Origin of the sequence: Streptomyces sp. NPDC091292 (assembly GCF_044757265.1) — a bacterium.
Taxonomy (GTDB): domain Bacteria; phylum Actinomycetota; class Actinomycetes; order Streptomycetales; family Streptomycetaceae; genus Streptomyces.
On sequence record NZ_JBIVUQ010000016.1, the window covers coordinates 57,672 to 115,342 of the forward strand.

General features: G+C 68.9%; 42 protein-coding genes (2 of these 42 cut by a window edge). 17 read left to right on the top strand and 25 right to left on the bottom strand.

All coding sequences use genetic code 11. The features are described 5' to 3' along the window. Positions 1 to 843 carry the 5' portion of a LacI family DNA-binding transcriptional regulator gene (locus ACIQNU_RS32465; protein ID WP_401373227.1) on the bottom strand. 207 nt of this gene lie to the left of the window's left edge, so only the first 843 of its 1,050 coding nucleotides appear in the window; it begins with the start codon at positions 841 to 843; its stop codon lies off the left edge, out of view. Positions 844 to 1,019: 176 nt separating this feature from the next. Here ACIQNU_RS32465 and ACIQNU_RS32470 point away from each other — a divergent pair, with 176 nt between their 5' ends. Further along, positions 1,020 to 3,467 carry a hypothetical protein gene (locus tag ACIQNU_RS32470; protein WP_401373229.1) on the top strand — a complete coding sequence of 816 codons (2,448 nt, stop codon included), beginning with the start codon at positions 1,020 to 1,022 and terminating at the stop codon, positions 3,465 to 3,467. Here ACIQNU_RS32470 and ACIQNU_RS32475 read toward each other — a convergent pair. Beyond that, on the bottom strand, positions 3,436 to 5,934 hold the full coding sequence (locus ACIQNU_RS32475) for an SdrD B-like domain-containing protein (protein WP_401373231.1): 2,499 nt from the start codon (positions 5,932 to 5,934) through the stop codon (positions 3,436 to 3,438). The genes ACIQNU_RS32470 and ACIQNU_RS32475 overlap by 32 nt on opposite strands. A 241-nt stretch (positions 5,935 to 6,175) precedes the next feature. Between ACIQNU_RS32475 and ACIQNU_RS32480 the strand changes: the two genes are divergently transcribed. Then, on the top strand, positions 6,176 to 6,892 hold the full coding sequence (locus ACIQNU_RS32480; RefSeq protein ID WP_401373233.1) for a hypothetical protein: 717 nt from the start codon (positions 6,176 to 6,178) through the stop codon (positions 6,890 to 6,892). A 6-nt stretch (positions 6,893 to 6,898) separates the two neighbouring features. On the opposite strand, the gene ACIQNU_RS32485 is transcribed toward ACIQNU_RS32480, so the two are convergent. Further along, positions 6,899 to 8,263 (bottom strand): right-handed parallel beta-helix repeat-containing protein, encoded by a 1,365-nt coding sequence (locus ACIQNU_RS32485; protein WP_401373234.1) that lies wholly within the window; start codon positions 8,261 to 8,263, stop codon positions 6,899 to 6,901. Between the two features lie 87 nt (positions 8,264 to 8,350). On the opposite strand from ACIQNU_RS32485, the gene ACIQNU_RS32490 reads away from it, so the two are divergent. Continuing rightward, positions 8,351 to 9,514: a Dyp-type peroxidase gene (locus tag ACIQNU_RS32490; RefSeq protein ID WP_401373235.1), complete on the top strand. Its 1,164-nt coding sequence runs from the start codon at positions 8,351 to 8,353 to the stop codon at positions 9,512 to 9,514. Between the two features lie 69 nt (positions 9,515 to 9,583). Here ACIQNU_RS32490 and ACIQNU_RS32495 read toward each other — a convergent pair whose 3' ends face one another. Together ACIQNU_RS32495 and ACIQNU_RS32500 are read right to left on the bottom strand one after the other, a co-directional pair. Continuing rightward, the gene (locus ACIQNU_RS32495) at positions 9,584 to 10,879 is read right to left on the bottom strand and encodes a lanthionine synthetase C family protein (RefSeq protein WP_401373236.1); all 1,296 of its coding nucleotides are present in this window, start codon (positions 10,877 to 10,879) and stop codon (positions 9,584 to 9,586) included. Beyond that, complete coding sequence (locus ACIQNU_RS32500; protein ID WP_401373238.1) at positions 10,876 to 14,007, bottom strand: lantibiotic dehydratase; 3,132 nt, start codon at positions 14,005 to 14,007, stop codon at positions 10,876 to 10,878. Before ACIQNU_RS32500 ends, ACIQNU_RS32495 begins: the two co-directional genes overlap by 4 nt. Before the next feature lie 257 nt (positions 14,008 to 14,264). On the opposite strand from ACIQNU_RS32500, the gene ACIQNU_RS32505 reads away from it, so the two are divergent. Continuing rightward, entirely contained in the window at positions 14,265 to 14,408 is a 144-nt protein-coding gene (locus ACIQNU_RS32505; protein ID WP_401373240.1) for a hypothetical protein, read from the top strand. A 333-nt stretch (positions 14,409 to 14,741) separates the two neighbouring features. On the opposite strand, the gene ACIQNU_RS32510 is transcribed toward ACIQNU_RS32505, so the two are convergent. Continuing rightward, positions 14,742 to 15,776, bottom strand: coding sequence for a zinc-binding alcohol dehydrogenase family protein (locus ACIQNU_RS32510; protein ID WP_401373242.1), 1,035 nt, complete (start codon positions 15,774 to 15,776; stop codon positions 14,742 to 14,744). Between the two features lie 221 nt (positions 15,777 to 15,997). Here ACIQNU_RS32510 and ACIQNU_RS32515 point away from each other — a divergent pair, with 221 nt between their 5' ends. Continuing rightward, positions 15,998 to 16,405 (top strand): VOC family protein, encoded by a 408-nt coding sequence (locus ACIQNU_RS32515; protein ID WP_401373244.1) that lies wholly within the window; start codon positions 15,998 to 16,000, stop codon positions 16,403 to 16,405. A gap of 21 nt (positions 16,406 to 16,426) precedes the next feature. Here ACIQNU_RS32515 and ACIQNU_RS32520 read toward each other — a convergent pair whose 3' ends face one another. Continuing rightward, positions 16,427 to 17,416, bottom strand: coding sequence for an NAD(P)-dependent alcohol dehydrogenase (locus ACIQNU_RS32520; RefSeq protein WP_401373424.1), 990 nt, complete (start codon positions 17,414 to 17,416; stop codon positions 16,427 to 16,429). A 351-nt stretch (positions 17,417 to 17,767) separates the two neighbouring features. Here ACIQNU_RS32520 and ACIQNU_RS32525 point away from each other — a divergent pair, with 351 nt between their 5' ends. After that, positions 17,768 to 18,364 (top strand): GPP34 family phosphoprotein, encoded by a 597-nt coding sequence (locus tag ACIQNU_RS32525; protein WP_401373246.1) that lies wholly within the window; start codon positions 17,768 to 17,770, stop codon positions 18,362 to 18,364. Positions 18,365 to 18,566: 202 nt separating this feature from the next. Here ACIQNU_RS32525 and ACIQNU_RS32530 read toward each other — a convergent pair whose 3' ends face one another. Continuing rightward, positions 18,567 to 19,172 carry a hypothetical protein gene (locus ACIQNU_RS32530; protein WP_401373248.1) on the bottom strand — a complete coding sequence of 202 codons (606 nt, stop codon included), beginning with the start codon at positions 19,170 to 19,172 and terminating at the stop codon, positions 18,567 to 18,569. A gap of 281 nt (positions 19,173 to 19,453) precedes the next feature. Here ACIQNU_RS32530 and ACIQNU_RS32535 point away from each other — a divergent pair, with 281 nt between their 5' ends. Beyond that, positions 19,454 to 20,968, top strand: a complete 1,515-nt coding sequence (locus tag ACIQNU_RS32535) for a GMC family oxidoreductase (protein WP_401373426.1) — start codon at positions 19,454 to 19,456, stop codon at positions 20,966 to 20,968. Positions 20,969 to 20,985: 17 nt separating this feature from the next. On the opposite strand, the gene car is transcribed toward ACIQNU_RS32535, so the two are convergent. From car to ACIQNU_RS32585, 10 genes are all read right to left on the bottom strand, one after another. Next, positions 20,986 to 24,384: a carboxylic acid reductase gene (car, locus tag ACIQNU_RS32540; protein WP_401373249.1), complete on the bottom strand. Its 3,399-nt coding sequence runs from the start codon at positions 24,382 to 24,384 to the stop codon at positions 20,986 to 20,988. A gap of 71 nt (positions 24,385 to 24,455) precedes the next feature. Continuing rightward, on the bottom strand, positions 24,456 to 26,117 hold the full coding sequence (locus ACIQNU_RS32545) for a carbamoyltransferase N-terminal domain-containing protein (RefSeq protein WP_401373250.1): 1,662 nt from the start codon (positions 26,115 to 26,117) through the stop codon (positions 24,456 to 24,458). 80 nt (positions 26,118 to 26,197) lie between these two features. Further along, the gene (locus ACIQNU_RS32550; protein WP_401373252.1) at positions 26,198 to 27,439 is read right to left on the bottom strand and encodes a cytochrome P450; all 1,242 of its coding nucleotides are present in this window, start codon (positions 27,437 to 27,439) and stop codon (positions 26,198 to 26,200) included. A gap of 27 nt (positions 27,440 to 27,466) precedes the next feature. Then, a complete protein-coding gene (locus tag ACIQNU_RS32555) occupies positions 27,467 to 28,888 on the bottom strand; it encodes a class II 3-deoxy-7-phosphoheptulonate synthase (RefSeq protein ID WP_401373254.1) in 1,422 nt (473 codons plus the stop codon). Between the two features lie 40 nt (positions 28,889 to 28,928). Then, positions 28,929 to 29,858, bottom strand: coding sequence for a diiron oxygenase (locus tag ACIQNU_RS32560; protein WP_401373255.1), 930 nt, complete (start codon positions 29,856 to 29,858; stop codon positions 28,929 to 28,931). A 13-nt stretch (positions 29,859 to 29,871) separates the two neighbouring features. Then, a complete protein-coding gene (locus ACIQNU_RS32565) occupies positions 29,872 to 30,699 on the bottom strand; it encodes an aminotransferase class IV (RefSeq protein ID WP_401373257.1) in 828 nt (275 codons plus the stop codon). A gap of 8 nt (positions 30,700 to 30,707) precedes the next feature. Next, positions 30,708 to 32,888, bottom strand: a complete 2,181-nt coding sequence (pabB, locus tag ACIQNU_RS32570) for an aminodeoxychorismate synthase component I (RefSeq protein WP_401373428.1) — start codon at positions 32,886 to 32,888, stop codon at positions 30,708 to 30,710. Continuing rightward, positions 32,888 to 33,718, bottom strand: a complete 831-nt coding sequence (locus ACIQNU_RS32575) for an arylamine N-acetyltransferase (protein WP_401373259.1) — start codon at positions 33,716 to 33,718, stop codon at positions 32,888 to 32,890. The genes pabB and ACIQNU_RS32575 overlap by 1 nt, the downstream gene beginning before the upstream one ends. Positions 33,719 to 33,762: 44 nt before the next feature. Beyond that, positions 33,763 to 34,590 (bottom strand): 4-hydroxybenzoate octaprenyltransferase, encoded by an 828-nt coding sequence (locus ACIQNU_RS32580; RefSeq protein ID WP_401373261.1) that lies wholly within the window; start codon positions 34,588 to 34,590, stop codon positions 33,763 to 33,765. A gap of 79 nt (positions 34,591 to 34,669) precedes the next feature. Next, complete coding sequence (locus tag ACIQNU_RS32585; RefSeq protein WP_401373263.1) at positions 34,670 to 35,842, bottom strand: cytochrome P450; 1,173 nt, start codon at positions 35,840 to 35,842, stop codon at positions 34,670 to 34,672. Between the two features lie 465 nt (positions 35,843 to 36,307). Between ACIQNU_RS32585 and ACIQNU_RS32590 the strand changes: the two genes are divergently transcribed. Further along, complete coding sequence (locus ACIQNU_RS32590) at positions 36,308 to 37,615, top strand: cytochrome P450 (RefSeq protein WP_401373265.1); 1,308 nt, start codon at positions 36,308 to 36,310, stop codon at positions 37,613 to 37,615. A 157-nt stretch (positions 37,616 to 37,772) separates the two neighbouring features. Here ACIQNU_RS32590 and ACIQNU_RS32595 read toward each other — a convergent pair whose 3' ends face one another. Both ACIQNU_RS32595 and ACIQNU_RS32600 read right to left on the bottom strand, forming a co-directional pair. After that, complete coding sequence (locus tag ACIQNU_RS32595) at positions 37,773 to 38,597, bottom strand: methyltransferase domain-containing protein (protein ID WP_401373267.1); 825 nt, start codon at positions 38,595 to 38,597, stop codon at positions 37,773 to 37,775. A 219-nt stretch (positions 38,598 to 38,816) separates the two neighbouring features. Then, the gene (locus ACIQNU_RS32600; protein ID WP_401373269.1) at positions 38,817 to 39,728 is read right to left on the bottom strand and encodes an SAM-dependent methyltransferase; all 912 of its coding nucleotides are present in this window, start codon (positions 39,726 to 39,728) and stop codon (positions 38,817 to 38,819) included. Positions 39,729 to 40,137: 409 nt separating this feature from the next. Here ACIQNU_RS32600 and ispH point away from each other — a divergent pair, with 409 nt between their 5' ends. The 3 genes from ispH to ispG all read left to right on the top strand — a co-directional run bounded on the left by ispH (position 40,138) and on the right by ispG (position 44,227). Further along, entirely contained in the window at positions 40,138 to 41,088 is a 951-nt protein-coding gene (gene ispH, locus ACIQNU_RS32605) for a 4-hydroxy-3-methylbut-2-enyl diphosphate reductase (RefSeq protein WP_401373271.1), read from the top strand. 149 nt (positions 41,089 to 41,237) lie between these two features. Continuing rightward, positions 41,238 to 43,061 (top strand): 1-deoxy-D-xylulose-5-phosphate synthase, encoded by a 1,824-nt coding sequence (locus ACIQNU_RS32610; protein WP_401373272.1) that lies wholly within the window; start codon positions 41,238 to 41,240, stop codon positions 43,059 to 43,061. Then, positions 43,061 to 44,227 (top strand): flavodoxin-dependent (E)-4-hydroxy-3-methylbut-2-enyl-diphosphate synthase, encoded by a 1,167-nt coding sequence (gene ispG / locus ACIQNU_RS32615; RefSeq protein ID WP_401373274.1) that lies wholly within the window; start codon positions 43,061 to 43,063, stop codon positions 44,225 to 44,227. The genes ACIQNU_RS32610 and ispG overlap by 1 nt, the downstream gene beginning before the upstream one ends. Before the next feature lie 73 nt (positions 44,228 to 44,300). Here ispG and ACIQNU_RS32620 read toward each other — a convergent pair whose 3' ends face one another. After that, positions 44,301 to 44,594, bottom strand: a complete 294-nt coding sequence (locus ACIQNU_RS32620; protein WP_401373276.1) for a LuxR C-terminal-related transcriptional regulator — start codon at positions 44,592 to 44,594, stop codon at positions 44,301 to 44,303. Between the two features lie 193 nt (positions 44,595 to 44,787). Here ACIQNU_RS32620 and ACIQNU_RS32625 point away from each other — a divergent pair, with 193 nt between their 5' ends. Next, positions 44,788 to 45,075, top strand: coding sequence for a hypothetical protein (locus tag ACIQNU_RS32625; protein ID WP_401373278.1), 288 nt, complete (start codon positions 44,788 to 44,790; stop codon positions 45,073 to 45,075). A 73-nt stretch (positions 45,076 to 45,148) separates the two neighbouring features. Here the strand turns inward: ACIQNU_RS32625 and ACIQNU_RS32630 are convergent, their stop codons facing one another. Together ACIQNU_RS32630 and ACIQNU_RS32635 are read right to left on the bottom strand one after the other, a co-directional pair. Continuing rightward, positions 45,149 to 46,429 carry an MFS transporter gene (locus ACIQNU_RS32630; RefSeq protein WP_401373280.1) on the bottom strand — a complete coding sequence of 427 codons (1,281 nt, stop codon included), beginning with the start codon at positions 46,427 to 46,429 and terminating at the stop codon, positions 45,149 to 45,151. 116 nt (positions 46,430 to 46,545) lie between these two features. Continuing rightward, positions 46,546 to 47,478 carry a PucR family transcriptional regulator gene (locus ACIQNU_RS32635; RefSeq protein WP_401373281.1) on the bottom strand — a complete coding sequence of 311 codons (933 nt, stop codon included), beginning with the start codon at positions 47,476 to 47,478 and terminating at the stop codon, positions 46,546 to 46,548. Between the two features lie 776 nt (positions 47,479 to 48,254). On the opposite strand from ACIQNU_RS32635, the gene ACIQNU_RS32640 reads away from it, so the two are divergent. Then, a complete protein-coding gene (locus ACIQNU_RS32640) occupies positions 48,255 to 50,648 on the top strand; it encodes a DUF4832 domain-containing protein (RefSeq protein ID WP_401373283.1) in 2,394 nt (797 codons plus the stop codon). Between the two features lie 56 nt (positions 50,649 to 50,704). Here ACIQNU_RS32640 and ACIQNU_RS32645 read toward each other — a convergent pair whose 3' ends face one another. Further along, positions 50,705 to 51,889, bottom strand: a complete 1,185-nt coding sequence (locus ACIQNU_RS32645) for an ROK family protein (RefSeq protein WP_401373285.1) — start codon at positions 51,887 to 51,889, stop codon at positions 50,705 to 50,707. A gap of 259 nt (positions 51,890 to 52,148) precedes the next feature. On the opposite strand from ACIQNU_RS32645, the gene ACIQNU_RS32650 reads away from it, so the two are divergent. The 4 genes from ACIQNU_RS32650 (at position 52,149) to ACIQNU_RS32665 (ending at position 57,030) form a co-directional block, all read left to right on the top strand. Continuing rightward, on the top strand, positions 52,149 to 53,072 hold the full coding sequence (locus ACIQNU_RS32650) for a carbohydrate ABC transporter permease (protein WP_401373286.1): 924 nt from the start codon (positions 52,149 to 52,151) through the stop codon (positions 53,070 to 53,072). A 14-nt stretch (positions 53,073 to 53,086) separates the two neighbouring features. Further along, positions 53,087 to 53,971 (top strand): carbohydrate ABC transporter permease, encoded by an 885-nt coding sequence (locus ACIQNU_RS32655; protein ID WP_401373288.1) that lies wholly within the window; start codon positions 53,087 to 53,089, stop codon positions 53,969 to 53,971. 70 nt (positions 53,972 to 54,041) lie between these two features. Then, positions 54,042 to 55,400 (top strand): ABC transporter substrate-binding protein, encoded by a 1,359-nt coding sequence (locus ACIQNU_RS32660; RefSeq protein ID WP_401373289.1) that lies wholly within the window; start codon positions 54,042 to 54,044, stop codon positions 55,398 to 55,400. A 154-nt stretch (positions 55,401 to 55,554) separates the two neighbouring features. Then, complete coding sequence (locus ACIQNU_RS32665; RefSeq protein WP_401373291.1) at positions 55,555 to 57,030, top strand: glycoside hydrolase family 36 protein; 1,476 nt, start codon at positions 55,555 to 55,557, stop codon at positions 57,028 to 57,030. A gap of 92 nt (positions 57,031 to 57,122) precedes the next feature. Here ACIQNU_RS32665 and ACIQNU_RS32670 read toward each other — a convergent pair whose 3' ends face one another. Continuing rightward, positions 57,123 to 57,671: the 3' portion of an ROK family protein gene (locus ACIQNU_RS32670; protein ID WP_401373293.1), read on the bottom strand. It continues 357 nt past the right edge of the window; the window shows 549 of its 906 coding nt (coding positions 358-906); its start codon lies off the right edge, out of view — the gene reads right to left on this strand; it ends in the stop codon at positions 57,123 to 57,125.

The window sequence follows — 57,671 nt, forward strand, 5'->3', positions numbered from 1 at the left end:
GCCGAGTGCGGCGACCGAGATCTCGTCCGGTACGGAGACTCCGGCGCCGAGCAACGCGTGTACGACGTCCTCGGCCAGGAACGCGTCTTCTGCGATGATCAAGGTGGCCCCGGTCGACCGGGCCAGCCGGGGCAGATCGTCGATCCTCTCCTCACCGACCAGCAGGAAAGCGAGCGTGCCTTCCGCCGAGGCGGCTTCGACGGCACCGCGCCGGTCCCGCGCGGTCGGCGTATCCCGGCCGCGGTGGACGTACAGCGCCTGCCGGTGCCCGCCGGCCGCGGCCTGGTCGATCAGTGCGGTGGTCGGGGTGATGTAGTCGATGGCCACGTACGGCACCGCGGCGGCGGTCTCGTCCCGGCGGCCGATCGCGACGAACGGGAACTGCTCGGCGACCAGCCGTTCCAGCTCGGACGCGACCATCTGCTGACCGAGCAGGACACACCCGTCGGTCAGCCGCAGCCGCGTCTTGCGGTGGAAGAGGCTCCGCGTGCCGTTCTCGACCGGTGAGGAGGTGAAGAACAGCAGGTCCCAGCCGATGTGCTCGGCGGCTCGCTCGATCCCGTTCAGCAGCGGACCGTAGAAGTCCATGCTCTCGGGTGACAACGCGGCCTCGTAGGTGAAGACTCCGATGATCTGGTTGTCCAGACCGGCGAGCCGGCGGGCCGCGGGGTCGGCGACGTAGGTGAGTTGCTCGATGGCCTGCCTTACCCGCGCCCGGGTCGCCTCAGGCACCCGCACGTTCGAACCGTCACGGTCGTTCAGCACCACCGACACCGTGGTCTGACTGACGCCCGCCAGCTCGGCGATCTCGCGTTGCGTGACGCGGCGAGGTCTCGGCGACATCGATCCTCCATCGTGATAATGCCTATCTTCACTTGCCGGTGATGACCGTAGGGCAAGAGAGCCCACCCGTGCAAGAGTCTGTTGACACTCAGGTAGCGGACTGGAAACGTATCGTTCACGGAACTGAAGATAGGCATTATCAGGGTGCGCCTCCGAGCGCTGGACAGGAGCCGTCGATGACCCCCGAGCCCTTCCCCCGACCCCGACCCCGACCCACTCTCCCTCGCCGAGGCTTCCTCGGCGCGGCCCTCGCAGCCGGCGTCGTACTCGTCGCCGAGTCGGCCCCGATCGCCGCGCACGCCGCGGCCGGCGACGTCACCCTGACCGCCGGCGGCATCAGCCTGCTGGCCAGTCCGGGCGGCAGGCTCGCCATCCGTGACGCGGGCGGTGTCACGCGGTCGGCCGGGTCGAAGTTCCAGGTCAAGGACAGTGTCACCGGCATCCACGTGTCCACCGGCGGCACCCCGACCCTGAGCGCGCTCCCGGACGGGACACCTGCGATCCGGATGGACTACACCTTCGACGCCGCCGCCGGCCCGACCAGCGTCACCGGCTGGTTCAGCGTCGGCACCTCCCACGCCGGGCTGGAGTGGCGCATCACCGGGGCGGACACGCTGGTCGCGGACGGCTTCCTGTTCAGCCGGGCGATCCAGGCGCCGACCGCGCCCGACGACTACATCGCGATCACCGAATGGGTCCGCGACGCGGGCGGTGGCATCCCGTACGAGGACACTCTCGGCGTCGCACACACCTCTGCCTGGGCAACCGGTCTGCACGGCCTCTTTCTGCTGGACCGCTCCCGCCAGGCCTGGACGAACACGACCTGGGTGCACGCGCCGGGCGTGGCCGACCCGGCCGGCGGCTGGACCAGCCGGGCCGACTTCTTCTTCTCCGAGACCCGCCCCTCGGCCACCGCCACCATCGGCCGGGGCCGTGCGCTCGGCCTCGAACTCACCACCAACCGCGACTTCAACCTGTACGAGTCGGCCGGCGACCAGATGGAGCTGACCGCCCTGGTCGCCAACGGCGGCGCAGCCACATCGGTCGACCTGGAACTGCGGATGCGCGGTTTCGACGGCGAACTGCTGGCCGCCGAGACCGCGACCGGAAGCGTCCCCGCGGCCGGCACGTGGCAGTACACCTTCGCCCTGACCGCGCCTTCGGGCGGGATCGCACTGGCCGAAGTGGTCGTCCGGTCGCATGATGACGAGGCGTTCGCCCGGACCAACCTCGCGGTACTGCCGCCGTTCGACTACCAGGCCGGTACGGACAGCATGTTCGCCATCGCCAACTACCCGTGGCTGCAACGGCCGAGCGCCGACGCCGTGCTCGACCTGTGGCAGCGGGTCGGCATCGGCCTGGTGCGTATCGCATACGACGGCGGCCCGGGGCTGCCGCCCGCCGCCTTCGACGCCCGCGGCATACGGCACAACATCGAACTCCAACCGTCGCTGGAGGTGACCGACGCCCAGGCGGCCACCTGGGCCGCGGACAAACTGGCGGTCGCGGTCGCCGCCGGCGCCGGATACTTCGAAGTCGGCAACGAGCTGAACAGGCCGTTCAACACCGGCGCCGCCGCACAGGCATACCTGGACAAGGCGCTACGGCCGGTCTTCGACCGGCGAGCGGCCACCGGCGACACCGTCAAGCTGATGAACAACGGGCTGGCCGGCATGGACAGACCATGGGTGGAAAACTTCATCGCGGCAGGCGGCTGGGGCCTGATCGACGCCTTCGCCTACCACCCGGGACGCGGCAACTTCACCCCGGACTACATACCGCCGGGCGATGACTGGAGCACCGGCGGCACCGGCACCTACTGGAACTTCTACGGTGGCCTGCGACAGCTGAAGACGCTGATGGCCCAGCACGGCGAGAAGGAGATCTGGCTGACCGAGGCCTACGCGCCGACCAAGCCCAACAGTTGGTGGCACGACACCTACCGGCACGCCGCGGAGAACGTGCTGCTCACCCTCGCACTGGCCAAGGCCGAGGGGGTCCGGTGCGTGTGCTGGTACCAGTTCCACGACAGTGTGCTCGGCATGCCGCAGGTCGCCGACCCGGACAACGTCGAGTACCACTACGGTCTGACCAACCGCGACCTCAGCCCGAAGCCGTCCCTTCTGGCATACGCGACAGCAGCCCGCACACTCGACCAGGCCACCTTCCGAGGATGGCTGACCTTCACCGACCCACAGACGTTCGGCCTGTGGTTCGACACACCCGCAGGGCCCGTGACCGTGCTGTGGAACCGCGCCGACGGCTACCTACTGAACACCGCAGGGCCGCGCACCGACTGGCACTTCCCCGCCCCCGAGGTATGGGTCGACCCCTGGCCGACCAAGACCCCGATCACGGTCGCCGCCACGACCGCCGTACGGCAGGTGGACGCGATCGGGCAGGTCCGTCAGATCCCGGTGACCAGCGGCAACGCGACACTGACACTCGACGGCGCACCACGCATCTACTACGGCCTCAAACCGCGCACGGACAGCCAAGGCCGCCACACCCTGGATCGTTCCGCCGGCGGTCATGCCGGTGGTCATGCCGACGGGCCGGCGCGTCGCACCGGCCCGTCGGGGGATTCGGATGTCAGTGGCGCCTGGCGCGCCACTTACGGCTGATGAGGACGACTGCCCCACCCGCACCCAGCAGCAGGGCGACGAGGGAGAGAATCTGTCCCACGTCGGACGTGCCGGTGTTCGCGAGTGAACCAGGTGTCCGGCCGCCGGCCGGTCCCGGGGTGTTGGGCGCCGGGCCCGTCGGGGGCGCCGGTGTCGGTGTCGGTGATGTTGCCGACGGCGTGGGTGTCGGCGATGCCTCCTTCGGGATGTACACGCCGGCGTCGATCGTGTGATCGACCCCTCCCGGCCTGGTCGGTGCGGTGACCGGGGCATACCCGTTGCACAGGCGGCCGGTGGTCGGCGGGGTCACATTCGAGTCGTGCACACGGTCGTCACCGGTCCGCGGCAGGGTGAACCGCAGGTCGGTGGCGGCCGGTTGCTCCGGCACCTCGCTGGTGTCCGCGGTGCACACATCGAACTGCACCGTGTACTTGGCGCCAGGTGTCAGCTCGTACTCCGCGCCGACTCCGCCGAAGTAGTACTCGCCGTTGGCGTCGGTCGTGGTCGTGGCGACCTGCTTGCCGTCGGCGTCCAGCAGGTTGATCGTCGCACCCGGCAGCAGCACCTGACCGGGATCCTGGATGCCGTTGTGATCGCCGTCGAACCAGACCACGTTGCCGATCTGGATGGGTGCGTTGGCCGCGGCGTACGCGATGTCGCCGAGGCCACCGGCCTTGCCGAACCCGTTCTGGTTCGGGCCGATGAACTGGTAGGCGTTCTTGGCCGGGTCGTTGCCGGGGCCGAGGCCGGTGGCGACGTCGTAGTAGCCGGTTCCGTCGGTGATGACATTGCCGGTCGGGTCCATCTGTGTGCTGACGACCCACTGCTGCTGCGGGATGTAGGCGACCGATCCCAGCGCGGACTCCTGGTGCGGCCCGGGTTGGGTCGCGGAGCCGCCGTTCGGGAAGAAGTCACCCGGGAAGTACTCGACGACGCCAGGGGGCTGGACCCCGTCGAGGGTCGGGTCCGTGGCGTGGTCGGGGCAGTTTCCGGTGCCTTCCCACTCGTACCCGCCGGTAGGCGTGGCGCAGGCCATGTTGATGTCGCCGCCGGACATGCCGTTCTGCGGGGTGTTGTTGCCGGGCCTCGGGTCGAGGCCGCCCCAGCTCACGATGTCCATGAACCGGTCGCGGAAGCCGAGGATCAGCGAACCGTCGCGGGCGAAGGCCATACTGGCCAGCGCCGGCTGCGGGTTCATCATCGCGCCACCGACGTCGAAGGTGTCCCAGTCCTCCAGGTCGTTGTTCCACGGGTTCCAGTGATTGACCTGGTCGCGGCCTGAGTTGCTGGTGAGCACGCTGCCGCGCTCGAAGTCCAGCGGCTGGGACAGCACGGTGGTGAACTTCTCGCCGTCATAGGTGGCGACGACGGCCTTCAGATCCGCGCGTTTCTGTGTGCTCTGCGCGCTGCACACTCCCCCGACGTACAGGGTGTTGTTGTGGGTGGCCACGCTGTACGGGCGCCAGTCGCCTGCCGTCGTGCAGCCCGGATCGGGGATCTGCACGGTCGCCTTGGGCGCCGAGGCCGTGGGCTTGGTCGCGTCGAAGCTGACCAGGCTGCGGGTGAGCAGGTTCACCGCGTACAGGGTCGAGCCGTCCTCGGACAGCGCCAGGCCGCCGATGCTCTCCTTGCCCGGTGCGTCGGTGAACCCGGCGTCCTTGATCAGGTTGGCGGTGTCGTGCGCCGTCTTCGTGGCGCCCGGCACCTTCGCGAACAGTTTCGTGGCGCCCCCGCCGTCGGCCGGCACGGTGTAGATCGCGTCACCGCCCTCCGGCCCGTACTCGGTGTACCGCCGGGCGAACGCCGACTGGAAGAGCTGCTCGCGGTACCTGTCGTAGGCGAGACCGAAGGTCGTGCCCACCTGCTCCTGGGTGTTGAGCACCTCCGGGCAGGCCGCCTGGGCGGGGCAGTTGCCGCGGACGTCCGTCCCGAACGCCACCAGTGCCCGGGTGTCCGTCCCGCCGGCGCCGCTCTGGATCGGCACGAAGTAGCGGGACTCGGGCAGTGTGTAGTCGGCCGGGTCCCAGACCCCGGTGATCACCGAATCGTCCTTGCCGTCCGCGACGTTCACGAACGTGGTGAAGCTGTCGAAGTGGTTCGGCGCGGTCGAGGCGGGCGCCGCCCGCAGATAGTCGCTGTACGGTGCGGGGACGGTGACATCGACCCGGTACTTGCCGCCGGTCAGCTCGCCCGACGGGGGCACGATGACTTTTCCGGTGGCATCCGTGACACCGGTGACGTGATGCCCGGCGGGGTCGGAGACGTCGACCTTCATTCCCCGCTGAGGCACGTCCATGGTCGAGTTGATCACGCCGGTGCCGAAGAAGTCCCTCAGCACCTCGACGGTCAGGGTTCCGTCCGTTGCCGAAGCGCCGGCCTGCCCGGCGCCCATGAAGATCGTCCCTGTGCTGCCCCCCACCAATAAGAGGCTGGTCAGCCCCACCCGCACCAGTCCGCGTAATGACATGGCGCTCCTTTGCGTCGTCCTACGCTTTTGCCAACCCGGCAAATGCAGGCGTGAGCATACAAGTTGACTGAGCGTCATGTCCGGTAAACGCAGAGTTTGATGGTGCCGCGGCGGATACCTGTTACAGTCGCGCCGCGTGCGGACCATCAGAGCGCGGACCATCAGAACGCGGGGCGTCGACAACAAGCGGAGTCGCGTGGGGAGCGGAGCAGGCAGGCGCCGGTGGCCGAGGTGGCGGTGGGTGGCAGCCGCCGTCATCGGTATCGCGGCTGCCGCGACCACCACCGTCGTCCTCCTCGGCGACAGCGGTGGCCCCACCGGCCCGCGGGCGCTGACCTCGGACGAGGTGAACAGGCTGGCGATCACACGGTTCCTCAACTACCAGGCGGGGGGCCGGGCGGTGACGATCACGGTGCCGAACACCTCTGGCGGGCTGGTCATCACCGGGTCCATCGACTACCGCACCCACACCGGTTACGGGGTGGTACGCGGGACCGGGCGCGACACGTCCAGCGACGGGCTGATCCAGTGGACGACCACCACCGTCCTCGTTCACCCCATGACAGACCCCCCGGCAGCCGCGCCCGCGTCGCCGCCCGCGTCGGGTTGGCACAGCCGTCCGCTGCAGAGGTCCGGCATGGCCCTGGACAGCTCGCTGGCCATCGCGCTCAGCCTCGGGAACGACCGGCCGGACAACGCCGCACTCCTTCCGCAGAACGGCGCCGCATGGGTCGGGCAGGACGAAGTGCACGGCCACCGGACGGACATCATGAGAGGGCCGGACGCCGACACCAAAGCCACTACGTCACAGACGGTGCGCTACTGGATCGGCGCGGACGGCACCATGCACCGGGTTCAGGCCAGTCTCGCCTCTGAACCGCAGCCGGTGGTCTTCGACTTCGACAGGCGGAAGTACGTCCCCGTCCAGCCGGTACCTGGAACCACGGCGGCGCCGTAGCACCGTTCACGACGTCCGCACCCGCGCGCCGGCGGCGAGCAGCGAAGCCGACGGCAGCGCGATGTCCGCGACGTCCGGCAGCGCCGGAACGTCCGGCACATCGGTGGCGCCGGTGGAGGTGGCCCGCGGGAACTCCGGCTGCGGGCCGGGCGCGGCCACCTCGGTGAAGGGGATGCCCGCGGGGGCCGTCGGACGAGTCCAACTGCCTGAGGGGGTAACGGACTTGGCGGGCACCGGACAGGACGCCGAGTCCGCGAGCCCTGCGGGTACGGTCGTGCGAAGCACGTTGCCCCGCAGGCAGTTGCCCTGTCCGCGAGTGGCGGTGGGAAACGTCCAGCCGACGTCGATGCCGTTGCCGGTGAAGGTGTTGTCCGTGATCCGGTTGCGGTCCGCCGTCAGATCGGCGGTCGCGGTGATCACGAGCCCGGCGTGGGTGTTGCTGGTGATCCGGTTGCGGATGAACTGGTTGTCGCTGCCGCCGTCGACACCGATACCGAGGCCCCAGCCACCGTCGGCCTGTACGGGGGTCCGGGCCTGCTGGTTGTCCGCGATCAGGTTGCCGGCGACTACGGCGTCGCGCTGCGGGAGTAGCTTCTCCTGGTGGTCGGAGCTGGTGGTCAGTCCGACGCGGTTGCCGACGAGACGGTTGCCGACCACGTACATGTCGCCGCTCGCGTTGGTGCCTTCGTAGCCGACCGCGTTGAGTTCGGCGACGTTGTCCCGCACGACGATCCGGCACGGCTTGCACTGACCGGCATAGATCCCTGAGTCCGCGCCGCCCGATGTGTAGGAGTGCTCGATGACACCGTTCTGCGCGGAGAACGCGTAGATGCCGTACAGACCGTTGCGGGTCGCGGTCACATGGGAGACCAGGAACGACTTCAGGAGGCTGACGGGTTCGTCGCCCGTGTCGTAGCCGCCGCTTCCCGGCAGCCCCGCGACCGCCGCCGCGGAGCCGGTGACCAGCACCCCGTTCTGTGTGTTCTTCCGCACGGTCAGGTTCTCCACGGCCACCCCGGGCGCCGTGACGACAACGCCGTTCGGCCGCCGCAACTGCCCGTCGATGACCACCTTTTCCCGGGACTCGCCCCGCAGCGTGATGCGGGCCGTGTCGATCTTCACCGACTCGTGGTACACACCCGGAGCCACCAACACGAGGTCGCCGGGTTTGGCCAGGGACACCGCGGCCGAGATCGTCGGGGCGTCGCCGGGCACACGGATCGTCACCTGCGCACCCTCCGGCCGCCGGCCCTTGTCCGAACCGTCGTCGCCGCCGGAGCCACCACCACCGCCGCCACCACCGCTGCAACCGGTCACCAGCGTCAGTGCGCCCAGTAACGCCGCCATCACGCGAAGAGCTGATCGAGACATGATCCCAGTCTGGCACGACGGCCAATTCCCCGCCGGAACAGTGAAGTTGAGCGGGCGGACACCAGGCGGGTGTGGCACTCTCACTTCATGCACCGCGCCGATCGCACTCCGTCACGCCGCGCGTTCCTCGATGCCACCGGCGCCACGGTGGCCGCCGGACTCCTCGCCGGGTGCACATCGGACTCCGCCCCACCGGGCCGGCCCGCCCCTTCCCCACCGGCCACGCCCACGCCCGCGCCGGTTCCGGCGACGGGACGGCATCAGGCGGGCGTCACACTTCCCCGCTCGGCGCAGCACAACCTGCTGGCCGTGGTGGCCGACCTCGGCGCCGGGGTGGCGCCCGGCCCCTTGCTGGCCGAACTCGGCGACACCGTCCGCGCCCTCACCACCGGATCCGACTCGCGTCTCCTTGGCCTGTCCCCGGGTGATCTGACCGTGACCGTCGGCGTGGGTCCGCGGCTGGTGCGGACGGCCGGTGCTTCACTGCCTGGCGCGGCCGACCTCCCCCGGTTCTCCCGCGAGCGGATCGCCCCGCCGGCACGCGGCGGTGATCTGCTGATACAGATCTGCGCCGGCGACGCACTGCTCGTACCGGTCGCCGCCGCCGCGCTGCTGGACCAGGCCGGCGACCGCGTCCGTGAACGGTGGCGGCAGACCGGACGCCGCGGTGCGGACGTCTCCGTCGCCAAGGGCCTCACCGCACCGCGCAACCTGCTCGGCTTCATCGACGGCATCGTGGGCCCGCACACGAGCGCCGAGCAAGAGCGTGACCTGTGGCTGGCCGGGCCCCCCTCGGTCGTCGGCGGCACGCTGGCTGTACTGCGGCGGATGGAACTCGACCTGACGCGGTTCGCCGCCCTGTCCGTCGCCGAGCAGGAGGCGGTCTTCGGGCGGCGCCGGGACAGCGGCGTACCCCTCTCCGGCGGGACCGTCGCCTCGGGCCCGGAACTCGGCGCCAAGACGCCTGACGGCCGCTATCTCGTCCCTGTGGACGCACATGTCCGCAGGGCGAACCCCACCGTGGTCGGCGTAGGCCACATGCTCCGCCGTTCCTACAGCACCGACGAGCCCGCGCCCGGTCTGCTCTTCATCAGCTTCCAGAACGACCTGCGGACCTTCACGGCCACGCTCAGCCGCATGGACGCCTCCGACGCACTGCTGCCCTTCACCACCACGACGGCCAGTGCGACCTTCCTGATCCTCCCCGGGTTCGACCAGCAACGCCCGCTCGGTTCGCCCCTGTTCGACTGACTCCGCCGCCGTGCCGGGAGTTCCGTGGTGGACGACGCGTTCACCCTGCGGGGGGGGCGTCGGCACGGGTCAGCACAGGAGGAGGGCGGCCTGCCAGGGCAGTTCGCCGAGCGGCGCCTCGGGGTATTTCGCGTAGTGCAGGGCGAGTGCGGTGCCGGCTGCTCCGTCGAGGAAGCCGGGGCGGTGCACGACGGGGCCGCCGCCGGGTGTGGCGGCCGTCCACAGGAAGGGTTGTGCGGGATCTCCCGCGGCCTCCAGTTCGTCGGTCAGTGCCGGGATCCGCGTGGCCAGCCGGTCTCCGCCGGGCTCCTGGGACATCAGGGCCGCGATCGTGGTGAGCCCCGCCAGGCCGTGGCAGAGGGTGGGGTCGGCGAGGTCGCGGCGGTCGCAGGCGGTGGCGACCGCGGTCACCGCCTGGCGGTTCCAGTCCGGTTCCTTCAGTGCCAGCGCGGCCAGTTGGAGGGCTCGGGCGACACCGGGGGTTCCGTAGCACCAGCCCGTGCGGGCCTCGGTCAGGTCGGGGCGTCCGCCGGAGGCCGCCGTCAGTTCGGCGTGCAGCGGGACGATGTTGGGCCAGCCGATGCCGTCGGGGCTGCGGCGGGCCAGCAGCCACTCGGCGATGGTGCGGATGGCCGCTTCCTGACCCGGTACGCGTACGCCCGCGCGGTGGGCGAGGGAGAGCAGGGCGAGGGGGCCCGGGATGCCGTGGGCGAGACCGGCGTTGAAGTGCCCGCCGGGCACTCCGTCCGGCTCGCTGAGCAGGACCGGGTCGGCGGTCCACCAGCCGGGCACGGTCCTTCCGCCGGGTTCGGTGACCGGGCGGGTGAGCGCGACTAGGTGGGCCAGGACCAGTTCGGTGGTGTCCCGGTGAGGGGGTCCGGCCGCCAGGAGCAGCCGCCCCAGGCCGGCCAGGCCCGCCACCACGTCGTAGTCGAGCATCCTGGCTCCGGCCCGCCGGGCCGCCACCCTGGCCGTGTCCCGCTCGACGAGTTCGCGGGCGCGGAGGGCGACTTGGCTGTCCAGCTTGGTGAGGAGCGCCGCGTACTCACCGGGCTTGGTGACGGCGGTGCGGGCGGCGAAGGCGACCGCGGGCAGTCCCGCGTACAGCCCTTCGCGTGCGGGCCTGCTCACCCCGGTGACCGCGGCCGTCAGGTGGGCGTGCGCGGTTCGCGCGTGCGCGGGATCGGTGTGGGCCAGTGCCGCGAAAAGGAGTCCCACCCCGGCGTGGCCGTCCGCGAGGGACTGGGGGTGCCAGAGGGACCGGGTCTCGGCCGACTCGGGGGTCTGGGCCGCGGTGACCTGTGCGGCCAGGGAGACCGGATCGGCCAGGCGCTCGGTGAGCAGCGTGATCGTGTTCTCGGTCATGCTCCGGCCCTTTCACGGTCGAGATGTGCCTGGATCGCGCCCCGGGCGACCGCCAGGGTCTGTGCCTCGGCCGTACGGTCCGTGCCCAGGCGCCGGTTGCAGTGCATGTGGACGAGCGAGGCGAGCACCGCGTCCGGGGAGACGCTCAGCGTGCCGCGGTGCTGCTGCTCGCGCACCAGTCGTCCGAAGCGTTCCGGCGCTGTGTGGTGTTCGTGCGTCTCCGGGCCGTCCGATGTGATGCGCGCCAGGGCCGGTTTCCTTCGTGCCGCGAATGCCTGGTGGTGCTGTTCCCGCTTGGGGTACGTGGTGGTGATCCACTGCCGCCAGTCCCCGCCGTAGCCCCGGTGGAAGGCGTGCACCAAGGCGCTCACGTCGTGTGCGGCGGAGAGGATGCGGTCGGAGGCCGGGGCCGCGAGCCGTTCCAGGACCAGTCGGCTGTCCGCGTGGAACACCTCCTCGGCCGCGGTGAGCAGGGCGGGGCCGCCGTAGCGCTCGGTTTCGGGGGCGTAGCTGTCGATGCGCAGGCCCCGGGCGAGGCCGTCGGCGGCCAGTTGTCCGGCCAGGTCGTGGAGTTGGGGCAGCAGTACGTTGTTGAGCAGGGCCGGGTCGCCGTGGATTCGCAGCCGCAGGTGGGGGTCCGGGTCGGCGTACCGGATGAAGAACCACCGGTCGACGCCTCCCGGTTCCTTGCCCCGGGAGGGCAACGCGGTCAGGAAACGCTGCAACGGCCCGGTCAGGACTTCATCCTGGCGCTCGGCGGAGGTGTAGAGCGTCGCGTACAGCCAGGGGCCACCGGGTGGGATCTCGCCGGTGCCTCGCCGGGCCGTGACGCGTACGGGCTTCGCGGGCCGCGGCTGGGGCCGGGGGTGCTGCCGGCGGGGTGTCAGGGTTACTACGGCCTCCGCCTCGTGGGCGCCGCCCGGTCCGTGCAGCCAGCCGGCGTCGGGGTCCTGGGCCAGGGGAAGCTCGTGGACCTCGGCGGCGCCCGTGCGTGCGCACTCGCGGCGCAGGATCTCCCGGTGCGCGGGGACGGTGAGGTTGAGGGGGATGCGGTGGTCGCCGAGGGTGAGCTGGACGTGGTCGGGTACGCGCCACAGGGAGCGCCATTCCTCCAGGGACCGGCTGGTCTCAAGGCGCCAGCGGGCCGGGGTGAGGACGGTGCGGCCCACGCGTACGGCGGGCAGGAACGGCAGGTCCGCGGCGGCGCCCCATTCCCACAGGTGCCACTGCCTGGGGCCGAACGCGGCGGCTTCGATGAGGAAGCGCACCGCGTTGGGCGCGGTGCGCTCGCGGTTGAGTACGTGAAGTGCCGACGGGGCCAGCTCGCGGCCGAGCGAGGCGGACACGAACCGGAAGCCTTCGGAGTCGGCGGAGACGGCGATGTCGTCGAGGGTGAGGTCGGTGGTGCCCGGCGCGGCGGGGCTGGGGTGGGCACCGATGACGAGGCGTCCGTCGAGCCAGGTCGGCACCTGGGCGACGTTGGCGTGCCGGTGGTGCGATGCCTGGTGGTGGACCTGGACGGGGAGGCGTCCGGTGTCTTCGCGCGCGGTCCGTACCGTCTGCCGGACGGCTGCGGCCTGTGCGGGCTCGAAGAGGTGGGCGAACCTGCCCATGAAACCGCCGGAGGCGGTGGCCGCGCCGTTGAGGAGGAGCGTGAAGTCGCCCCGGTCCATCGCGGCGGCCGACTCCGCCGCGATCTGCACGACGAGTTCGATGGCGGGCGGCGGCACGGTGCCGGTGAGGGCGTCGCCGTCGGTGGAGTCGCCGTGGTCGGCTGCTTCCAGTCTCCGCAGCCACTGCTCGTCCAGGACGGCCTCGCGTGATCCGCGTGCCTGCGCCTCGGCCGCGATACCCAGCAGCAGCCGCTGCCGTTCGGCTCCCAGGGGTGCGGGCCCCGGGTCGGGGCGGTGGCTCGGGGGCAGTCGGTATCCGGCGGGGGCGCCGAGGCCGATGTCGGGGTCGAGGAGTTCCTTGACGGGGACGTGGCGCCCCAGTCCGTACCGTTCCACGAAGTCCTGGTGGTACGTGGTCAGCCGCCCCCTTCCCGGAGGCGAGAGGCGCCACAGTGCGGCGGCGGCGCGCTCCAGTTCGCGGGCCACGTGGTGCGAGAGGACTACGGTGCCGTCCAGACGAAGGTCCACTTGGACGGCGTGCCCGCTCGCGACGGCGTCCTTGGTCTCCTTGGGCAGGGTGTCCTTGACGGCCCCGGCGGCTGCCCCAAGTGCCTTGTGCCAGGCGGCCCTTCCCTCTCCCAGCGGGGCGCGGACGTAGTCGTCGAGGGATGTGCGCAGTTCGGCGATGCGCTGGGCGGCGGGGGTGGCGGCCGGGAGCAGCGCCTCGACGTGTGCCAGCGGATCGGGGGCGTCCAGCGGCGGACGCAGCTCCGTCAGGAGCACCTCCGCGCCGATGAGCTGCGCGACGAGACGGGCCACGGCGCCTTCGGGCGCCCCGGGGAAGGCCGCTTCGACCTCCCGCACCAGGTCCTCGCAGCGCAGGGGCCGGGCGGCGGCCTCCAGCACGGCGCGTACGACCGGGGTGTTGCGCAGTGTCCGTGAGGTGGGGCGGTCGCCGCCCGGCGGGCCTGTCGTGTCCGAGCCGGGTCCGGCCGGCGCGAACGGCAGGACCAGGCGCCCGCCGCGCACGAAGCACAGCCCGTTGGCCACCACGCTCAGCCCTCGGTGCACGGCCGGGTCGCGCTCCCACTCGGCGATCAGCCGGGCCAGCAGTCCGGCGTCGAGCCGTGCGGCTTTGTGTCCAGCGCCGGTGAGTTCGCCTTTGGTCGCCGCCCCGAAGGAGCCCCACAGGACACCCGCGAGCAGGCCGAAGGGGGTGGGCCGCGACGCGGCCCTGAGCAGATAGCGGGTGACGGCTCGATGGGCTTTGCGCAGGTCCGAGGCGGTTACGGGCGTGTTCGCGAGGACGGCGTCGACGGTCCGGGCGAGCGAGGGGCTGGAGACCTCAAGTGCCTCCCGGAATCGTGCGTCGGCGACCAGTTCCGCGAGTTGGGCACGGAGTACGCCGACGTCTGCGGGCCCGCTCGACTCGCCGCCGTTCTCGTCCGGCCTCCCTCGCTCGCCCAACTGCCAGGTCCCGCGGGCCCTCGACCGTGCCAGGAGCGGCGCTCTCACAAGAACTTCGTCCTCGCAGTGGAACACCGGTTCTGCGCTTCGGCCACGCCGCATCTGCACCACTCCCGCTTACCGACTTCCCCATGAAACAGTCTCGATAATCCCCGGCTTTTCTCCCCAGGAGTGCCGTCACACTAACCCAGACATACTCCCCTCGTAACCCCTTGACTCCGTCCGCTATCCGTATCTAGATTCCGCTTCTGTCACCTCAGGTGACGATTCGATCGGTTTCAAAGGTTCCCCAGGAAGGAATTCCCATGCCCGAAAGCATGACTCAGGACCTCTTCGACATCGACCTCACCGAGACCGCCATCCAGGACGTCGCGCAGGACAGCGCCGCAGGCGCGATCTCCGGTGACGAGTCCTGCTTCCGCACGTGTACGACCTGCTCAATCTGCTGACGCAGGCCAGGTGAAGGGCCGGTTCCGACGGTGTCCGGCACGGTCGGAACCGGCATCACCGCGACCGCCCACGGCCGCAGGAGGCCAAGGGCAGCCCCCTCGTCCTTTCCGTTGCCGTAGTGGCGCCATGACGGTGCCACGGTGGCAGATTTTCGGCCATTCCCCGCTCTCATGTGAACCGGAAAGCGATCCGGTTCGTTGAATGCGCGGGAGAGTGAACTGAAGCGAAGGGATAAAGGGCTCTCATAAATCAGGTGGGCGCCCACTTGTCGCAGCCTTTATGGGATTGCCGGTTTACGGTAGGTGTCGGCTCCCTGTTCTTCGCCGCCGACGTCAGCCGGGTACCAGTACGGCGGCGCCGTTGACCCGGTCGGCCGCCAGATCCGCGAGCGCCCGGTCGGCGCGGCTCAAGGGGTAGGGGCTCACGGTGACCTGGATACCGATGCGTTCGGCCAGAGCCAGGAAGTCCCGGCCGTCCTGGCGGGTGTTGGAGGTGACGCTGCGCAGATTCCGTTCCTGGAACAGGTGGCGCTGATAGTTGAGTACCGGGATGTCGGAGAGGTGGATGCCGGCCACGGCAAGGGTGCCCGACCGGTCCAGGGCCTCCAGCGCCACCGGCACCAGGTCACCGACCGGGGCGAAGAGGATCGCCGAGTCCAGTGGCTCGGGTGGCTGGTCGTAGGCGCCGCTCGCCGACGCCGCGCCGAGTTCCAGGGCGAGCGCCCGCGCCGCAGCCGACCGGGTGAGCACATGGACGGTGGCGCCCTCGGCGAGGGCTACCTGGGCGGCGAGATGGGCCGACGCGCCGAAGCCGTACAGCCCCAACCGCCCGCCGCCGTCGGGCAGGGCGCTGCGCCGAAGCGCCCGGTAGCCGATGATGCCCGCGCACAGGAGAGGCGCGAGCGACGCCGGGTCCCGCTCCTCCGGCAGCCGGTAGGCGAACGCTTCCGGCACCACGGCCGTCTCGGCGAAACCGCCGTCCGCGTCCCATCCCGTGTACGTGGACCGCGGGCAGAGGTTCTCCCGGCCGGACCGGCAGTACGCGCACGTCCCGCAGGTGCCGCGCAGCCAGGCCCCGCCCGCCCGGTCACCCACACGGAACAGGCCGACTCCTTCACCCACGGCCTCGACCCGGCCGACGATCTCATGGCCGGGAATCGTCGACGGGCGGTGCGGATCGAGGTCCCCCTCGGCGAGATGCAGATCCGTGCGGCACACACCGCATGCCTCCACCCGCAGCAACAGCTCTCCCGGGCCGGGCGCGGATGTCTCCCGCAGGACTCGGCTCAACGGCCCGGTGTCCATCGGCCCCGGTTCCCTTACGGCCCAGCCGCTGTGCGCGGCAGGCGCGGACGCGAGATCAGCCACGGTTCAAGCCTGCGGTGCAGGCAGGGCCGGGGCAAGTCCGGCCGGGACGCAACCACCGTACGCACGGCCTCGGTGTCGCCGCTGAGGTGGGCGACCGCGTCCTGCCTCCGGCCTTGCGGGCCGGGCCCGGAGCCCTTCCGTGGACCACCTTCACTCCGGCCTTTAAGATCCAAATGTGAACGGGGACACGAAGGTGCCCGCACGGATGGGGGAAGAACAGCATGCTCAAGGGAGTCGCGACGGTCAGCCTGTTCGCTGAGGACGTCGATCAGGCCAAGGCCTGGTACACCGAACTGCTCGGGGTCGAGGCGTATTTCCACCGGTCCGGGCCGGACGGGCGCACGGCGTACGTGGAGTTCCGGATCGGGGACCGGCAGACCGAGCTGGGGATCATCGACCGGCGGTACGCGCCGCGCCCGGCGGCGCCGGAGGCGGGCGGGGCGATCCTCTACTGGCACGTGGACGACCTGGACGCGACGCTGGACAAGCTCCGGGAGCTGGGGGCGAAGGAGTACGAGGCGCGCACCGAGCGCGGACCGGGCTTTGTCACCGCTTCGGTGACCGACCCGTTCGGAAACGTCATCGGTGTCATGCACAACCAGCACTACCTCGACGTGCTCGGAGGCTGAAGGAGCGCGCGACCCCGTACGTCAGCGCACGGTGATCACGGTTTTGCCGCGGGAGTGACCTTCCTCCATATGGCGCATGGCCTCGGCCGTTTCGGTCAGGGGGAAGGTCCGGCCGACCACGGGTGTCACCTGACCGGACTCGACGAGTGCGGTCACGGTGAGCAGGTCCTCGTGTGCCGGACCGTTCGGGGTCGCGGGGATGATCGGGCGCAGGGTGTGTCGGGTGACCGAGTTGACCGCGGCTACTTTCAGCATGGAGCCGATCGCCCCGAACACACGGCCGGGTGAGCCGCCGCCGTTCGCCACCAGGATTCCGGTCGGGGTGAGCGACCGACGCAGTCTGCCCGGTGGAAGGTTGCCGACGTTGTCCAGGATCACGTCATAGCGGGTGTGTTGGTCGGCGAAGTCCTCGCGGGCGTGGTCGATGACGTGCGCGGCGCCCAGTGAGCGCACCAGGTCGGCGCTGCCGGCGCTGCACACCGCGGTGACCTCCGCGTCCAAGCCGGCCGCGATCTGTACGGCGAAGGTGCCCACGCCGCCGCCCGCCCCGTTGACCAGTACCTGTTGCCCGGCGCGGACCCGGCCCACGGTCCGGATGCCGCGTAGTGCTGTCACTGCCGCCATCGGCACGGCCGCGGCTTGCTCGAAGGACAGCCGTTCGGGCTTCGGTACGAGCAACTCCGCCGTGGAGCAGGCGTATTCGGCGAACGCCCCCGTGCAGAAGCCCAGTACCGGAGTGCCGGGCCGGAGTGCGTCGACGCCGGCACCGACGGCCTCCACCACGCCGGCCGCGTCGATGCCGGCCACCCGGCACTTCGGACGGCTCACTCCCATGCCTCCCATGAGCCGCGCCGCGTACGGGTCGCCGCGCATCATGTGCCAGTCGTAGGGGTTGAGCGCGGCGGCGTGCACACGAACCAGCACCTGGCCGGCCCCGGCCTGCGGCCGGTCCACTTCCCCCAGCCGCAGGATGTCCGGCGGCCCGAACCGCTCCTGGAGCACTGCCTTCATCGCCCCGCCCCCCATCTCCTCGATGCCGTCGCGACTCAATGCCGTCACGACTCAATGCCGTGGCGACCGGCACATGTCCGCCGCACGGGTGAGGGCAAGGTAGGCGTACGCGGTATGGCCGTCAATGGCCGCCGACCGCCGGGGACGGGGTCAGAGCGGGACGGGCCTCTCAGCACGGGATACGTGACGGTGGGCTCAGCGTGAGGCCCGCCCCGGGTCTGACGCGCGCGGGGCGGGACCGCCGACGTCGGCGGCGGAAACCACCGCCACCCCCGCGACGGCTTCGACCTCACGGACGGGGCGATACTGGATGTGACGCACCCTTGTCGACGTCTGCGAGAGGAGCCGTTCATGACCACGGCGAAAGACCTGTTCATCGTCGCCATGGACACAGAACATTCCGTGGGCCAGGGTGACCTCTCGCTCGCCCTCGCGGGAGCCGAGCTGATCGATCTCATCGGCACGGGGGTGGTGGCCGTGGACGGCGACCGCATCGTGCCGGGTGGGGTGTCGGTCCTGGACGATCGCCTCATGAGCGCGGCAGCGGCAGGGCTCACGCGGCAGGCACCCTACGAGCGCGTCGAAGACTGGCTCTGGCGCCGGGGCAAAGACCTTTCGGCCACGTATCAGACCGCGCTCGAAGAAGACGGTGAGCTGACGCGGAAGCGAGGCCGCCGGATGCCGTTCGGCTCGGAACGCGTGGCAGCGGTCGACACGTCCGCGCACCACCGGGCAACCGAACGGTGGCGGGAAGATCCCGTACTGGCCGCTCTCGCCTCGGCCGCGGGCATCGGCGATGAACGATCCGACGACGAGCCCGGGTTCGACGACGAGGCGGTGACGACCGTGGTGGCGGTTGTCCACGACGCGGTGATGGAGTTGGAGGCCGTACGTCAGAGGCGGTCCATAGAGAGGGCGGCCTTCTCCAACGTCTGGCGGGGACCGTGAGTCGAGTCCGGGTGCGCGGCCGAATCCGGAGGTGAGGACGAGCGACAGCCGGAGGATCGGCTCCCATGCAGCACCCGTCCTGCACATCCGGTCCGTCGCATTCCAGCCCCCGTGACTGCACGGTCCATCGAGGGAGTCGGGGTCACGGGCCGCGACCTGTGGCGTATGTGTGTGTCCCCCGTCGGCACCGGCACCGACGGTCTCAATGACTTGAAGACGCCACGGGCAGCTCGCAGGGGCAGGGCCGGTACTCCAGGCCGAGTTCGCCGTCGACGGCACGGCTGGTGCGGGTGGCGGCGTCGGCCACCTGCTCCCACGTGCCGTATTTGGCGTAGAGCTGGTCGGCCGTCGGGCCGAGGGGGTTGCCGTACTTGGCGATGTTGCGTGCTTCGAGCTGCCGGACCTCGTCGGCGGACATACCGGCCCGGGTGATCTCCTTGGCGTCGTTGCGCATGTCCACCAGGTGGCGCGCGATCTCCTCGGGACTGCGGCCCGCGGCACGCATGTCGCAGCGCACGCGGTCCATCTCGCCGATCAGAGCGAGGTAGTTCATGCGGATTGCTCGGGCTTCGCGGCGTTCTTCCGGTGTCTCGGCGCGGATCTGGCACACGACCGGTTCCGCGCTCGTGCACGGGCCGGTGGCGGGCGGGGCTGTGGACAGCGGGGCGACGACGACGGCGCCGCCGCACGCCTCGGCGCACGCGGCTGGTGCTGCGACGACCGCTGTGGGCAGCGTGGTGGCGGCCAGGAGGGACAGGAGGACTGCGGCGCGTCGCAGGCCGCGCGGGGTGCGGGAGAGCGTGGGCATGCGGGCAGTCTCCGGAAGAGTCGCTGACCGCTGCCCGCAGGCGCGTCCGGGGTTCACGCGGACGAGTGACCCGGGTCGTCCGTTTCTCCTGCGAGCCGATCTCGCGCCGGCCTCGAAACATTCCCCGGCAGAGCGTTTTGTCTCATCGAGGTTGTTGGGGGGCGATTCACAGAAAGTGACCCGCCCGAAAGTCCAACTGTAGTACAAAGGGGCGAGTGATAGTCCACTCGGCGCTGTGTCACCGAGCAAGGGGGTTTGCTGTGGAGAAATACAGCTACATAGTGGTCGGGGCGGGCACGGCTGGGTCCGTTATGGCGGCCAGACTGAGCGAAGATCCCTCCGTGAGTGTGCTGCTCTTGGAGGCAGGGTCGAGTGAACGGCCGGGCGACGAAAAGGGCGTTGCCGATCTGTGGGGAAGTCGGTTCGACTGGGCTTTCACCAGTGTGCCGCAGGTAAATCTGAATGATGTGCAGGTGCCCATTCCACTCGGGCGGACACTGGGCGGCTCCAGTTCCACAAATGGCTTATACCATATACGCGGCCACCGCTCAAGCTACGATGCCTGGGAGAAATCCGGGGCCCAAGGGTGGGATTTCGAGGCTTTGCTGCCCTCCTTTCGCCGGAGTGAGCAGACCACGGGAATGGATACCCAGTGGCGCGGAACTGATGGCCCCATGGTGATGGAGCCTCCGACCCCACTTTCTCGCGACACCTTTTACAGCGCGGTCCTGAGCGCGGCGGAAGAGGTCGGGCACAAGAGCCTCGTCGACGGGAACGGTGCCGAGTCGGAGGGAGTGGCACCGACAGAGATCAACCTGGTCCGGGGGAAACGCCAGAGTGCGGCGGATGCGTACCTGCGGCCTGTCCAGCACCGTCCCAACCTGACCGTGACAACGGACGCCACGGTCCATCGGCTGCTGGTGGAAGACCGCCGTTGCGTCGGTGTCGAGTACGTTGTCGACGGTCAGAGCCTCCGGGCGGGCGCTGACCGCGAAGTCGTGCTGTGCGCCGGGGCGGTCGGGTCACCTCACCTCCTGCAACTGTCGGGGATCGGTCCGGCTGCCCGTCTCCGCGAAGCAGGGGTCGAGGTCGTTCACGATCTGCCGGGCGTCGGAGGCAATCTCCAGGACCACACCTATGCGCATGTCGGGTTCGCCACGTCGGCCCCTGTACCGGCCGCCAGTCCGTACACGCCGCACATTCTCACCCGTAGTTCAGCGACCGCCGAGCCTGATATCCAACTCATCGCCGTACCACTGCTTCTACCGGTCCGGGACGCTTCCGCGAAGCTCGAACCCTGGGGCAGTGGCTCCTGGACCCCCTCGGGTGTAAACGGCTACAGCATCGCCTTTTCTTTTATGCGACCCGAGAGCCGGGGGTCGGTGCGGCTGGCCGGCCCGGACCCGGCCACGGCTCCGCTGATCGACCTGGGGCTCTACACCGAATCCCGTGATCTGGACCGCATGGTCACCGGCCTCCGCGCCGCTCTGGCTATTGGCCGCGCCGATTCCCTGGCCCCGTTCCGCCAGGGCGAAGAAGCATTCGGCCACCCGCTGGAAACGGTGAGTGACATGCAGGATTACGTCAAACTCGCAACGGGAAGTTACTTCCACTTGGCCGGCACGTGTGCGATGGGAACGGGATCGCAGGCTGTGGTCGACTCGGACCTGAAGTTGCACGGAGTTGAGGGAATCAGGGTGGTGGACGCATCGGTAATGCCATCACTCCCCGCGGCAAATACCAACGCCACTGTCCTGGCGGTCGCCGAAAGGGCTGCGGAAATCATCCGGTCCTGATAACACCGGAGTCACGGTCAGGTGGTCATCAAGCGCCGCAAGTCCGTCACGTACTTGCGGATGAGGGTCGGCGACAGGCGCGGCACATCCCCGTCCACTCCCAGGCCGGCCTCATGGACGGCCTCCCTGAAGCGCACCGACGGAACGTCCGAACCGGGCACAGCCGCTTCCGGTTCCTGGAAGCCCCGTAGCAGAGGAAGGAGGGAGTGCTGGCGCTGCTCCTCCGGCAGGTTGCGCAGGGCGGCTTCGACGCGGACGCGCCAGTCACCGTAGTCCGCGATGCGCTCGACACCGTGGCCGTCCTCGATGAGCCACTCCACGAACGTGTCGAGTGAGATGCCGTCATCGTGCGGGTTGACCAGGCTGAAGGTCCGGTATCCGGAGGTGCTCCGTCCCAGCGTGACGACCGATGCGGCGGTGAAGTCGACGGGCAGGCCGTCGTAGTGGGCCCGCCGCCCCTCGCCGCTGTCAGTCCGGTAGAAGGAGAGCGGGGCCACGCCCGTCGCGAGGAGACTGAACAGCAGTCGGCTGAACATGTCGTGCACGTTCAACTGCCCGGTGTACCGGCTGTGCGCGAGGATCATGTTGGAGCGGAACACCGTCACCGGCAGGTCGCACAGGTCGTACGCCTCCCGCAGCAGCACCTCCCCCGCCCACTTGCTCGTCGTGTACCCGCCGGCGTACCCGTCGTCGACAGGCTGGACCGGCAGCGCGGCGCGCACGTCGGTGTCCTCGTCGAGTGGCTGTCCCCTCCGGGACCTGGACACGGCCACGCTGGAGATGTACGTGAATGGTTTGAGCCGTTCGGTCAGGGACAGCCGGATCAGCTCCGCCGTGCCGAGGACGTTGGCGTCGAACAGGTGGTGGTAGGGCAGCACGTGGTTCACCAGGGCGCCCGCGTGGACGATCAGGTCCACCTCACCGGTCAGCCGTTCCCACGTCTCCTCGTCCAGGCCCAGCCTCGGCTCGGCGATGTCTCCTGCGAGCACTTCGAGGTGCTTCGCGGCCAACTCCTCGAACGTACAACGCAGTTCGGAGCCGTCGGCGCCGAAGGCGCCAGCGAGTCGCTGTGCGGCGGCGGCCGGGGCCTTGCCGCGGACCACGACGATCAACTTGCCGTCGCCCGGGGCCAGCCGATGGAGTCGATGGAGCCACTCAAGGGCGAGGAAGCGCCCCAGGTATCCGCTCGCGCCGGTCAGCAGGACGCGGCGCGGCTCCCCGGCAGGGCGCGGAAGGCGACGGGCGCCGTCGAGAGTCGCCGTATCGATGAACCGGCCCAGAACGAGGTCCTTGGCGTGCGCCTCTGTCGCGTCCTCGCCGTGCACGGACGCGAAGGTGGGCCGCACCGCGGTGGCCGCACGCTTGGACGCGACGTAGGCGGCAAGCTGCCGCAGGTCGTGCGCGGGGCTGATGATGACGTCGACCGGTACCCGGACGCCGAAGGTGTCGTGCAACAGGTTCGACAGTGACACCGCGGACAGCGAGTCGCCGCCGAGGTCCCGGAAGTGCGCGGAGGGACTCACCTCTGTCATGGAGCCCGTCAGCAGCGCCCGCGCGGCCCGCTGGACCGTTTCCAGCACCGGTCGGTCGCCGCCTGTGCGGCGCAGGTCGAGCAACTCCCGGGTCTCCTGGGCCGACATCTCGGCGTACAGATGCTCCAGTCGCTCGCCGTAGCGCTCCACGAGCCGGGGCGACAACAGCTTTCGCTGGTCCGACAGCAGGCCGTTGGCCTGGCTGAACGGCTCGGCTTCGAGCAGGAGGCCCTTGGGGATCTCGTACGAGTGGAGGTCCGAGTCCTTCGCGATGCGCCGGAACGACTCGTGCAGCAGTTCTTCGAGGCGTTCCCGGTCGTCCCCGTGCCGCTCCAGGGCATCCGGGGTGGGCACGACGACGGCGAGGAGGTAGGAGCGCTCGCTGTTGCCGTAGAGGAAGATCTGCCGCACCGACGGGCAGGCGGCGAAGAGCGATTCCAGCCGGGCGAGCGCCACGAACTCGCCCTGGGACAGCTTCAGGACACTCGCGCGGCGGTCCACGACGGCGATACGGCGTGGACCGAGCTGGGCGACGATGTCGCCGGTCCGGTAGTAGCCGTCCTCGTCGAAGAGTTCCGCCGTCAGCTCGGGCTGCTTGTAGTAGCCGGTGATGCCGTCGGCCTTCAGCAGAAGCTCGCCGCGCGGGTGGGGGGCGTCGGTGCGGAAGTAGCCCAGCTCGGGCACGTCGACCAGCTTGTAGTCGATCACCGGCGGGTACAGCAGCTCGCCGTTGAAGGCGATGCCCGCGACCTCCGTGGAGCCGTACGCGTTGTTCAGGGGCATGCCGAGGAGGGCCTCGGTGAACTCGGTGAGTGTGGCGGACAGCGGCGCGGAGCCGCAACTCGCCGAGGCCACGCGCCCCCCGAGAACGTCCTCGCGGAGACGGTCGCGCACTTCTGTCGCGGCCCGCTCCGGGTCGGTGCCCGTGGAGATCAGCCGGTCCAGCTCGCTCTGGTAGAGCTGGTGGAGCATCTCGCACACGCGCGGCACGAGGTACAGCTCGGTGGGCCGTACGAGAGCGATGTCCTCGAAGAATGTCGACAGGTCGCTGCCGGCGGTGAAGTAGCTGGTGCCGCCGCGTGCCAGTACGTTCACCAGCAGGAAGTGGCCCGCGAAGTGGCTCAGCGGCGTGTAGTTGATGGTGGCTATGTCCTCGCCGGTCTTCTTCGTCCGGTCCTCCCACATCACCCTGGCGAGCCGTTCGGTGTACATCGCGCCCTTCGGCGTTCCCGTACTCCCCGAGGTGTAGACGAGCATCGAGAGGGGATCTTCGTCGTCGCCCGGTATGTACGGCGGTGCCTCGGGCAGGTCCGCGCCCCGGTCGAGAATGTCCGCCAGGGCGACGACCTCCACGTCCCGTCCCGCCGCGGCCAGGCTGTCGCGGGCGGCGGCGAATCGCTCCGCCTGGTCATCGGCGCGCGGGTGGTAGTCGAACACGACCAGCCGCTGGACCGAGGGCGTGTGCCGGACCAACTCGGTCGCGGTGCCCAGCCGTTCGATACTCGCGGCGACGAGGACCGGCTCGGTCTCGGCCATGATGGACGTCAGATTCCCGGTCGACGCACTGATCTGCAACGGAACGTTGACGGCTCCCAGACGACCGCACGCCAGATCCAGTGTCGCGTAGTCCCGGCTCGTGAAGCCGAGGAGAGCCACACGGTCGCCCGCGGCGAGGGGGCGCCGGGGATGGTGGTGCCATTCGCTCGCCACCGCGCGGATACGGCTCCACAACTGCCGGTAGGTGGTCATGTCGTAGCGCGGCAGCAGACGGGACGAAACGCGCCCGGTCCGGGCGTCCCGCACGAACTCCCTCGCACGCTCACCGACGGCGGGCCGGTCCGGATGGCGCTCAAAGGCGTGTGCCATTACTTGCGCGAGTCGCACGGTGATCTCCGCGTCGGATAGGTGGCGAACTTGCCCGGGGACGGCCGGCCTGTCGGTGTGTCGGTGTGTCACTACCCCATACGGGGGTTCGTATAGAGCGTCCCCTCGGACCAGATGTAGCGCGTCCCACCCCACCTGGCGGCCGACTCGACATCGGGGAAGAAGCCCCGTCCCTCAAGGTTCGCGCTCGTGTTGCACAGTACGGGTACTCCGCTGATGTCCGCGTAGGCGGTGAGGATGCGGGCGGTGTCGGTGTCCTGGGTGGCCGCGATGGTCTGGAGCCGGGCGGTGCCGTCCAGGTGGACGACCGCCGGGACGCGTTCGGCCCAACCGGGCCGCATGGTGTGCTCGAAGATCATGTAGGGGTCGGGGGTGCCGGGGGCGAAGACCTCCGGCGCGCGGTCCTCCAGGCAGATGGGCGCGACCGGCCGGTACGAGGCCCGGTTCTTGATGTCGTTCAGCCGGTCCTTCATCCGGATGTCGGTCGCGGGCGCCAGGATGCTCCGGTTGCCCAGCGCGCGCGGGCCCAGCTCCGCCCGGCCGGAAAGGACGACCACCGGTTCACCCTCGGCGTGCAGCAGGGCGGCCAACTGCCGCTCGTCACAGGGCTGTTGCCGCCAGCCGTCGGGAAGTGTGCCCGTGGTGATCCGCGGCCCGCTGTACACGTCCCACTCCAGCGCGGTCCGGCCGCGCCGGAACATCTCACAGGCCGCTGTTCCGATCGCCGCGCCCGCGTCGTTGGGGAAGGGCGGGACGAAGACGTCCTCGAAGACGCCGCTGGCCCGAATGGCGGTGTTCCACTTGATGTTGAGCGCGCAGCCGCCGCCGAGCACCAGGTGGTGGCCGCCGTCCGGGAAGCGGCTGCGCACCGCCGAGGTGAGCCGTTCGAGCAGGTGGCGGCCGATGTATGCCTGATAGGTGGCGATGAGGTCCGCGTTGGACAGGCCCGGCATCAGCTCGTCCCGGTTCGCGGCGACCTTGTCGCCCAGCATGCCCACCTTGTCGACGGGAAGGTCGCGGAACTCCGCCATGAGGCCGTCGAAGACGGCGAAGGCACCGGTCTCGACCCGGCCCATCGCCGCGTACGCCATGGCCTTCCCCGCGACGGAGAGGTGTTGGCGGATGTACCGGTCCGACGTGATGTCGTCAGTGTTGAGCAGGTACGGCTCGAACCGCGAGCAGAAGGCCGCGAAGCTGTTACCGAAGACGGGCATCAGGGTCTCGACGAAGGTCACCTCACGGGTCGCGGCCCGCACCTGGTAGAGGCGCGGCGTGACCAGGCCGTCCCAGACCACGACGAACGCGTCCTCGCCCCGGGCGGCGAACGGGCTGGAGCAGTATGTGCCGATGAGGTGGTTGGCGACGTGGGTGTAGCTGGCGTAGTCGTCGAGGCCGTGGCCGCTGAAGGTGTGGCGTTGCAGCGGGCCGTCGTCGCCAGGACTCTCGACGTACGGTGCGACGCGGAGCTGTGCCGGCAGACCGCCGGCGTGCACGCTCACGGCGATCTCGCCCTCGGCGTTCTTCGTGTACCAGCCGTCGACCACGAACTGGTCGATGTCGGCGGGTGCCAGACCCTCGGCGGCGAGGATCTCCGTCACGCGTTCCAGGTTTCCGAGGGAGCTGTAGCGTTCGCCGTTGTTCAGCTTCTCGATCTCGTAGCTGAAGAGAAGGCGGCCGTCTTCGATGACGGCGACCCCGCCGTCGTGCGATGCCTTGATCCCGCAGATGAGCATGTGGTCAGCCACACCTTTCTGGCCGCATGGCGGCCTGGAGTTTCCTTCATGCGACGCCACTCAGATCCGTCAGACACGACCTAGCGGCGGTTCAGCCGTACCGGCAATGAATGGAGCCCGCGAATGATCGTGCTCGTGCGCCACCGCAGTTCCTCGGGGTCTGCCGCGAGCCTCATCGCGGGGAACGCGTCGAGCAGCGCGCCGAACGCGACCCGCACCTCCACCCTGGCCAGCGGCGCCCCGAGGCAGTGGTGGATGCCGTGTCCGAAGGCCAGATGGCCGCCGTCGGTGGGCCTGCGGATGTCCAGTGCTTGCGGGTCGTCGAAGCGCTGGGGATCACGATTGGCGGAGGCGATCGCCAGTAGTACGAAGTCGCCGGCCGGGATCTCGACGTCACCTATGGTCAGGGACTCCGTCGCACACCGGAAGGAGGCGTGCTTCAGCGGGCTCTCCAGCCTCAGGAATTCCTCGACCGCGCCGGGGAGGAGGGAGCGGTCCTCGCGCAGTGCTTCCCACTGGTCCAGATTCCGCATCAGGTGGAGTGTGCCGTTGCCCAGGGCGTTGAGGGTGGTCTCGAAACCGGCGATGAACAGCAGGTAGGCCGTCGAGACCAGTTCGACCTCGGACAGTTGGTTGTCGACGTCGTGTGCCGAGACCAGGGCGGCGAGGATGTCGTCGGTGGGCATGCGGCGTTTGCGTTCGATGAGTTCGCCGAGGTACTTGAGCACCCCCGTCGCGGCGGCGGCAGCCGCTTCCGGCGAGTCACCGGAGACGAGCGCCTTGGACCAGGACTTGAAGTTCTCCTGCTCCTCGATCGGCACACCCAGCAGCAGACAGATCACCCGGATCGGCATCGGGAACGCGAAGGCGTCCAGCAGGTCCACCGTGTCGTCGTCCGGGAGGGCATCGACCAGCCCGCCGGCGATCTGCTCGATCTCCGGCCGGAGCACTTCCACGGCGCGGCTGGTGAATGCCTTGCTCACGAGCTTGCGCATCCGGGTGTGGTCCGGCGGGTCGGCGTTCAGCATGTGGCTGGAGAAGGCCGGTGAGAATCCGGCGCGCCTGTTGTGGTCCGGCTCGTTCTGCGCGAACAGCCGGTCCATCCGGTTCAGATCGGTGCTCAGCCGGGGATCCGCCAGTGCGGAACGCACCGCGTCGTATCCGGTGATGAGCCAGACCGGCAGGCCGCCGCACACCGGGACTCCGGGGGGCATCATCACGCGGTGCGCCGAGCCCCCCTCGGCGCTGAGCTTCGCGTACACCGCGTAGGGGTCCTGCACGAACGCGTCGTCGAGTTCCAGCGGGGCGGAATCCTGATCCATGGGTCTTCCTCGGAGATGTTGTCGGTTTCACGTGCCGGACGAGGCGGGAGAACTGCCGTGGTGTGCCTGCCGGGCCGCGGCATCCACCGCCGCGTCCGGCGCACCGGTGCCGGTTGCTCCCGGATGGAACATCTCGGCGACCAGGAAGGCCAGGTCGAGCGCCTGGTCTGCGTTGAGGCGGGGGTCGCACGCCGACTCGTAGTTGCGGTGCAGGTCGTCGAAGCCCAGGTCGGCGCCGCCGCCGACGCACTCGGTCACGTCCTCGCCGGTCAGCTCGATGTGCAGTCCGCCGGCGTGCGTACCGAACGCCTTGTGCACCTCGAAGAAGCCGGCGACCTCGGCGACGATGTCGTCGAACCGCCTGGTCTTGTGTCCGCTGGGCGCCTCGAAGGTGTTGCCGTGCATCGGATCGCACACCCACACCACCGGCGCGCCGGAAGCCGTGACCTTCTCCACGAGCTGCGGCAGCAGGTACCGCACGCGGTGCGCCCCCATGCGCACGATGAACGTCAGCCGGCCCGGCCGCCGGTCCGGGTCGAGGCGGTCGATGAGGGCCAGCGCCTGCTCGGGTGTGGTGGCAGGGCCCAGCTTCACCGCGATCGGGTTGTCGATGGTCGCGAAGTAGGCGACGTGCGCGCCGTCCAGCTGTCTGGTGCGGTCCCCGATCCACAGCATGTGGCCGCTGCCCGCGTATCTGCGGCCGGAACGCGGGTCGCGGCGGGTCAGTGCGGCCTCGTAGTCGAGCAGCAACCCCTCGTGGCTGGCGAACAACTCCGTGGTGGGTAGCCGATCGTCGCCGCACGCGTTCCCGGAGGACAGCGCCTGCGCGATGCGACCGGCGAACTCCTCGTAGCGTTCACCGACAGGCGAGCGTGCGACGAAGTCCTGGCTCCTCCGGTGCAGTTGGCGCAGGTCGGTGCCGCCGCGGGCGTATGCGCGCATGACGTCCAAGGTGTAGCGCGACACGTCGTACATCCGCAGGAGCCGGGCCGGATCCGGCAGTCGTTCGGCCTGGCTGAAGCCGATGCCGTTCACCGCGTCGCCCCGGTAGACCGGCAGGGTGCGTCCGGCGACGGTCTCGGTCGGCCGGGATCGGGGCTTCGCGTACTGCCCGGCCATCCGGCCCACCTTGACCACCGGCACCGCCGACGCGTGCGCCAGGATCACGGCCATCTGTTGCAGGAGCCGCAGTTTGCTGTGAATCACCCGCGTCGAAAGGCAGTCGAAACGTTCGGCGCAGTCGCCTCCCTGCAACAGGAACGCTTTGCCCTCTGCCGCCTGGGCGAGTCGTGCGGTGAGCGTGTCGCACTCCTGTGGCTTGACCAACGGGAGCAGGGCCGCCAGGTGATCGACCACCTCGTCCAGCTCGGCCGTGCTGGGCCACTCCGGCCGCTGATGGGCGACGAGTGTCCGCCAGTGCGCGGCGGCTTCGCCGGTGAGGGTCAACATGGTCTCCGTCCGCTTCTCCTGGCTGGGCGGCGCGAGGCCGTCAGCGCCGGACCGTCTCGACGAGGTCGTGGCTGATCCCCAGGTCGTCGAGCAGCAGTTGCAACGGTCCGGTGTCCCGTGCGGGCGCGGGCCGGGACGCGGCCCACTCGCTCAGCTGATCGGTGTCGATCGCGAACCCGCCCTGGGCCGCCACGGTCACCCACGGTTCCAGGTCCGCGGAACGGAACGCGGTCAGACCGGTGACGAGCGCTTCGCGGAACATACGCTGCTGTGCGCCGTCCAGGTTCATGTAGAGCGAGCCGCACAACTCGCGGAACACCACCGCGTGTCCGCTCTCGTCCCGCCGGTGCAGATCGGTGGTGATCCGGTTCATCGGCTGGATCTCCTGGGCGGTGGCGAGTGCGGAGAGGAATCCGCTGATCGTCGTCTCGGCGGCCAGGGAGAACGCGATGTCGACGATGTCGCGGTCGAACCCGGACATCCCGGCGCGGACCGCGTCCCGTCCCTTGACGACCGACCAGACGCGCGGCGCGAACCGCACGTCCTCCAGGCCGCGCCGCCTGCGGGTGACGCCGACGGCGTTGTGGCACATCAGGATGTGGTAGTGCTCATCGATGATCGTCTGGTGCAGCGCGTCGACGGCGACGTCGTCGCGGCGTACGGGGATCCGGTCCCGCAGCATCAACCGGCAGGCCGGCAGGATGATCTCGTCCTCGATGGCCGCGGTCTTGGCGTTGTACGCGATCCACGCGGCGGACAGGATGCGCGCGCGGGCGTCCCGGTCGAGCCGGTCGGCACCCGGCAGGCCCAGCACCGGGACGAGGTGATCGGGGAAGTCCGGCAGAGCCGCGTCGAAGTGACCGTCGAGGTCCAGCTCGTCCTTCTTGACGGCCACCCGCTTCCCCCAGCGGAGCGTCAACTGCGCCAGCAAGTCGCGCTCGTACGCGGGCAGTTCACGTGCCGCGGTCATCGGGAGGCCTCCTTCATGGGTGCACCACGGGAATCAGGCCGGCGGCTGCCGGAACGGCGAGCGCGGCGAGGCGGGACTGCCAGCGCTCGGCCGCCGCGGCGTCCGCGTCCTGGAACCGGCCCAGCCCTTCCGTGACCGGCCGGATGCCGTACAGGGCGTTCAACGTCCATACGGGTACGTCGGCGAGGTCCGGCGCGGTGGCCCGCTCGGTGACGACCTGGTGGCCTGCCGTGGCGGCGAGTTCGCCGAGCAGGGCGCGGGTGATGCCGGGGAGCAGGCCGGGGCCGGACGGTGGCCCGCACAGCGTGTCGCCCCGCCACCAGACGATGCTCGTGGACGCTCCTTCGAGCACTTGTCCTTCCGTCGAGACGAGCAGCGCCTCGTCGGCTCCCGCCGTGGCCGCGGCGGTGCGCAGGGAGGCCAGGTGGTCCAGGTCGGCGCCCTTGACGGCCGGCAGCCGTCGAGGGTCAGGGCCGGCCCCGGTCCACAGCCGGACGGTCGCGATGCGCGGTGGCGCGGGGCGCAGCCACATCCGCAGTCGTGTTCCGGACCCGGTCTCCACGAGTTCGACGCGGGGAAACCATCGGCCTCGCGCGGGCAACGACCCGGCGACCGCCCGCAGGAACCGGTTCGTCTGTTCCGCTCCCGGTCCGGAGAACCGGTCGCAGGCCGAGGCGAAGCGTTCGGCGTGCCGGTCGAGTCCCCGTACCCGCCCTGTGTCCACGAGCCAGGAGTCGATGACCAGCAGCGTCCCGGCGGCGTCGGCCGTCGACCAGCCGCCGTCGGCGTCCCACCACTGGCGGACGCCCTGCGCGGTCGCTGTCCCCGTCGGTGTGCCCATCGCTGTGTTCATCGTGGGGAGCCGCCCACGTCCGACACCGCCGGGGCACGCCAGGCGCGGAGCGACGCCGCCGCCTTGAGCAGCATCTCCTCGTACTCTTCCTGCGGGTCGGAGTCGAGCACGATCGCCCCGCCGGCTCCGATGGTCAACCGGTCGCCGACGCGGACGGCGGTGCGGATCACGATGTTCAGGTCCGTGCCGCCGGAGAGGCCGAAGTAGCCGAGGGCGCCGGAGTAGACCCCCCGGGCCTCCGTCTCCAAGCGGTCGATGATCTCCATGGTGCGCAGTTTCGGCGCCCCGGTCATCGACCCGCCCGGGAAGCACCGCCGGGCGCAGTCGATCGCGCTGACCCTGTCATGGAGCCGTCCATGAACCGTGGAGACCAGTTGGTGCACGGTCTCGTAGCTCTCGACGGCCAGGTAGGGGTCGACCTCGATGCTGCCCACCTCACACACCCGGCCCAGGTCGTTGCGCAGCAGGTCGACGATCATCAGGTTCTCGGCCTGGGTCTTGGCGCTTGAGGCGAGGGTGGCGGCCAGTTCGGCGTCGCGCGCCGGGTCCGCGTCGCGAGGGGCCGTGCCCTTGATCGGCTTGCTGGTGACCGTGCGGTCTCGCTCGATGCGCAGGAAACGCTCCGGCGAGGAGCTGAAGACCGTGACGTCGCCGAGGCGTAGGAGCGCGGCGTACGGTGCCGGGTTCGACCGGCGCAGCCTCAGATAGAAGGAGGTGTCGTCGTCGTGGAAGGGCATGTGCAACTTGTTGGTCAGGCAGATCTCGTAGCTCTCGCCCCGGTTCAACTGCCGTCGGCACTCCGCGATGTCCGCCAGGTACTGGCTCCGGCCGCGGGCGAGGTACTCCTCGGCGTTCGGGGGCGGGCCTGCGGCGGGTTCGCGCGGCTGCTCGGCGGCGGGCGGGTGCGGACCCCCCAGGAGTGCGGACGTCCGGTCCACCCACTCCTGCGCGTCGCGCCGGGTCTTCTCGTCGTGGACGGCCACCAGGTAGGTCAGCCCCTCCTGGTGGTCGAGCGCGATGACGCGATCGGCGAACATCCAGACGGCGTCCGGCGTTTCGGCGGTGTGGCGGGCCGTGGCCCCGCATTCGGCCTTGAGTTCGTAGCCGAAGTAGCCGACGTAGCCTCCGGTCAGGTCGAACGGCAGGTCCGGGTCGGGGATGCGCCGTTCGCGCAGCCGCCGGTCGAGGACGTCGAACACGTTGCCGGTCACGAGACGGGCGCCGTGCGCGTCGCGCACTTCCACTGTCGCGCTGCCGGTGCGGTAGGTAAGGACCTCGCTGAGCGGACCTGATGTGTCGCCGAGGAAGGAGAACCGGGACAGTCCTTCCTCCACGCGACTGCTGTCCAGCCAGAAGCAGTACGGGATGTCGTCGAAGAGCTGGAGGAAAATGGCCTCGGAATCGGCGGTGGTCGGCACGGCTGTACTGATGATTCCGAGGCCCTTGGCCTCGCCGGGCGGGTCGTCGGGCAGCGCGGTGACGGCGACGGTGTCCGTGTCTGTACCTGTACCTGTACCTGTACCTGCATCTGTATCTGAATCTGTATCTGTATCTGTATCTGCGTATGTGTCTGTGCCGGACAGTCGTTGTCCATGCTGCGTCCGGCGGGTCAGTTCGGCGAAGTTCTGGAGGATCTCGCGCCCGTACTGGGAAGCGATCGACTCGGGGTGGAACTGCACGCCCCACTGCGGCAGATCGCGGTGGCGCAGCGCCATGACCACACCGTCGTCCGCCCACGCGGTGGCGATGAGTTCGTCGGGCAGTGGCTCCCGCACGCACAGCGAGTGGTAGCGGACCGCGACGAATTCACGCGGGACTCCGGCGAACAGCGGATCTCCCTCGTGGGAGACCTTGGCGAGGTGCCCGTGCTTCGGTTCGGGCGCCGCGACCACCGACGCTCCGGCCAGATGGGCGATCATCTGATGGCCGAGGCAGACACCCAGTACGGGCAGCGTGGTGCGGCGCAGAAGGTCGCCGAGGAGGCCGACGTCGCGGGGGTTCTGCGGCCGTCCAGGGCCCGGTGAGACCACGATGTTGTCGAAATCCGCCAGCCGCAGACTGGACAGCATCGGATCGTCGTTGACCATGACGACCGGCTCCTGGCCGTTGATGTCGGCGATCAACTGGTACAGGTTGAAGGTGTACGAGTCGTAGTTGTCCAGCAGCAGGGTACGCATCATGGACCGTCCAAGATTTTCGAGAGCGCCTGGACGTCGCCCGGTTCCAGGGTGATGCCGAAGATCTCCTCGGGAGCGGAGAGCATCTGGTCCCCATCGAGTTCCCGGAAGGTCGCCGGCTCTCCGGGACGTATCTCCGCAAGAGTGCTGCCGGCGAGGAGGTGCCTCACTCCGGGCTGTGTCCGCTGGAGGACCATCCGGTGGTTGAACGGTGAGCGAGGGTGCGTCAGGCAGAAGTGGTTGAGGATCTCGAAGTCCGACGGATAGCGCGCGTCGGTGGTGAATCCGTACAGCTCTGCCGGACCCTCGGGGCGCAGGAACCGCAGCACGTGTTCACCGTTCGGCTCCCGCACCAGGTCGAAGGGCCAGTCACCCTCCAGCCGCGCGTTCTCGGCGAGGCGGATCGGCTCGTGCAGCCCGTGTGCGCCGAAACTCACGTCGTGGAGCCAGCGTTCGCCGTCGATCGCCACACACAGGGCCACGTGCAGGGCCGGCCCGAGCTTGCTCCCGGTGCGGATCCGCGTCCGGCCGGCGAACGCCGTGAACGTGAACCCGATGCGATCCAGCACGGCCGCCATCAGCACGACCTGTTCCAGACACCAGCCGCCGCGGCCCCGCCGTACGATCTTCTCCTGGACGCTGTCCAGGTCCAGCGGCACCGCCGTGCGCCCGAGCAGTGCGTCGAGGTTGTCGAAGGCGATCGCGTCGACGTGGGCGGTGTGCAGGCCCCGCAGCGTGGAGAGGTCCGGGGCCACGTCGCCCTGGTAGCCCACCCGGGTCAGGTAGGCGTCCAGGTCGACGCCACTGCCCTGCCACATCGAAGCTGTCACACGTGGCTCCCTCACACCTGGCTCCGTCACACCTGGTTCGTCGCTCATGTGAACTGCCCGGCGACCACGGCCGCGAGAACGATCCAGCCGAAGTAGGTGTTGGCGACGAATGCGTCCCAGCACGATTTCGGGTCATCCAGGTCCACACGTACGACCAGAGAGGACAGAAAGACTCCCGCGAGCACGACGATCACGTAGAACGCCGGCCCCATCGACGTCCGGGAACCGGCCCACAGCACGCCGCCGACGCTGAGCACGACGAACACCGTCAGCCACGCCTTGGTGGCCTTGCCGAACAGCAGGGCGGAGGATCTGACGCCGATCTTCCGGTCGTACTCCTTGTCCTGATGGGAGTAGATCGCGTCGTGGATCAGGGTCCAGAAGGCCCCGCAGGCGTAGAGGCCGTACACCGCGAGCGGGTAGTCGGCGCTCCCGGTCACCGCCGTCCAGCCGATCAGCACGTAGACGCTCATGACCAGCGCCAGGAACGCCGTGGGCCAGATGAAGATGCGCTTCATGTAGGGGTACGCGACGATCAGCGGGTACGAGGCCGCGGCGACCAGGGCTGCCTCCACGTTCGCCACCGTGAGCACCAGCAGTGCGGCCACGCCCTGTGCGGCGGCGAACAGGAGTGCGTTCCCGACGCTGATCGTCCCCGACGCGACAGGACGCGACACCGTACGGGCGACCCGGGTGTCGACGTCCTTGTCGATCACATCGTTGACCGCGCAGGCCGCGCCGCGCACCAGCACCGCGGCGACGGCGAGAACCACCACGGCCAGGAGGTCCGGTCGTCGATCGGAGGCGAGGAGGGCGGCCCACAGCCCTGGGAGCAGGTAGAGCACGTACCCCGTGGGCCTGTCCAGTCGCATCAACAGGAGATACGCGCGGACTGAATTCGGGCTTTTCGTGACTACGTCTGTAGATATTTTGTGCAGCATCAGGACCCAATCACCATGTCACCGGAAGTTGGATCAACCCGCCGATCAGCGTGTTGTGGCGCAGCCTCAGCTCCTCCACACCGACAGCCAGACGCAGGGTCGGGAATCGTGCGACGAGCTGGGTGAGCACCACCTGGAGCTGCATCCGGGCCAGCATCGCGCCCACGCAGTAGTGCGCGCCGTGCCCGAACATGAGGCTGCCCGTGGTGTCGCGCGTGACATCGACCCGGCCGGGGTCGGCGAAGGCCGTCTCGTCGTGGTTGGCCGCGATGATGTTCAGCAGCACGAAGTCGCCGGTCCGGATGGTGACCCCGTCGATCTCGAAGTCCGTCAGCGCATAACGGGGCATGCCACCGTTGTGCGGGTTCGGCATCGACATGCGCAGGGTTTCCTCGACCGCGCCGGGGATGAGACCGGGGTCGTGCACCAACGCCTGCCACTGCTGGGGGTCGGCCAGCAGCAGCGACACACAGGTGCCGATCCGGGCCACCGTGGTCTCATAGCCACCGAACAGCAACAACGCTGTCAGACCGATGACTTCGTTGTCGTTGATCCCCTCGGTCGCGCAGATCCTGGAAATCGTGTCATCGCCCGGATTTCGCCGTTTGTCGGCGACAAGTTGCCTGCAATAGCCGAACAGCTCGCCCAGCCCCTGCTTGGACCTGGCCGGGTCCCCGACGTTGGCGGCGTCCTGGGTCCAGCCGCCGAACCGCTCCTTGTCCTCCTGGGGCACGCCCAACCACTCGCACATCACCTGGATCGGCAACGACAGCGCCAGCTCCTGGCGCAGGTCGACCGGTGGTTTCTGCCCGGCCAGACCGTCCAGGAGCTGCCCGGTCAGTTTCTCCACGTAGGGCCGCAGCGCCAGCATCCGCACGGGTGAGAAGTGCGGCTCCAGCAGCGCACGCAACCGAGCGTGGTCGGTGGCGAAGTCGCCCAGCAGGCCGGCCAGCAGCGCCGATCCGCTGTCCTTCGCCGCGGCCTGAGGATCGGGATTCGAGCGGCCGAGCCGGTCATCGTCGAGCAACTGCCTCACCCAGGCATGACCGGTGACCAGCCACGCCTCACCGCCCTCGGCGGTACGCACCCGATGGACCGCGCCCTGGGATTGGAGCGTGCGCAGTCCTGGCGCGAGTTGCAGCACATTCGGCTGCTCGAAAGGCAATTGAGCTGGGGAACTCACTGACGGCCTCCGCCGGAATCGAGGTGCGGACCACCTTGTCGAAGAAGAGTCGGGTTGCGCCTTCCCCATTTCTGGCCAGAACCTGAACGCATGGGGTTCGCGAATTACTTCACCGAAAATCACGGTGCCGTGTTGTGCTGGATATGTTGCGGTGCTGGATATGGTGCGTAAATTCCTCTCGGCCGACGCGTCTACGCGCAGCCCGGACCTGGAGTGATGCACCGGAATTTGTAGGATCGTTCTGACGCCATCCTGAACGACCACTCCTGTCGTGTCAACGACACGGCGTGAGCATCTTCAACTTTAGGAAAAACCCCAAAGAGGACGGTGTATGGACCTGGATGGGACTATCCTGCGGAATGGTGGCCACTGGGCGGCACCAAGACCGGATTCGACCACGGCCCACACGTCGTCACCAATTATTACCGGTAATGGCTCACTGAAGGCTTGAGAGGCGGAACGGCTATGTCAGTTGATTCCGGGCAGTTACATGAAGGCAGGTCGTTCGACCCGTACGGCGCACACCGCGACGACCCGTATTCATTTCTGGCCGACATCGGAGAGACCGAGCCAGTGTTCTACGCCCCTTTGCTCAACGCGTGGTGCGTCACCCGGCGCGAGGACATGGTTGCCGTGCTACGGGACGACCGGAACTTCTCGGCGCGCGACCACAACCCCCGCTCCACGGTCGCGTTGCCCGAGGACGTGAGTCGCATGCTCCGCACGTGGCGCGGTGCCGGTGCGCTGGCGGTCGGCTCCCTCGACCCTCCTGAGCACGCCAGGATCAGGGAAGTACTCAACATCGGGTTCACGCCGGCCAGGGTCAGGGCGTTCGAACCCACGATGCGTGCGATCGCCACCGACCTCGTCGAGCGGGTCGCCGTCGAGACGGAGTTCGACTTCATCACGGCGTTCGCCGTTCCGTACGCGCTTGAGGTGATCTGCCGACGCCTCGGCATCCCGGACGAGTATCTCGACCGCTGCCGTACGTGGTCCGAGCAACGTATCGAACTCATGATGTTGCAGCGCGACACCGATCCCGACCGGCTGCGTGAATACGCCCGCGGGTTGATGGACTTCGGAGCGTTCGCCCGCTCACTCGTCCAGGAGCGGCTCGCCTCGCCGCAGGACGACCTGATCAGTGAACTGCTCCACGACGGCAAGGCGGGCCAGACACTCACCGCCGACGACGCTGCTGTCCAGATCCCCACACTCATCTTCGCGGGACACATGACCTGTGCCGAGGCGCTTGGCACGATCTTCTTCCAGCAGCTCCGGTCACCCGGCGGCTGGGCCGAGGTGGTCGACGGGACGATCGCCACACGGGACCTTGTCGAGGAGGGGTTGCGGTTCGACAGCCCACTGGCGGGCATGTACCGGACCGCGGTCAGTGACGTGGTGGTCGGCGGCGTCCCTCTGGCCGCGGGCAGCCGGCTACTTCTGCTGTACGGAGCGGCCGGCTGGGACAGCCGCTCCCCCGCGTGTCCGGCCGGGTTCAGTCCGGGAAGTGGGTCTGCCGCGCATCTCGCGTTCGGGCACGGCATCCACTTCTGCCTCGGAGCCGGATTCGCCCGCCTGCAACTGGAGATCGCGATAGAGGCCATCGCCACCAGGATGCCGGGGCTGGCTCTGGCACCGGGACAGTCGCCACATCACCGGCCGGTGTTTCCGCTTCGGGCTTTGACCGAGTTGCGGGTGCGGCAGCGGGGACGGACATCTGAGCGGTCGTCGGGAGATCTGGACGACACGTTGACCCCCGCGGAACTCACCTGACGCGTTTGATGCTCGTCGCCGGCGTACGCGTGCACCATCGAGGCAATCGCTGTTCCGCTTGGCCTGCGCCAGCTCGTGGCGCAGGCCAAGTGCGTGTGCGGCGAGCAGCCGAGAACCGCTCACCGGTCAGGGTGAGGACCGGGGACGGCGCCCGTGGTCAGGCGCGGACCGCGGTCAGGTAGAGGTAGCCGCTCTCCGGGGTGATCGCGGACAGACGCATGAAGTCGATGAGCGACGTGGCCTGTTGCTCGCCGACCAGATCGGCCAGCTTGTCGCGGACGGTGTCCACGGCGTCGGCCATGCACGCGAGGGTACGGGAGACGTTGTCGCTGATGTCACGGATCTCCACGTCGACGAAACCGTTGGCCGCCAACGCCTTCCGGTATTCGTCCACGGTGCCCAAGGAACGCACCGCGTAGTTCTCGCAGATGTGGTCGAGGACCTTGCGTCCCTCGGGGCTGACCGGGCCGCGCTCGATGACGTCGGCGACGGCGAGACGGCCGCCGGGGCGCAGGACGCGGGCGGTCTCGGAGAGCACCTGACCGCGGTCGGGCATGTGCCACATCGACTCGAACGCCCAGGCCGCGTCGAACGAGCCGTCGGGGAAGGGCATGTCCATCGCGTCGGTGAACTGGAACGTGGCCCGGTCGGCGAGCCCGGTCTCGGCCGCGAGTTCCATGGCGCGTGCCACCTGGACGTGGCTGACGGAGATGCCCACCACGTTCACGTCACAAGCACGCACGAGCCGCAGCGCGGGATGGCCGATGCCGCAGCCGATGTCCAGGACCCGCTGGCCGGCCTGCGCGGCGATGCCTGAGATCATCATGTCGGTCAGGCGGTCGGTGGCCACCTCGACGGAGCTGTCGTCGGCGTCGTTCTCCCAGTAGCCGTAGTGCTTGTTGGGGCCCCACGCGGAACCGTAGATCTGACCGATCCCGTCATACATCTCGGCGACGTCGCCGGGAGCGGGAAACTGCGTCATGAGGAACTCCGTATCGTTGTGAAGGTGGCGGGAAGTCGGCGTCGGTTCAGCCGTACCGTGGGTGAGCCCGCGGATGATCGTTTCGGTACGCCGCCGCCCTGGAATCCGGCAGTCACGTCGAAAGGCGGGCCGAAACCCGCTGCGCTCGGCTGGGCAACCCCAGCCGAGCGCCTGCTTGATCCACTGACGACCACGCAAGCCGTCGGTCTTTCGAATACGTCAGTGCTGCCGCTCGAAGCGCAGGAAACCCAACTGCAGGCCCCCTGCTTGCCATTCGGCGCCGAGCGCCTGGTTCGCCATCAGAGATATCCTCAGCTGCCTGCGGTCAACTGCTGAAAGGCTGCTGTCACTGTCCAGTACCGCCTTCGTCCAGGCGGCACTCTCCTCCCAGAAGGGAAGGGTCTCCGACGTGGCGTCGATTTGGTCGACCAGTTCGAAACCCGCAGACTTCGCGGCTTCCGCGTAGTCGAGCACCGTGGCCGGCTTTGTGTAGAAGTATTCGGCCCACACATCGGCTCCGTGCGGGCGTGTGATGAATACTTCCTCGATGCACACGCTCCCGCCTGGACGAATCACGCGCGCCAGACGCTCGAACCACAGAGGACGGTCGAAGTATCCGCTGCTCTCGATGGCCACTGCTGCGTCGTAGGGGCCGTCCAGGGGGAGATGCTTGGCATCACACACCACTGTTCGGACCCTCCCGCCCACGCCGCTTTCCCGTGCGAACCCCTCAACCAGGGGCGCGTGTTCCGGCGCGTTGGTGACCGCCGTGACGTCGGCGCCGTACTCCTGCGCCCAGAAGAGCGAGCCCCCGCCAAGACCGCAGCCGACGTCCAGGATCCTCCCCGACAGCCGGTGTTCGGCGCCCCAGATCTTGGCCGCGTACCGCAGCAACCCCTCTTGATGAAGCCGAATGCTCCGGCGAATGGCATCCGGTGTCGCATCACCGGAATTCCGTGGCGCTTCAGGGGAAGGGTAGTAACCTACGTGATAGTGAATCCTGGGTCCAGGCCCGTATTTGCGGACAAGCCTGGCTGTTTTGTCGTCGTAGTACTGGCCAACTATTCTTACCTCATCCTGAGGCTCCAGCGCTGTTTGAGTTGAACTTGAAAGTTCATCCAGATTTGCCACGGTCACTCCTCCAGAGCTCGGATGTCGACGACGTCGGCGAATGGCCTACTTTGGTCGTTACGCGGCACTCGCGAGAGGGCGGAATCTTGGGGCGCCCTGAAATTGAGTGGCAGCTATTGGATTCATCCTGGGGGACGGCCCTGGTCGTGTCAACGACGTGGCGTGAGCAGCTTCGACTTTAGGAAAAACCCCAAAGCAGACGGTGTAAGGCGTGGATTGGACTATCCTGCGGAATGGTAGCCGCTGGCGGCACCAAGGCCGTATTCGAGTCCGGCTATAAGCCGGGGCCCAACGGCAGACAAGACTTCCTGAGAAGGACTTCGGTTTCTACCGACCGGCATGGATGCCCTGTTCGGCAACGTAAGCCAGGCGTTCCGACGCGGACGTCATGGCACGGAACGGAGTGGGAATGAGTGGCGGTAAGCAGGTCCTGCTGGCCGAGCCGCGGAGTTTGTGTGCCGGTGTACGCCGAGCGATAGCCATCATCGACCTCGCGCTGGAACAGCACGGCGCGCCGATCTACGTCCGCAAGGAGATCGTGCACAACCACTACGTGGTGCGCGAGTTCGAGCAACGGGGTGTGCGGTTCGTCGACTCCGAGCAGGACGTCCCCGAGGGGGCGGTGTGTGTCTTCTCCGCGCACGGTGTCTCCCCGCAGGTGCGGCAGAACGCGGACACACGCGGGCTCGACGTGCTCGACGCGACGTGCCCCCTGGTGGCCAAGGTGCACCAGGAGGCCCGCCGGTTCGCCCGCGACGGGCGGACGTTGCTGCTGGTCGGGCACGCGGACCACGAGGAGGTCGAGGGCACCTTCGGACATGCCCCCGATCAGACGGTCATCGTCGAGACGGTTGCCGACGCGGAGGCACTGGATCTTCCCTCCGACGCACCGGTCGCCTACCTCACCCAGACCACACTGTCGGTGGACGAGACCCGGGACATCATCGCCGTGCTCCAGCGCAGGTTCACCGACCTGCGCGGGCCCGCCACCGACGACATCTGTTACGCCAGCCAGAACCGTCAGGACGGCATCAGGGCCATCGTGGACCGGTGCGACCTGGTGCTGGTGGTCGGTTCGACCAACTCCAGCAACTCGATCCGGATGGTCGAGGTGGCTCGCAGGCTCGGTGGCAGAGCGGAACTGGTGCCGGACGTGAGCCACTTCGACCCCACGTGGCTGGCCGACGTGAGCACGGTCGGCGTGAGCGCCGGGGCGAGCGCGCCGGAGATCCTCGTCGACCAGCTCCTCGACCGGCTCGCCGAACTGGGTTACGCGGACACGTCCGTGGAGCGGGTGGCGACCGAGGACATCGTGTTCTCCCCACCCGCGCGGCTGACCGGAGTGGCGGACACGCCGTGACCGATCGAGACCGGGCGGCCCTTGTGGTTGATGGCGCCGGCAACAACTCCGTTGGCGACGGTGCGTCGGACACCGTTCCGACCTGGCCCGAACTGACCGAGAGAGCGGCCACGTCCGCCTGCCACACCCGGTGAGGAGCACTGTTCGACATGGCGATGCTGGAAACCGTGCGCGACCCGGCGCGGCTGCGTGAGCTGACGGCCGATGAGCTGAGCGACCTCGCCGGGGAGATCCGCGCGTTCCTGATCGAGCGGGTCTCCGCGACCGGAGGACACCTCGGGCCCAACCTGGGTGTGGTCGAGCTGACCATCGCGTTGCACACGGTGTTCGAGTCCCCGCGGGACCGGCTGCTGTGGGACACCGGGCACCAGTCCTACGTACACAAGATCCTGACGGGCCGCCAGGCCGGCTTCGACCGGCTGCGCAGGTCGGGCGGCATCTCCGGCTACCCGAGCCGGGAGGAGTCCGAGCACGACCTGGTGGAGAACTCGCACGCGTCCACCGCGCTGTCCTATGCGGACGGGCTGGCCAGGGCGGATGCCCACCTCGGCCGACGCGACCGGGCGACCGTCGCGATCATCGGCGACGGCGCGATGACCGGCGGCATGGCCTGGGAGGCGCTCAACAACATCGCGGGCGGGCCGGAGCGGGCGCTCGTCATCGTGCTCAACGACAACCAACGCTCCTACGCGCCGACCGTCGGCGGGCTGGCCGAGCACTTGGCCGACCTGCGCGGCGGGCGCCGGCCAGGCGTGTTCGAGCAACTGGGGCTCGGATACCTCGGGCCCGTCGACGGTCACGACGTCTCCGCCGTCCAGGACTCCCTGCGCCACGCGGTCGCACTGGGCGGGCCGGTGGTGGTGCATGTGATCACCGCCAAGGGCAAGGGGTACCGGCACACCGAGAACAACGACCTCGACCTCGGCCACGCCGTCAAACCGATGGACCCGCACACCGGGCAGGCGCTCAAGCCGTCGCCCCCGTCGTTCACGTCGGTGTTCGGCGAGAAGCTGGTCGAACTGGCCGGGCAGCGGGACGACCTCGTGGCGATCACGGCCGCGATGACCGAGCCGACCGGTCTCCTGCCGCTGCAGCGGAAGTTCCCGGACCGGGTGATCGACGTCGGCATCGCGGAGCAGCACGCGGTCACCATGGCCGCCGGTCTGTCCATGGGCGGGGTGCACCCGGTGGTGGCCATCTACTCGACGTTCGTGAACCGCGCACTCGACCAACTGCTGATGGACGTGGCGCTGCACCGCCGCCCGGTCACCTTCGTGCTCGACCGGTCCGGAGTCACCGGCGACGACGGGCCGAGCCACAACGGCATGTGGGACCTCTCGGTGCTCCAGGTCGTGCCCGGCCTGCGGATCGCGGCGCCGCGGGACGGCACCCGGCTGGCCGAGCTGCTGGCCGAGGCGGTCGCGTGGGACGAGGGCCCGACCCTGCTGCGGTTCCCCAAGGGCCCCGCCGGTGAGGACCTGCCCGCCACCGCCACGTTCAACGGGATCGACGTGCTGCGCCGTGCCGGCTCGCTGGACGTGCTGGTCATCGCGGTAGGTGCGTCGGCCGGGCTCTCGCTCACTGTCGCCGATGGTGTGCGGGAACGGGGCATCGGGGTGACAGTGGTGGACCCGAGGTGGGTGACCCCGGTCAACCCCGCGCTGGCCGACCTGGCCCGTCGCCACCGGCTCGCCATCACGGTCGAGGACAACAGCCGTGCGGGGGGCGTCGGTTCCGCGATCGCGCAGACCCTGCGGGACGCCGACGTGCACACCCCGCTGCGCGAGTTCGGCATCCCGAGGCGGTTTCTCGGCCACGGCTCCAGGGCCGAGGTGCTCGCCGCCTGCGGGCTGACCGCGCAGAACATCACCAGGGTCGTGGTGGACCTGCTGACCGGCCTCGACGCCGCACCGGCGTTGGCAGGCATCGACGACCCCGGCACCTGGCCGGTTCACTCAGGGGAGGAACACTGATGACGACCGTCGATCTGGGAATGCCCTTTCCACGCAAGGACGAGGTGCCGCAGAAGGTCCCGCTCTCGGTGGCCACGCGGCGAACCTCCCGCCAGATCATGGTGGGCAGGGTGCCGGTCGGCGGCGTCGCGCCGGTGTCCGTGCAGTCGATGACCACCACGTCCACCGCCGACATCGACGCCACACTCCAGCAGATCGCCGAACTCACCGCGGCCGGCTGCGAGATCGTGCGGGTCGCCGTGCCGTCGGCGGACGACGCGGCTGCGCTGCCGGCGATCGCCCGCAAATCGGGCATCCCGGTGATCGCCGACATCCACTTCCAGCCGAAGTACGTGTTCGCCGCGATCGACGCCGGCTGCGCCGCGGTACGGGTCAACCCCGGCAACATCCGCCAGTTCGACGACCAGGTCGGCGCGATCGCCCGTGCGGCCAAGGACGCGGGCGTCCCGATCCGGATCGGCGTGAACGCCGGGTCGCTGGACAAGCGGCTGCTGCGGAAGCACGGCGGCGTCTCCCCGGAGGCGCTGGTGGAGTCGGCGTTGTGGGAGTGCTCGTTGTTCGAGGAGCACGGCTACACCGACCTGAAGATCTCGGTGAAGCACCACGATCCGGTGGTGATGATCGAGGCGTACCGCAAGCTCGCCGCCCGGTGCGACTACCCGCTGCACCTCGGCGTGACCGAGGCGGGCCCCCGGTTCCAGGGCACGGTCAAGTCATCGGTCGCGTTCGGCGCGTTGCTCGCGGAGGGCATCGGCGACACCATCCGCGTCTCGCTCTCCGCCCCACCTGTCGAGGAGGTCAAGGTCGGCACACAGATCCTGGAGTCGCTCGGGCTGCGGCCACGCGGACTGGACATCGTGTCGTGCCCGTCCTGCGGCCGGGCCCAGGTCGATGTGCACACCCTCGCCGAGCGGGTCACCGCGGCACTTGAGGGGTTTCCCGTGCCCTTGCGGGTGGCGGTGATGGGGTGTGTCGTCAACGGGCCCGGCGAGGCACGCGAGGCCGACCTCGGTGTGGCCGCCGGCAACGGCAAGGGCCAGATCTTCGTCAAGGGCGAGGTGATCCGCACGGTCCCGGAGTCACAGATCGTGGAGACCCTCCTGGCCGAGGCCGTGCGCATCGCCGAGGAGATGGGCGTGGACATCGAGGCGCAGGACGGGGCGTAAGTCCGAAGTCCGGGCGTAAGTCCGGGATTACGATGTCGCGGAATTCCCGAGCGTCAGTCCCCAGTTTCACATGTCAGTCCCCCGTCTCACACCCGATTCGCGGGGGCCACGAATCTGTTCGCAGAATCTGGAGGACGAACGCCCTCGAAACCAACGAGACGCGATTCGGCGCCTGTAACTTGTCGGACATGACGCGGACGTGATAGTCGATGGTCTTCGAGCTGAGGTGCAACTCTCTCGAAAGTCGTCCGCTGGAGGAGCCCGCCGCAACACCCTCCAGGATCCTGGCCTGGAGCGAGCTGATGACCCAGTCGTCGACCGGCTGGGACACTTCGCAGCCGTTCTGATCATTGTCCATGGCACCCATCCATTCCGTGCGGCCGGCTGGGCCAGGACCACAACCGGAGAAATGCAGAGCGAGAAGTGCTGGAACAAAATCCTAGGTGGCCCGCTCACTCGTTGTCACGGTTATGCCGTCGCAACCCGTCAATTTCCGCCCACCTCGGAACACGCTCCAAATTTTGCGGAACTTCGACCTTGTTCGTATTGAAGGAGCGGCCGTGACGAACTTCGCGCGCGATACCAGGACCTCGGCACCGACAGACCCGGACGCCCTGATTCAGACACTGTACGAGGACCTGCGCAGACTGCCGGCCAGCGCGCAATTGGACGCGATGCTGTGCCTGTTGGAGGCGGCAAGGCTGATACTGCCCACGCTCACCCCGACGCGTGACGCGCTCGCCGGCGAAGACCTGGACGACATCCGCGCGGCCATGCGCGCCGCGTCACTCTCGGTGCGCAGCTACCTGTGGCGGACCGGTGACCACGATCCGGTGGACCGGAAGTGAAATGCCGGAGCCGCCACAGGAAGTGGCGGCTCAGCTGTTCACGCGGGACGACCCCCGCCCGGACGACGCGGGTTCAGGGCCGGCTGTCAGCCGTGTGCCGCTGAGGCTCCCGCAGCGGGGTCGCGCCGCGCAGGTCAGGGAGGAAGGTCATGGCGATCGCCGCGCAAGCCATGAAGACCGCGCACACCAGCAGACCGGCACCGAACCCCGTGTTGACAGCCAACACACCCAGGGTGAGCGGAGCCAACGCGGACACACCACGCCCGGTGTTGTAGCAGAATCCGGCCCCCGTAGTCCTCACCCTGGTCGGGAACAACTCACTCATGTACACACCGAAGACGCCCGCGTAGGCGGCGAAGAAGGCGAACATCGGCCCCAGCCACAGCAATGTCGTGCGGTCGGCCGCGACCACGTACAGCGGCAAGGTCAGCGCCACACCGGCCAGTGACAGCACCAGTGCGTACTTGTGGCCGATCCGGTCGGCGATCAGCCCGAAGACGTTGTAGCCGATGAACATCCCGAGATTGAGCACCGTCATGAACACCGCGACCGTCGCGGCCGGTATGCCCTTGTCGGTCTGCAGGTAGGTCGGCAGCCATGTGGACGCGCCCCACGCCCCGAACATCGCGAGCGCCGCCACGGCCGCACCGAGCAGAGTGTTCCTGCGCAGTTCCGGAGCGAAGATCTCCGTCAGCTTCACCGGCGTGGTCTTCTGCTTCGCCCACTCCGCCGACTCGCGGAAGAACAGTCCGACGACGACCAACGGGATCACCACACCCACCCCGCCGAGGAAGAACAGCAGGCGCCAGTTCGGCAGCAACGCACCCGACAGCGACGCGGCAATCACTCCGCCGATCGGGAACGAGCTGAGCACGAACGCGACCGCACGACCCCGTTGAGCGGCCGGCCACGTCTCGACCACATAGGTCGACACCACTGCCCAGACCCCTCCGAGTCCCAGCCCCGCGACGAAGCGCAGCACCAGGAACACCGTGAAACTGTGAACCACCGGGATCGCCGCGGTGAACACGCCGAACACCGCGAGCGAAAGCATCAACGCCCTTTTGCGGCCGTAGTTGTCGGCGAGCCAGCCGACACTCACGCTGCTCACCCCGATCCCGAGCAGCGTCGCCGTGGCGAGCAGGCCGCCCTGTGTCGTCGTGAGTCCCAGATCGGCGCGGATCACAGGCAACGTGAACGACAGCAGCAGGATTTCCAGCGCGTCAAACATGTAGGCCATGAACGAGCCGACGAGCAAAACCCATCTGTTAGATCCACTCAATCGAACCAGTCCATTCAGCAGGTGAGTTCTCCGCTGGGGAGAACGAATGCTAGGCGCCCGCCCCGGGTTCATCGTGCCTCAGCTCGGATTTTCCGCACTTCGCGGAGAACCACCCGCGAACTTATGGAAATCGGCGACCGGTCGCACCGGCTACGCGCCGTCGCGCGCCGTGAACAGCACACACCGGGTCATCCGTGCAGGGCCTCGGCGATCATCGCCGCCGTCAGCATCTGCGCGCCCCTGCCACTGGTCGGGTCGCAGCCGGTGACCTCTCCGATCCGCCTCAGGCGGTAGTCCAGCGTGCTGCGGTGGATGAACAGGCTGCGGGCCGCTTTGTTCCTGCTGTAGTCGGAGTCGACGAAGGCAGTCAGCGTCTCCAGCAGGACCTTGTGCGCCCGGAGCGGCCTGATGACCGCGGCCAGGTCGGTTCTCACCTTCTCGTTCAGCGTGACCGCGTACTCGACCAACACGTCCGAGATCGTGTAGGCACCGCTCGGGCGCAGGCCCGCGACCACCAGCCTCAGCACATAGGACGCCTCGTTGAACCCGTCGACGAGGCGTGCTCTGTCCCGTTCCGCGGTCGCGAGCCAGCCCCTGCCGCCGAGACACTGCGTCAACCTCGTCACCGAGCGTTCGCCGCTGCCTGGGCCCGCCGCCGGGATGAAGAGAACGACGTTGCCGTCCCGGTGCGTCAGCAGCAGTCCCTCCCCCGCCACCGCGCGTAACGCGTCCACCGCGCGTAACGCCTCCACCTCGCGGCCGGGCTCCGCAAGCCTCACCACGGCGACCAGGTAGCGAGGGGTGAGCCCTTCGAGCACGTCCGCGGGCAGTGGATGACCGTCGGCGAGGTCGCCTGCCAGATCACGCGCGGCTTCCGCGGTGGTTCTTGGCTGGTATCCGTCGAGGAAGTCCTGAAGCAGGCTGCCCCCGGCGCGCACGATGGCGGCCAGCCTCGGATCGCCTGCCGCCGCCTGGGTCAGCAGCTCGACCAACTCGACCAACTCGTCCGGCTGGTGCCCCGCCGCCCGAACCTTCGCCCTGAAGTCGGCGACCCTGTCCTCCTCCGGCGTCGAGCGGAGCGCCTCGACCGGAGATAGCGACCTGCCTATCATTTCGGTCATTTGTTTCCCCATTTTCCCGAATAGTGCGGCTGCCCCACAAGTCCGCACCTGACGGTCTTTAGCCTGCTGGCGACTAAAGGGCGTTCGCGAATTGAATCACCGAACGAACAGCAATGTGTTGAACGTGTTACATATGCGCCATCACACCTTTTCGCCGCCGACTCGACTTCGCCGTACAGGAAGATCTCGGCACATGGAGCCCATGCAATATCCCATGATCGCTCAGCCTCACCGCAGGTCACCAGCGCGCTGCTCCCGAGTTTCACATAACTCGGAATCCAGAGTTATCCAGAGATCCAGTGGCGGTACCGGATTTCAGTCTGGGTGACGTCCCCCAGTCGTGTCAACGACGCGGTCCGAGCCTGGCGGCGCCGGCAGATGTTCGACCTGTTTGAGATCCGTTTGTCGACGATCAAGTTTATCCCCGGCTTGGGCGGTTTGAGTGTCATGTAATTCCCCATCCCGAATTCACCTGGTTGGCCTGGGTAAGCGTTTTCCTGTGATGTGCATCAATCCAAAGCGGGCGTGAATCGGTCGTCGAATTGGCGGATTCGGGCAATGCGATGCCCGCGTGGCAGTGCGTCGGGACGCGTTGACGCTCTGCCCGAAGCCGTCCCCGGCCGGCAGGTGGCCTGGCGGGTCGAGATGGGGCCCCGCCCCTCCCCGCGGCGCCGGAACCCTTTACTTACATTGGCAAGTTGCGTATATATACGAGGCGGTATTCCAGGCCACCTCGCACAGGCACGTCCAACCCCCTCGTCCAGTAGGAGGCACCCGTGAGGGCTCGTTCCTGGCCGACCGCGCTGTTGCTGTGCGTGGCAGCCGCGCTGTTCGTCACCTCGATGCCGGCGGCAGCCGCCCCGGTCGGCCCACCCCCAAGACCCCCGGCATCGGACCCGGTTGACTCCGGCCTCACCCAACACACCTACACGTATGCCGACGCCCCGGTCGGCCAGCCCCTGAAGGGCATCGCGCCCTACCTCTTCCCGGGAGACACCTACGCGGACAAGTACCCCGGCGGCGTCATGTGGAGTTACTTCGCCCTCAATGAGGTGATGAAGGACCCCACCAACTGCAACTCCTTCGACTGGACCGTGTTCGAGAAGGCCCTGGACGAGGCCGCGGTATGGGGCCGCCAACTGGCCTTCCGCTTCTACGTGGAGTATCCGGGCGGTACCGGTTCGCACCCCGGGAACGGCATCCCGCCCTGTCTGAACGGCAAGGTCACGATGCGCTCCAACCCGTTCTGGGGAACCGTCAGTCCCGACTACGACGACCCCGACACCGTTCAGGCGTTCACGAACTTCGTCAACGCCTTCGCCGCGCGCTACGACCACAGCGGGCCCGGCGGTTCCGCGGACCCGCGCATCGGGTTCATGACGGCGGGCCTGGTGGGTCTGTGGGGTGAGTGGCACACCTGGCCCTACGACAGCGACCAGGCCGACGGCTACCCCGACCTGATGCCGAGCGACGCGACGGTGTCGACCCTGATCCACACCATCTCCGCGGCCTTCGACAACATCCAGCCACAGATCCGCTACGGCGACCTGGCCGGCCTGGCCGACACGCCCAACATCGGCCTGCACGACGACTCCTGGCCCTACAAGGAGAACCGCGGGGGCCAGTCGCGCAGCATGACACTGCCGAAGTCGCTGGGCGGCTGGGACGACGCGTTCCTTCAGCGGGCCCTCAACGGAGGAACGGAGAACCGGTGGACGACCGCGTCCATCGGCGGTGAGGCACGCCCGGAGATCCAGGGGCAGTTGTACGGGAACTGGCCGGGCGGCAGTGACCAGGTCGACGACGTCCTGGCCGCGACCGAACTCACCCACATCAGCTGGATGATCAACCAGACCGGTGCCACCGGTTACAGCACGTCGGATGCCAAGGTGGCGGCGGGCATGCGGAAGATGGGCTACAACCTGCATGTGCCGCAGGCCCACTTCAACGCGACGGCGAACGGGAGTTTCAAGGTCGGCGTCACAATGCGGAACGACGGCGTCGCCCCCTTCTACCAGCCGTGGACCGTCGAGTTGGGGCTGCGCGACTCGGCCGGCAAGCTGGTCAGGACGTGGGACACCTCGTGGGACGTGCGCAAGGTGAAGCCGCTGAAGATCCGGGCCTTCCCCGACTGGAACACGGGCGCGGACCCGACCTACCTCGACTACGGCCGGCCCGAGAACTTCTCCGCGACCATCGACGCCACCGGCGTCGCTTCGGGTGGCTACAAGCTCGTCATGCGGGTGCGCAACCCGCTGGAGACCGTCACCCCCGATGTCCTCAAGGCCCGTCCGGCCTCGACGCGGTTGAGCGACAGCGTCATCGACCGCTACCGCAAGCCCTATCCGCTGTCGTTCGCCAACAGCACGCAGGGCAGCGACGGTTGGCTGGACCTGGGGGGCCTCGCGGTCGGCGGGGGCGGCGGTGGCGACACGACGGCACCCACCGCTCCCACCCTCACCTCGACCGGGCGGACCGATTCCAGCGTGGCCCTGTCATGGAGCGGCGCGAGTGACAACGTCGGGGTCACGGGCTACGACATCCACCGCGACGGCACGAAGATCGCCTCCGTGGCGGGTACGTCGTACAACGACACCGGTCTGAGCGCCGGCACCTCCTACACCTACACGGTCCGCGCCAAGGACGCGGCGGGCAACATCTCTCCGGCCAGCGCGTCCGTCACCGTCACCACCACCTCATCGGGCGGAGGCGGCCGTCTGCTGGTCGACGACTTCGACAACAGCCCCGTATGGCCCACCGCCGCCGCCAACGACCTCGGCAAGTGGACCGGCGCCAACGGCTTCACCAACGGCGGCGGCTCCGGGGCGGTGTCGGCGGGCGCCCTGACCCTGGCCTACAACAACGCCGGCTGGTTCGGCAGCGATGTGTTCACCTCCGTGGCCGACAGGAACTACCTCGTGGTCCGTATCAAGGGGCAGAGCGGTGGTGAGGAGAAGGACTTCGAACTCTCCGTCGGCGGTGTGACCAAGCGGTTCAAGGACTTCACCCTGGACGGCGGCGGGCACCCGGTGCTGACCACGGGGTACACCGACATCAGGATCCCCCTGACAGCGAACGGAATCAGCCGCTCCGCGCCGGGCCAGATCGCGATGAGTTTCTGGCACGGCGGCAACAGCAGCGTAAGCATCGACTCCCTCTCCTTCGAGTAGGCGCCCCTTCGAGTGGGCGCGCGCCGGTGCCTCACTCCGCCGTGCGGGGTGAGGCGTCAGCGGGCCATGAAGGCGGCGCCGGCCTGCGGGAAGGCGTCGCCCTGCTCGACGAGATGGGCCAGCCGGGCGTCGATGTGATTCCAGGCGATCTGGATGCCGCCCAGCGCCACCGCGTCCGCACCGAGTGCGGAGACCGTGAGACGGGGCACCAACGGGCACAGTCGGCTCAGGTGCTCTTGCACGAGGTCCACGTACAGATCGGCGGAGTGGGAGCTGCCGCCGCCGAGCACGACGAGTTCCGGATCGACGGCCAGCGTCATGGCCGCGATGCCCAGGGAGAGAGCCTCGGCGAAGGAGGACACGGACGCCAGTGCCGCGGGATCGCCACCGCGTGCCGCGTTGAACATCTCCAGTCGGGTCGACTGTCCGCCGGCGGCAGGGCTGCCGGGGTAGTCCGTCTCCAGCTCGCGCCAGCGCAGTTGGGGCAGTTCGCCGATCAGGCCGGTTCCGCCGCGGTGCCCGCGGAACAGTTCGCCGTTCACGACGATGCCCGCCCCGGTGCGGTTGCCGCACAGGACGTAGACCATGTCGCGTACGCCCTGCGCGGCGCCGAGGCGGTGTTCGGCGATGGTGCCCAGCGCGCAGTCACCCTCCACGAGGATCGGACAGGCGAAGTCGTCCGCGAAGCCGGCAGCGAGGTCCTGGCCGATCCAGCCGGGCATGCCGCTGCCGCCGAAGTGGCGCACCGTGCCCTCGGAGATGACTCCGGGCGAGCCCAGGGCGACCGCCCACAACTCCTGGGCGCCGACGCCTGCCGCGCCGAGTACCGCGCCCGCCACCGTGCGTACCGCCCGCAGGCGTTCATCGGCGGGGGCGCTTTCCCGGACGGAGAGATTCTGGCCGGCGAGGGGGGTGCCCAGCAGGTCGGTGAGGATCGCGTGGATGTGGTGGGCGCCGATGTCGATCGACAGCATGCGTCCGGCGTCCGCCGCGAAGGTGTAGCTGGCGGCGGGGCGACCCATGGCCGGCCGGTCACCGCGCTCCTCCGGAGCGACGGCGTTGACCCATCCCAGGTCCTGGAGGTCGGTGAGGACCGCTTCGGTCGCGGTACGCGACAAGCCGGCGGAGTGCACCAGGCGGGTGATGGTCGCAGGGCCGTGCCGCAACTCGCGCAGCAGAGCCAGTGAATTGATCCGCCGCAGCAGCGACCGGCTGCCGGCGACGCCTGACGCAATTGGCATTGTCCACTCCCTTGACACCGGATGCAGCCCGTCCTTCACTTACATCGCCAAGTTGAGAATGTATCTCGAAGTCGCTTGGCAAGCCAGCTCACTGCCCACGCTTCACAGGCCAGTTCAGCGCGGGGCCCCAGGCCGTGTCTGACGGATCGATCCCTCACCGCCGATCTCTTCATCGCGCCCGTTCAGGAAGGCACGTCGCATGACAGCGCTTCGCGCGACCCCAGGGAAGACAAGAGCCCCCGCGGCCTCGTGGCGTCCCATGCGGCGTCCTCCCGGCACATCCCCCGGCACACCCCCCGGCGCGTCCTCCCTGAACCGGCAGGGTCGCGCCGCGGCCCTGTTCCTCGCACCGGCGCTCCTCGGCTTCGCCCTCTTCTACGTGTATCCCACGATCCGCGGTGCCTATCTGTCGTTGACGGACTACAACCCGGTCTCACCGCGCCCGCCGTCCTTCGTGGGCATGGAGAACTACCGACAGCTCTGGAACGACGACCTGTTCTGGACCTCGCTGCGGGTCACCGGGCAGTACGTGGTCCTCAACATCGTGTCGCAGACGGTCCTGGCGCTGCTGCTGGCGGCGATGATGGCCCGGCTCACCCGCTCGTTCGTCCTGCGCGCGACGCTGCTCATCCCCTGGCTGGTGCCCAATGTGACCGTGGGCCTGACCTGGTTCTGGCTGCTGGACGCCAACCTCGGCTTCGCGAACCACCTGCTCGGCGCGGTCGGGCTGCCGGCGCAGGGATTCCTCTCCGATCCTGGCCAGGCCATGCCTGCCATCGCCGGCATCAACACCTGGGCCTACACCGGCTACACCGCGCTGCTGCTGTACGCCGGAATGCTGCAGATCCCGAAGCAGATCTACGAGGCCGCCGCCATCGACGGGCTCGGCGAGATCCGCCTGTTCCTCCATGTGACCCTGCCGCTGCTGCGCCCGGTACTGGCGCTGGTGCTGGTGGTCTCCCTCATCGGATCGTTCCAGATCTTCGACACCATCGCGGTGACCACCAAGGGCGGCCCGGTCAACGCCACCCAGGCCATCTACTACTACATCTACCAACAGGCGTTCAGCTTCCTGCACATGGGCTACGCGAGCGCGCTGGCCATGACGCTCGTGCTGATCCTCGGCGCCCTGACCTTCCTCCAGCTGCGCCTGCTGCGGGCCTCCAGCTCCGACCTGGCCTGAGACGAGGCGACGACATGACTTCCCTGCGCCGCAACCCCGGCAGGCTCGCCGCCTGGGCGTTTCTCGGCATCGTCCTGCTGGTGACGCTGTTCCCGTTCTACTGGATGATCCGCACCGCCCTCACGCCCGCGAAGGACCTGTTCTCCGACAGCACCTCCCTCGTTCCGGGGACGCTGACGTGGGTGAACTTCGAGCGGATTCTGGGTCTGACCACGGACGCCGAGACCGTCGCCGCCGGCGGCTCGCTCGCCCACCTCGACTTCCTGCTGTATCTGCGCAACTCGCTGATCTACAGCGTCACGATCGCCGTGACGCAGACCCTGTTCTGCGCGGCGGCCGGCTACGCCCTGGCCCGACTGCGCTTCAGGGGCCGCCAGTTCGTGTTCGCCCTCGTCATCTCCGCGCTCATGGTGCCGCCGATCTTCACGCTGCTGCCGAACTTCGTCCTGGTGAAGTCGCTGGACTGGCTGAACACCTGGCAGGGGGTGCTCGCCCCGATGCTGCTCATGACGCCCTTCGCGGTCTTCTTCCTGCGCCAGTTCTTCCTGTCCATCCCCCGGGAGATCGAGGAGGCCGCGTACCTCGACGGGGCCGGTGTGTGGCGCCAGTTCACCCGTCTGATCCTGCCGATGACCAAGGGCCCGCTGCTGACCATCGGCCTGATCACCGCGGTCAACTCCTGGAAGGAGTATCTGTGGCCGCTCCTCGTCGGCAAGGACGAGGACATGCGTCTGATGACCGCGGCGATCGGTGTGCTCCAGCAGTCCGGACCCAACACCTCACCCGACTGGACCGGCCTGATGGCGGCCTCCGTCCTCACCGTCGTACCCGTCCTGCTGCTGCTCCTGTTCTTCGGCCGGCGTCTCGTCGAGTCGATCAGCTTCACCGGCATGAAGTAGCCCCCCGCACGCAGTCCCGCACGTAGTCCCCGCACCGCGCGTCCGGAACCCACAGAGAAGAGCCGCTTCCATGCACCTTCGCCTACGCACCGCGCTGGCCTGCGCAGTTCTGGCAGGCACCCTGACCGCCTGCTCCTCCGACTCGTCCTCCGACGGCGGCGGCGACGGCAACGTCACCCTGGACTACGCCCTGTGGGACGACCGCCAGCTGCCCGCCTACCAGGAGTGCGCCGACGCCTTCACCAAGGCCAACCCCACCATCAAGGTCAAGATCTCGCAGACCGCGTGGGCCGAGTACTGGACCAACCTCACCACCGGCCTCGCCTCCGGCACCGCCCCCGGCGTCTTCACGGACCACGTCGGCTACTACGCCAAGTTCGTCAAGAGCGAGCAACTCCTCGACCTGCAGCCGTTCGTGGAGAAGGACGGCGTCGACCTGGGCCAGTACCAGAAGGGCCTGCCCGAACTGTGGGTCAAGGACGGCAAGCGGTACGGCCTGCCCAAGGACTTCGACACCATGGCGCTGATCTACAACGCCGACATGCTCAAGAAGGCGAAGATCGACCCCGCCTCACTGGACGCGCTGGACTGGAACCCGCAGGACGGCGGCTCCTTCGAGGAACTCATCGCCAAACTCACCCTCGACGACAAGGGACGCAACGGCCTCGACCCCGAGTTCGACAAGAAGAACGTCAAGGTCTACGGCTACCAGCCCGACTACGACTCCGGCGGCGCGCCCGGCCAGAGCAGTTTCGGCAACTTCGCCGCCTCCACCGGGTTCACCTTCACCGACAAGAACCCCTTCGGCACCAAGTTCCACTACGACGACCCGAGGCTCGCCGCCACCATCGACTGGATGGCCTCCCTCGCGGGCAAGGGCTACGCACCCAAGCTGAACAAGTCCTCCACCATCGGCACGGACGCCGTCCTCAACGGTGGCAAGGCGGCCCTCGCCCTTACCGGCTCGTGGAACATCAACACCTACCTCGGCCCCGCCGCCAAGGAGAAGTTCGCCTTCGCGCAACTGCCCACCGGGCCCGAGGGCCGCAAGAGCATGATCAATGGTCTCTCGGACGCCATCTATTCCGGCACGAGGCACCCCGACGAGGCCTGGAAGTGGGTCAAGTACCTCGGCTCGACCGACTGCCAGGACCTGGTCGCGAAGAAGGCGGTCGTCTTCCCGGCCATCACCAGCTCCGCCGAGAAGGCCCTGGCCGCGCACAAGGATGCCGGCCGCGACGTCTCCGCCTTCACGGACCAGGCCGCGGAGCCGGGGAACCTCTTCTACTGGCCGATCACCGACAACGGCGACCAGATCGCCACCGCCGTCAAGGATGCCGTCTACAGCGTCTATCTCGGCCAGACCTCGGCCTCCGCCGCCCTGTCCGGCCTGCAGAAGCAGGTGGACGGCTTCCTGGCCCAAGGGTGACCTTCTCCCGGATCGCGGCAGGCGGCGCCGTACCGGCGTATCGCCGTACCTCCGTATCGCCGAACCGCCCCGCCGCGATCCGGGACACCACCCCGCTCCCCCGTGCGGCGCCCCGCAGCCGCTGCTACTACGCCCCCTCGATTCAAGGAGCTTCATGCCGGACGTCATCGAACTCGGCCGACACCGCCTGGCTGTCCACGCCGAGGGCACCCCGGAAGCGGTCAACGGCGGCATCATCCTTCCCGCCGGTCCCGTGGCCATGCTGCACGGACTGGGCGCATGCGACTTCTACCGGCACGGCTGGAACTCCTGGTCCCCCACCGGCTGGCGCAACCTCGCCGAACCACCGCTGCGCATCGCCGACCCCCGTCGCCGGCTGACCGCCGACGACACCGCCTGGCACGAGGACCACCGGCACCACTCCTCCGCGGTCGCCGCGCTCGACGCCGGGGACGGCGACGTGCTGCTGCTGGGCTCCCTCGGCCTCGGCAACCCCCGCCTGGCCGCGGACCGCGACTGCCTCACGGGCTGGTACGAACACGGCGCGGCCCCCTGGTTCGCGGCCGTCGGCCCCGAGACGGAGGTCTTCGGACGCTACAGCGAACTCCTCGCCAAACGGCTCGGCGCCCGGCGCCGCCCGCCCCGGCACCACAACATCTGGTCGAGCTGGTACGCGTACTACGAGGACATCGACGAGGCGACTCTGCTCGGCGAACTGCCCGGCATCACCGCTCTGCCCTTCGACGTCGTGCAGATCGACGACGGCTGGGAGGAAAGGGTCGGCGACTGGCAGCCCAACGGCAAGTTCCCCTCAGGAATGCGCCGGCTCGCGGCGGCGATCGAAGACACCGGCCGCACCCCCGGGCTGTGGATCGCCCCCTTCATCGCGCTCCCGCACTCGACCGTCGTCCGCGAACGCCCGGAGCTGTTCCTGAAGAACTCCGAAGGCGACCTCGCTGTCACCGGATACAACTGGAACACGGGCTATCACGCCCTCGACCTCACGCTGCCCGCCGCCCAGGACCACCTGCGCGAGACCATCACCCGCGTCACCGACTGGGGTTTCCGCTACCTCAAACTCGACTTCATCTACGCCGCTGCCGCCCCCGCGGAGCGCCCGGACGGCATCGGCCGCGAAGAGATCTACCGCAAGGCCCTCGCCATCATTCGCGAAACCGCCGGCGACGACGCCTACCTCCTCGGGAGCGGCGCCCTGCCCCTGCCGAGCCTCGGGCTCCTCGACGCCCTGCGTATCAGCCCCGACACCGCGCCCACCTGGACGTACCACAGTCTCAACGACCCCTCCGACGCCGCGGCCCGCAACGCCGTCGCCGTCTCCGCCGGCCGCTTCTGGCTCGACGCCCTGTACGACATCGACCCCGACAGCGCCTACTTCCGCACCCGGCACTGCCTCCTCACCGCAGAACAGCGCCACATCATCGCCGACCTCGCCACCGTCTGCCGCTTCCGCGCCGTCTCCGACCCACCCTCCTGGCTCACCGCCACCGAACACGCGGAACTCGACGCCTTCCTCCGCGCCGCCCCCGACGTCCAATGGCTCAGCCGCAACACCGCGCAGATAGACGACCGCACTGTCACCTTCCCCACCCGTTTCCCCTCGACCGAATAGCCCGGAGGGAAGAGAGTCGCCGCCGATTCCCACGCTTGCCGGGGCGAGGTTGAGCAGCGGTGCGGGGGGGGTCGGTCAGGTGGCGGGTTCGGTCAGGTGGTGGGCAGGCAGGCCGCGCCGATCAGGCCCGCCGCCGGGCCGAGGGCGGCGGGCAGCAAGGGGGGAGCGGCCGGGCGGGCCGCGCTCGCTTCGGCGTAGGCGGACTCCATCGCCGACCGCACAGGGCCCCGTGCCGTGCCGAGGCCGCCGCCGAGGACGATCGCGGCGGGGTCCAACAGCTTCACGGCCATGGCGAGTACGGTGCCCAGGGCGGCCCCGGCGGTGGCGAGGACGCGGGCCGCGTCCGGGTCGCCGCGGTCCGCCAGCTCGGTCACCTCGCGAGCGCCGGGGGTGGTGACCCCGCCGAGCGCGCTGCGCCGGTCACCGATGCCTCGGCCCGAGCAGTACTCCTCCAGGGTGCCGCGCCAGTCGGGGTCGACCGACGCCGGGACCTCGAAGGCGCCCAGCGCGATGGCCTCACCGCGCCGCCCCGCTACGGGAGTTCCGCCGAGCACGAGAGTGGACGACAGTCCGGTGCCGAGGGACACGTAGAGAAAGTGGTCCAGGCCGCGCCCGGCGCCGTAACGGGCCTCGCCCAGTGC

Excerpts from the sequence above, each read along its gene's own strand:
- ACIQNU_RS32630 (WP_401373280.1), bottom strand. The coding sequence starts at position 46,429 with ATGAACCCGGGGCGGGCGCCTAGCATTCGTTCTCCCCAGCGGAGAACT.
- ACIQNU_RS32565 (WP_401373257.1), bottom strand. The coding sequence starts at position 30,699 with ATGGGCACACCGACGGGGACAGCGACCGCGCAGGGCGTCCGCCAGTGG.
- ACIQNU_RS32665 (WP_401373291.1), top strand. The coding sequence starts at position 55,555 with ATGCCGGACGTCATCGAACTCGGCCGACACCGCCTGGCTGTCCACGCC.
- ACIQNU_RS32485 (WP_401373234.1), bottom strand. The coding sequence starts at position 8,263 with ATGTCTCGATCAGCTCTTCGCGTGATGGCGGCGTTACTGGGCGCACTG.
- ACIQNU_RS32530 (WP_401373248.1), bottom strand. The coding sequence starts at position 19,172 with ATGCCCACGCTCTCCCGCACCCCGCGCGGCCTGCGACGCGCCGCAGTC.
- pabB (WP_401373428.1), bottom strand. The coding sequence starts at position 32,888 with ATGCGTACCCTGCTGCTGGACAACTACGACTCGTACACCTTCAACCTG.
- ACIQNU_RS32545 (WP_401373250.1), bottom strand. The coding sequence starts at position 26,117 with ATGCTCATCTGCGGGATCAAGGCATCGCACGACGGCGGGGTCGCCGTC.
- ACIQNU_RS32555 (WP_401373254.1), bottom strand. The coding sequence starts at position 28,888 with ATGTTGACCCTCACCGGCGAAGCCGCCGCGCACTGGCGGACACTCGTC.
- ACIQNU_RS32655 (WP_401373288.1), top strand. The coding sequence starts at position 53,087 with ATGACTTCCCTGCGCCGCAACCCCGGCAGGCTCGCCGCCTGGGCGTTT.
- ACIQNU_RS32520 (WP_401373424.1), bottom strand. The coding sequence starts at position 17,416 with ATGAAGGCAGTGCTCCAGGAGCGGTTCGGGCCGCCGGACATCCTGCGG.
- ACIQNU_RS32505 (WP_401373240.1), top strand. The coding sequence starts at position 14,265 with ATGCCCGAAAGCATGACTCAGGACCTCTTCGACATCGACCTCACCGAG.
- ispH (WP_401373271.1), top strand. The coding sequence starts at position 40,138 with ATGAGTGGCGGTAAGCAGGTCCTGCTGGCCGAGCCGCGGAGTTTGTGT.
- ispG (WP_401373274.1), top strand. The coding sequence starts at position 43,061 with ATGACGACCGTCGATCTGGGAATGCCCTTTCCACGCAAGGACGAGGTG.
- ACIQNU_RS32515 (WP_401373244.1), top strand. The coding sequence starts at position 15,998 with ATGCTCAAGGGAGTCGCGACGGTCAGCCTGTTCGCTGAGGACGTCGAT.
- ACIQNU_RS32595 (WP_401373267.1), bottom strand. The coding sequence starts at position 38,597 with ATGACGCAGTTTCCCGCTCCCGGCGACGTCGCCGAGATGTATGACGGG.
- ACIQNU_RS32525 (WP_401373246.1), top strand. The coding sequence starts at position 17,768 with ATGACCACGGCGAAAGACCTGTTCATCGTCGCCATGGACACAGAACAT.
- ACIQNU_RS32560 (WP_401373255.1), bottom strand. The coding sequence starts at position 29,858 with ATGACCGCGGCACGTGAACTGCCCGCGTACGAGCGCGACTTGCTGGCG.
- ACIQNU_RS32550 (WP_401373252.1), bottom strand. The coding sequence starts at position 27,439 with ATGGATCAGGATTCCGCCCCGCTGGAACTCGACGACGCGTTCGTGCAG.
- ACIQNU_RS32620 (WP_401373276.1), bottom strand. The coding sequence starts at position 44,594 with ATGGGTGCCATGGACAATGATCAGAACGGCTGCGAAGTGTCCCAGCCG.
- ACIQNU_RS32475 (WP_401373231.1), bottom strand. The coding sequence starts at position 5,934 with ATGTCATTACGCGGACTGGTGCGGGTGGGGCTGACCAGCCTCTTATTG.
- ACIQNU_RS32610 (WP_401373272.1), top strand. The coding sequence starts at position 41,238 with ATGGCGATGCTGGAAACCGTGCGCGACCCGGCGCGGCTGCGTGAGCTG.
- ACIQNU_RS32660 (WP_401373289.1), top strand. The coding sequence starts at position 54,042 with ATGCACCTTCGCCTACGCACCGCGCTGGCCTGCGCAGTTCTGGCAGGC.
- ACIQNU_RS32645 (WP_401373285.1), bottom strand. The coding sequence starts at position 51,889 with ATGCCAATTGCGTCAGGCGTCGCCGGCAGCCGGTCGCTGCTGCGGCGG.
- ACIQNU_RS32490 (WP_401373235.1), top strand. The coding sequence starts at position 8,351 with ATGCACCGCGCCGATCGCACTCCGTCACGCCGCGCGTTCCTCGATGCC.
- ACIQNU_RS32470 (WP_401373229.1), top strand. The coding sequence starts at position 1,020 with ATGACCCCCGAGCCCTTCCCCCGACCCCGACCCCGACCCACTCTCCCT.
- ACIQNU_RS32580 (WP_401373261.1), bottom strand. The coding sequence starts at position 34,590 with ATGCGACTGGACAGGCCCACGGGGTACGTGCTCTACCTGCTCCCAGGG.
- ACIQNU_RS32495 (WP_401373236.1), bottom strand. The coding sequence starts at position 10,879 with ATGACCGAGAACACGATCACGCTGCTCACCGAGCGCCTGGCCGATCCG.
- ACIQNU_RS32635 (WP_401373281.1), bottom strand. The coding sequence starts at position 47,478 with ATGACCGAAATGATAGGCAGGTCGCTATCTCCGGTCGAGGCGCTCCGC.
- ACIQNU_RS32590 (WP_401373265.1), top strand. The coding sequence starts at position 36,308 with ATGTCAGTTGATTCCGGGCAGTTACATGAAGGCAGGTCGTTCGACCCG.
- ACIQNU_RS32650 (WP_401373286.1), top strand. The coding sequence starts at position 52,149 with ATGCGGCGTCCTCCCGGCACATCCCCCGGCACACCCCCCGGCGCGTCC.